The organism is Ornithinibacillus massiliensis, from assembly GCF_018310345.1.
Taxonomy (GTDB): domain Bacteria; phylum Bacillota; class Bacilli; order Bacillales; family Amphibacillaceae; genus Ornithinibacillus; species Ornithinibacillus massiliensis.
The window spans coordinates 403,701-461,371 of record NZ_JAGXBY010000003.1 but is presented as its reverse complement, the minus strand read 5'-3'; the positions used below and the strand labels follow the sequence as shown (position 1 = coordinate 461,371).

Below are 57,671 nucleotides of genomic sequence, written 5' to 3'. Positions count from 1 at the left end.
TCATCATTTTAAGGAGCAATTCGAACAAATCTGGGAACAGAGCACACCTTTGAATGATAGGTGGATAAATAAATATGAAAAGAATTTTACTCCGATAGATTTTAAGTCTGCAGAAAAATTGCTAGATTTCCCGGTGGATTATAATCATAATCCACTAGAAGAAGCGTTGAATATTACCCCAAATAAAATGCAACAAGCTGCATTAAAGCAAATTAATGCTCTAAGAAGTAAGGGGCACGATAAAGGATTGGTAATTTCTTCAACTGGTACAGGTAAAACGTATCTTTCAGCTTTTGATGTAAGACAATTTGCACCAAGACGTATGCTGTTTATCGTCCATCGGGAACAAATCCTTAATCAAGCTAAATCAGATTTTAAGAGAATTTTAGGAGGACTGGAGAAAGATTTCGGAATACTGTCTGGTTCAAGTAATGAGACTGATGCGAGATATTTATTTGCAACAATACAAATGATATCGAAACAAGAGAAATTAGAGAATTTTAGCCGTGATGAATTTGATTATATTTTAATTGATGAGGTACATAAAGCAGGTGCGAAATCCTATTTAAAGGTCATTGATTATTTTACCCCGAAATTCTTATTGGGTATGACTGCAACTCCAGAGAGAACTGACGATTTTAATATTTATGAGTTGTTTAATTATAACATAGCCTATGAAATTAGATTACAGGAAGCATTAGAAGAAGATATGCTCTGTCCGTTCCACTATTTTGGTGTGACTGACTTGGAATATGAAGGAAAATTAATCGACGATACTACAATTCTTTCAAAATTAGTTACAAAAGAACGTGTGAATCACATTCTAGATAAGATTAATTATTATGGATATTCTGGTGAAAAAGTTAGAGGTTTAATGTTTTGTAGTCGGAAGGAAGAGGCAGTCAAACTATCACATGCATTGAATGATCGAGGTCTAAAGACGATAGCTTTAACGGGGGAAAATTCCCAAGAAGAACGAATGCTACAAGTATCTAGATTAGAAAATGGTGACTTGGATTATATTTTGACGGTTGATATTTTTAATGAAGGTATTGATATCCCAAGTATAAACCAAGTTGTTATGTTAAGACAGACACAATCCAGTATTATTTTTATTCAACAACTTGGGCGTGGATTAAGGAAACATAATTCAAAGGATTTTGTTACAGTAATTGATTTTATTGGAAATTATAAGAACAATTACCTTATCCCAATAGCATTGTCTGGAGATAAGTCGCAAAATAAAGATAATATTAGAAGACAAACATCAGAAACTAGTTATATTAAAGGGGTTTCAACAGTAAACTTTGAAGAAATTGCTAGAAAGCAAATCTTTAAGTCTATTAACAATAGTAATCTAACAGCAGTTAAAGTTTTAAGAGAAGCTTATATGAATTTAAAAAATAGGTTAGGAAGAGTACCAGATTTAATTGACTTTGTTATTAACCATTCTATTGATCCAACAGTTATAGTGGATAAGTTTAAAAACTACTATCAGTTTCTTTTGAAGATGAATGAAGAAATTCCTGGATTAAGTTCTTATGAAGAAAAAGTACTTACAATGGTATCCATTGAACTTTTAAACGGAAAACGAAAGCATGAATTAGTGCTTTTAAAATTACTTATGGGGAATATGAGAGTGACCGAAGAAAAGTATATAAATACTTTACGTGAATCTGGATGTTCAACTGATGATGGGACTATAGACTCTGTGCGTCGCATATTTGATCTCTCTTTCTTTACTCAATCAGATAAGAAAAAGTATGGAGAAGAGCCAATAGTAATATTTAGTGATGAGGAATACGCATTTAATGAAACAATAAAAAATAGTCTTCAATCTAATGAATATTTTCGTCATTCTCTAAATGATATAGTAGAAAGTGGTTTTGAAAAAAGTCACAAGTATACTTGTAATCAATCACTTACCCTATATGAGAAATACTCAAGAAAGGATGTATGTAAGCTCCTAAACTGGAATAATGATGAGAGTTCTACTATGTACGGCTATAAGCCTAAATATGGTACTTGCCCAATCTTTGTAACTTACCACAAGGATGAAGAAGTAGAATCAAGTGTTAACTATGGTGACGAATTCATAACACCCGAAACATTTAAATGGTATACAAGAAGTAATAGAACACTACAATCAAAAGAAGTCCAAAAAATTATCCATGCTGAGGAAAAAAACATGGATATTCATCTCTTTGTTAAAAAGGATGATGATGAGGGCAGCAGTTTTTATTACCTTGGAAAGGCTAATCCTGATAAAAAAACGGTCAAACAAGATACTATGCTTGATAAAAATGGCAACCAAATACCGGTAGTTCATATGAATATGATCATGGAAAAACCTGTTGATAATAGGTTATATCGGTATATAGTAGAGGGGATAAACGATTAACATTGTAGTTTTTTGGATACTGTAGGCAGCCCAAGGATGAGTCGAATTTTTAACAGTCATCGACTCTACCTTTAAAGCATTTTGTCCTTATAATGATTGTTGGCTGGGATAGATAATCGAAAGAGATCCCAGCCAAACCCCACTCACTTCCTCAAAAAATTCTCCGTATAAAACGGCTGATTCTCCTCATTAAAAGCAACCCCAACCGCTAAGGAATCAAATCCAGCTTTTAAGATATTTTCCCTATGACCCAGCGAATTCATCAATCCTTCATGGGCAAAGATACTGCTTGGCTGACCGGTTGCGAGGTTTTCGCCAGCTCCACGGAAGGATATGGCGTCGTCGGCCATTCGGTCAAAGGGGGATTTTCCTTCTAGGTTTTCATGGCTAAAGTAGTTATTCTTCGCCATGTCTGCACTATGATCACGGGCTGTTTTTCGTAATGGTTCTTCCCAGGAAAGAACAGAGAGCCCTCGCTTTACTCGTTCGGCATTCGTAAGGTCGAATAATTGATATTCTAACCCTTGTTGTAATGCTGACGTTGCATCTCCAAAATAGGCTGCTTTCTGTTTTTCTAAATCAGCACTGATGATTTGAATAGCAGTCACTCTATTGTTTTCATGCAGATCATAAAAAATCGTGACATAATTGTTATCGATTAAAAAGGTATTGTACTCGTCGGTTTCTTGTACCTGGTAGAGAATCCTTCCCTTGCGAATTGCTTTGATCGGGTCATCTAGAGTGGACAACACGTCTTTTCTTGTGCTGTTGAATGTTATTCCAACTTTCGATGATAATAAGTCTTGATTTGTGTATAGTCCAGCAACCTTGTCTGAGGAATCATACGCTATCATGAGGAAGTTATGGTAATTCTCATGGTAGGTAGCCCATTCGACGCCGTATTCATTTAATGTGGAACGATTTGGTTTTCCAACTTGTTTTTCCACCTCGGAGCGCATATCACCAATTTCAATATTATGGATAGAAAAGGTTTGATCTGTCGGCTGCGTTAATTTTGGCGCATCTGGTGTTGGCTCTGTAGGAGAAATATTCTCCTTATTCGAGCTGAACTTATTCCAGAGGAGCTCAAATTCTTGTTTAAGGGTATCCAGTGTTAAGGCAATTCTGGGACTATCCATTATTTCTTCTACATCGTGTTTCATTTTGTCATAAGTACCTCGGTAGCCAGATTCCTGGAAGGCATCTCCATAAAAATGCCAAAGTACCCCTATCAATAAAACTAAAAATAGTATAGTTCTTAATTTAGGCATGATCGTCATCCTTATTTTTATAGCTTTCTAGATTATTCGTAATAACAGTATGAACAAAAGGGTGGGGAAATAGTAGTTTGAGAATTAAAATATTATACGACAATGTTTATTCAAATGAAACATTTTTTACTCATTTTGAAGAGTAGTTTTTACTGGAAATTAAATATTCCTATGATATGGGAATCGAACTTGTGCTTTTAAAATTCCCAAATAAGCATTTAAACATATTCTATTTATTTATTGGTGTTTAAATAAAGCGCTTTTATCTATTTCTTAACTCATTTAATTCTGGAATTCGTTTATAAATATCTGATAGCTTATCGACAACTTCTAATTTCATTTTATCCCCGCCATTCTCCGTCATAGCAGTATTAACAAATCCATAGGTTAATTTTAACAACGATTTAGCATCCTCTTCCGTAAGGCGATTAATAGCATTTATCGTAATCTCAAACTCATTAGTCTCCTTGTCTTTCAATATAATCCCTCCATCTAACATAGATTCGTTAAATATCTAGCTTGCTTACCTTGTTTAACTCTTGCGCCTGCTTAGGGATTTTATTATTTTCTTCCAGTTAAGATTTCAAATACCATCTCAGAAGCTGCTTCAGATAACGTAACATAATTCGATTGCCCGACGATGATAAGTTCTAATGTCCCATTTTCATTTAACCAAACATGGTGTTCATAAGAATTCCAAGTAAATTTATAATCTGGGGGACGTATATCTAGTTTGATATTCTCTTGCCAGTTGGCATTACCTAAAGCCTCTATAATTTCTTTAACTACTTCACTATCAGTTATTTCATTAATTAGTTCATAATTACCGTTACTATTCTTTTGTTTAACCATTACGGGATTACCGTCCCACGCTTTGCTATAAATCCTTTCTTTTGTGGAAAGGTTTATTTCGTTATTACTATTAGTTACATCTTGACTGCATCCAACCAAACTGAGCCCAATTACGAGGATTAAAACAATTAGTTTTTTCATTAACTTCACCTCAATTGTCAATAATATGGTTACATTTCCTTACTAACCTGGCCCATTAGCATATAACTACTATCTAAATACTAACATAATATTCCAATAATATGATTAATCGTATAGAAAAAGACGATCCAATTAAAGACCGTCTTATATAACCTTGCCCGCCATCAATGAAGATTCTATTGATACCACTTAGGTATTAATCTACTGAAGTAATCATGATCTTCTAAATACATATACACTTTATCTAACATCTCATTCATGTCGTTTGGAATAGTTTTTAAAGTCCATACTACAGTGGAGAAAACGCACATTGCTAAGTATAGTGAATACAATCTCCAAAATGCTTCATCTGGTTCTTTATTATTAAAATAACCTTTGATTTGTCCTATTGAAAAGGGAATGCTTACTCCACGACTAAAAATTCCTATCTTCAGAAATTCGTGAATAGGATCACCCCAATCATACCTACCAAAGTCAATAACTCCAGCGAATTTTTTATTATTCACAATGATGTTTCCAAGGTGAAAATCATCATGTTGAAATAAGTTCGTGCGTTGTTTCATGAGATGAATATTCTCATCAATAAATTTCATTATGATATGGTCATTCTTAACTTTAACCCCACAATCTAAGTAGGCATTTATATATTTGTTATGTTTTTCAATTTTCCTTGAATACCACGAAGTAATATGAGCTGGAGCAGATAATTGGTGCATCTTTCTTAATTCTATTCCAGCCTCAATACCAATATTAAATTGCTCTTGTTCTGAGTATTTTAGGATTTCATTCTCAGCATCCTTGCCCTCTATATAGGATGTGACCATATATCCTCGATTACCTACCTCACCAATTGAAATCGGTTTTGAACAGGTAACATTATAACCCTGCATCTTTTCTAAAATAGAGTATTCTGTCTTCTTTACTTCCAACTCTTCTAAATCGAACATCCGAAGTAGAAATTTATTAGTACCATCTTTCATATGTATAAGAAATTTTTCATCTGAGGAAAAGCCCTTTGTGATTTCTATAATTTCTTTGTAATCGCTTATTATTGGAATCTGATTTATTAATGTTTCACTCACAACATCACCCCAAGTATTAAAATGGAAATTAACTTTATAATCTAGTTATCTATGAAAAAATGGATTTCTTCCTTTCATTAAACCTGTCCTCCATACTTTTAGGCCTGCTAGTTGGTTTCGTATCAATATCTAACTATCACTCTGGATTTCATTATATTGCATTATCGTAGCTGTGACAAAATGCAATATTAATTATTCTTAGAAGTCCTTTGTCATCACTTTAGATTCTTAGAACTTAGGTGTATCAATATATCAAGTAAATACTATATTGTCCTATAAAACAATCAAACCATTCCCATCCTAAACAAAAATGCTTTCTATCATTCAACTCAATCCTAACAAATTTTTTCACCACCAATGCCTCTTTTTCCTCCCTCGCCTCGATTATAACTATGAAGAACCAAAACAATCCGAAATAAACCAGCAACTCGCTAAAGGAAAGGAGGTCTATCATGAAACGTCGAACTTTAACAGTTAAAGAAGTTGCCAATTATCTAGGTGTGCACACGGATACGATCTACACCATGGTCAAGCTGAAGCAGATTCCACATCTAAAGCTACGGAATCGGATTTTATTTACGAAGGATTCCATCGATTTATGGGTACAAGACCAGGCGAAAAAGAGTCTGGAAAATGAATAAAAAAGCTAGCAGAAAGTGAGGGAATGATAATGGATTTTAATTTGGAAACGATGGCTTTTCGAAAATGGAGAAAGAAGCATAAACTAACGAATAGTGCAATTTCCTTGTGGTATGCCTTAATGGAAGTGAATGCTACCGTGGGTTGGAAAAGGAAGTTCAATGCACCAAATTCTACCCTTCAGGAAATAACAGGTCTATCGAAGCAGGGGCTTATTAATGCGAGAAATATGCTAAAGGAGAACAAGTTAATTCATTATAAGAAAGGATCAAAGGGGTGTGCTGGGGAATATCAAATTATTTCCTTAGTCAAAACACTTGACTCATCTGTCCATTCTGTTGACCAGGCGGTCCAAATTGTAGACCCATATCGGTCAATTTATTTGCCCATACATAGACAAAGACATGGACAAGAAAGACAGGCGGACGAGCAAGCTATTATTTATTTTTATGAAACACATATTGGCATGATGAGTATATTTGGGCGGGAAGAATTGCTGAGCTATAGGGATAAGATGTCGGATGAATTGATTTTGGCAGCGATTGAGCATGGTGCAGATAACGGTGCGAGGACGGTAAAGTATGTGGTGAGAATTTTAGAAGAATGGCTTGAAAATGGACTGGAGACGGTAAAAGACGTGCTAGCTTATCGGAAGGATCGGTTAAAACAGGTGCAAAAGACTGTTCCATTTCCGAAAAATGAGCAGGATGATTATCAAGCATTATTTGATGAATTGAGGAGGGAGGGCTAGTGAACCGGCAGGAAGCAATTGATATTTTACAGTTGATAAAGGAGCTATATCCGAAGTTTAATGTGAAAAAGGAGCGGATGACATTTTTGATTCCGCTATTAGAGAAGATGGAATACCAACAGGTGATGGATAATCTTACCCACTATGTTTCGCAAAATCCCTTCCCACCAACGATTGCTGATATTGCTGCACCAATACAGGTGGAAAATGATTACCTGGAAGAGATGCAGGTGTGGGCGGAAGAGGCTCAGCAAGTAGCCCCTGAAGTGAAGGCGCGATTTCATAAGGAATTGCAGAATTTAGTGAGGAAGAAGTCAGGCTGTTAGAATTCCAAGGTGATCGTTTTCTGTCCACTATTACCTTTTTACTAAAGGAAAAAGCGCAACAGAACAGAACACTAGGAAAAAATATGAGGGATGATTACAATGGAGGGAGGTATAGCTATTTAGAAACCCTACAGCTTTTCAATCATCATGCATGAGGGAGTTTTGCCCCTGCTTTAAAAAAGTAATCGTGAAACCTTTAGCCTATATTTTCGTACTATAGTTATCAGTGAACCCTCTTTTATCTATTTTAGAATGAAATAAAGTCTAATAGATTGGATGTGTTGTATGAAAATCTTCGTTACGTTAGCAGTGGTCTATAGTATCTCATTGGTACTGATTTTAGCATTTGTGTACAAAAGTAATCAAAAAGAACCAGAAGAGGAAAAGATGAGTATATGGATGGTTTGGTTTGTATCGGTATTGCTAGCCTTAACGCCAACAGTTGCTATTGCCATCATTTTATTGACGATACTTGGTTCAGCAAATGTAGTCGATATGCTGTTTTCTCTACAGTTGAGTATGAATCAATTAATCATGCTGACCATTTTCATCCTCATTTATCTGTTTACAATAGATAGTATCATAGAGATAGTGGTTAAATATATAGTTGGAAAAAGGATAATCTATCATGTCATTATCCTGCTTTCTCGAACATTCGTATTCTATTGGATTGCGCTATTACTGGAGATCAACCAAATGAATAGCTTTATCATTGCAATAGGGGTGGCTTTGATTATCTTAATAATAGAGTTGTTATACCATGGTAGAAAGAAAAATAAGTAATCTACTGTGCAAATAATAAGGAGGTCTCTACATATGCGTGATAGAAAATTAGCACATACGTTATCACCATCCTTCCCTAAAATACGTATGATTTCGGACACGCTGACCAATATGGTTGGATTGGCGGTGGTCGGAATCCTATTTTGGTTATATCATCTATTCGCATGGCCGATGTGGGCTTTTTGGATATTGCTGGCGGCACTTGTGTTTACGATAGTAGGGTTTATTTGGTCGTTTATTGAGCCTATCTATTTGTACCGGAGCTGGAGCTATCAAGTGGATGAAGAATATCTACAATTAAGCTATGGTGTGCTGAAAAAGGAATGGGTAACGGTTCCGATGACAAAGGTTCAATCCGTATCAACTGTACAAGGTCCAATTATGAAACGTTATCAGACCCGTTCCATTAAGGTTGAAACGATGGGGTCTTCCCATGTGATTCCAGCTTTAGAAGAAACGAAAGCGCTCGAATTAAGGGAGCGGTTAATCGAATATGCGAAGTTGAAGGAAGTGGATGAATAATGCGGTACCATCCATTGACTATGGCTTTTCGAATCTATCAATTTGTAAAAAACAGCTTTTTTATTATTCTTCTCTTATTTGTGCTTAGAAAGGATTCTGAGTTTTGGCTATTTGAATATGGTCGGTATGCCTTTATCATTATTGCAGTATTACGGCTCATACATATTGTTCTTGCGTGGTTTGTGGAAAAATATGAATGGCATGAGCGCACCTTTCACCTCTATAAAGGGGTCTTTGTGAAGCAGACAAATACGATTCCATTCTCGAAAGTTCAAAATGTAACGAGAAAAACAATGGTTTTCCATAAAATACTTGGTGTTACCTCAATAACATTTGAAACAGCGATGGATGGGGATGATGATTCCATTCATTTTGATGTGGTGACTAAGGATTATGCGAACTATTTGATAGACTTGGTTCAAGCTGGTAAAGAGAATGAAACCGTATCTACGGATCATATTGAGCTAGAGGAACAAGTGCCGGTAGAAGAATCCTTATCCAAGCCAAACAGAACCATACATTTCACCCCAGAACGAAAGGATTTATGGAAGGCAAGCTTCACATCGCTAAGCTTCTTAGCCATTATTCCCATTGCTTTTGGGGCGTGGGATTATATTCAGCCCTTCTTACCTGACGAGGATGAAGTGGAAGGAATCCTCCAAGTGTTACTAGCTAGTAAGTGGTTAGTTGCCATCTTGATTATCTTGTTAGTCTTCGTTGCAGTTGGATTTGGTGTTGCTAGAACGTTTATACGCTATGGGAAATATGAGATTTCCTCTGATGCAAGCCATATCTACATTGAGCGCGGTGTACTGGATGAAAGTCAGTTCGTCATTGAGAAACGGAAAATTCAAGGCTTGGAGATTAACCAGACATGGATCAAGCGGCTATTTGGCTTAGCGGAAGTGAAATTAATTAGTTCCTCTAACCGAGTTCTAGATAGTGAGGTAAATGTGAATTCACTTTATCCTTTCTTACCTGTAGCGAAGGCTTATCAACTAATCGAAGAATTATTGCCGAGCTATCAATTAGATGTAACATTGCACAGGCTTCCTCGTAATGCATTATGGGTGAAGCTAGTAAGGCCAAGCTGGGTATGGATATTCGCAACGATTGCCTTAATTTATTTCAAACCAGACCTTTTCCAATTAAAACAAGCATGGTGGATTGCGATTATCGGTCTATTTGTTTTGATTGTCGTCCAGCGCATACTGGATTATGTGCACACGAAATATGCCTTTACAGAAGATCAGGTTCTGTGGTGGCATGGTGGCTTTACGAGTAACATGTTTATCACGAAAAGGAAAAATGTGATTGAAATGAACTATTCGCAATCGGTGTTACAGCGATTTTTTTCGGTTGCGTCTGTCACTACCATTAATCGTTCTATCCCACCTCGACACGAGACGATTCAGGATATTCCATTTGAATATGCGGCTGCGATGAATACGTGGTATGTACAACGAAGGCAGGATGTACAAGTGAAGTAGCGCTTTATGGAAGCCTCGAAGTCGTCATTCGACAATATTCCTATATTTCCGAGGAAATAATCGTATAGAAATGGAGAAAAGAGAGGAGCGTGGCCATGCTATTAGATAAAGATACACAATATTTAAAAAGCATCGATTTAAAACGAGAGAGTATAGCATCCTTTCAAACGTTCCCATTTAATCTACCGGTAGTCCAGGAATTTGAAAAGATCGACTTTCATCCGAATGTGACATATGTTATCGGGGAAAATGGGATGGGGAAGTCGACGTTATTAGAAGCGATTGCGATTGGACTAGGTTTTAATCCAGAAGGTGGTACATTAAATTTTAACTTCTCTAGTTATGACTCCCATTCCGATTTACATCACTATTTACGGATTGCAAAAGGTGGATATCGGCCGAAGAATAGTTTTTTCTTTCGGGCGGAATCCTTTTATAATGTAGCAACGAACATTGAGGAGTTAGATAAGGAAGCACTTGGAGGTAGAATTATTGATTCCTATGGTGGTAAATCACTTCATGAGCAGTCCCATGGTGAGTCATTTTTTGCAGCATTTATCCATCGCTTTGGTGAAAATGGCCTATATATTTTGGATGAACCGGAAGCGGCCTTATCTCCTTTAAGACAATTGTCGATGCTATCCCGGATTCATGAGCTAGTAAACGAGGAAAGTCAGTTTATTATTTCCACTCACTCGCCAATCATTATGGCTTACCCGAATGCCAAAATCATTCAGCTTACGGAAGAGGGAATGGAGGAGTTGGCATTAGAAGAAACAGGACATTATAAAACGATGAAAAGCTTTTTTGAGGATAGGGAACGATTATTGCATCATTTATTGAAGTGAGAAGCGAGGTAGTGATCATTTCTGTGAGATGCGAGATTAGCCGGAATGCTAGAAAGGAAACCATCATGATTTCATTTATTTTAACTGCAAAGCGATTACTTGATGCATTATGGAAATCATTTAAAAATCCTGTATTCCAGTCTCTGTTTGTGACATTAGTACTGATTGTCTTATCCGGTACTTTGTTTTACAGCAAAGTAGAGGGATGGGCTATGATCGATGCGATATATTTCGCTGTTGTTAGTCTGATTCCAACTGGTGTAGAAACAGGCTTACGTCCGGTGACAGAGTTAGGGAAAATCTTTACTATGATGTACCTCATTGTTAGGGTTGGGATCATGATTGGGCTAATTGGAGTGATTGCGAAAGCAGTGATTCGGTTTGAAGCGAAGGAGAAAATTGGTAGAGGGAATCGTTAGCTTAAGGGAATACAGGGTATGAAGCGTTCCTTTACTTAATACTGTCACCTTCCAAAGTAGAATTCCCACGATACGGGAAAATAGTATTTTAATTAAAAAAGGCAGGATGTATCCAAAAGTGGATGTTCTGCTTTTTAATTTTTCATATTGAGGATGAAGAAGGAAGAGCACGAAACCGCCGGGTAGTGATTGTCATTAATGCGAAGGAAGAATAGATGGATCCTAGAATAGGTAAGTAGGGCAGGTATTCTACATGTTAGTAGGATAACTGCCCTTATTTTAATGAATACAGCCTTGAATTGTTAACACATTGTTAAAAAAATACAGATAAAATTAAAATATTACCACTTGTTAACGCTTTCATATGGATGAATCGCTTATATAATGAAACATGTAGTAAAGAAGAACTATAAAAGGGGAGATTAAGTTGAAACATTCAATGAAAGTATTTGCCTTAGGATTAGTTGCTATCCTGGCAGTATTTGTACTTGCTGCTTGTAATAGCTCAAGCAGTGGTAGTGGTGGAGCTGTAAGTGTAGGTATTGTTCTTCCTACAAAGGATGAACCAAGATGGGTACAGGATGAGGAACGATTTAAGGCTGCTTTAGAGGGGTCTGATCATACAACCGAAATTCTGTTTAGCCAAGGTTCTTCGGCTAAGGAAAAAGAAAATGTGGAGACATTAATTAGTAAAGGGATTGAAGTACTGATTATTGCTCCTCATGATGGTGCTGCAGCCGGTGCTGCAGTTGAGGCTGCAAAGGCAGAAGGAATTACCGTAATTGCCTATGACCGATTAATTACCGACACCGATGCGGTGGATTACTATGTAACGTTTGATAGTGTAGCGGTTGGAGAGGCACAGGGACAATATTTAATTGATCATGCATCAGGCTCTAATGTTCCACTTTATTTATATGCTGGTGCTTCGTCTGACAATAACGCGTTCTTATTCTTTGAGGGTGCATGGAAAGTACTTCAGCCAAAGATTGCCGACGGTACATTTGTCATTGCTAACTCCAGTGAAGCAGAGAAATTAAAGGATAAGCCAGAGCTTACTCGTGATGAAATGAGTGCGATCTTAGGTCAGGTTACAACGAACTGGGATCCAAATGAATCGAAGAACAAGGCAGAAACACATTTAACAGCTGTAAGCAATGACTTAAAAGGAGATGTAGCAATCCTGGCACCAAATGATGGTACAGCACGTGCTATTGCCGATGTATTCTCATCTGACCCAGCAATTTCTAGCTTTGTTGTTACAGGTCAAGACGCAGAGAAAGCTTCTATCCAATACATTATCGATGGTAAACAAACGATGACCGTATTTAAAGATGTTCGTACCCTTGTAACGGATGCTATGGGAATGGCTGTTGATGTGTTAGAAGATAAAACACCAGAAACAACTGGTTCTTACAACAATGGCTCTGTAGATATTAAAGCAAAACAAACCGACGTTATTGTAGTGAATAAAGACAATGTAAAATCAGAACTCATTGATACTGGCTACTACGAAGCAGATGAATTTACAGGACTAGAATAATAGCTTGGCAGGTGAAATAGTAATAGGCAAACTATTACTATTTCACCATTCTAACTTGTCTTAAAAGGGTGGGAGCAATGAGTGAATACATTCTAGAGATGGATCAAATAATCAAGGAATTCTCAGGTGTTAAAGCATTGAGTAATGTGAATTTCAAAGTCGAAAAAGGCGAAATTCACTGTTTAGTTGGAGAAAATGGAGCAGGGAAATCAACCCTAATGAAGGTACTAAGTGGGGTTTATCCTTATGGGACCTATGAAGGCAATATTATCTTCGAAGATGAAATTCAACAGTTTACCACGATAAATGATAGTGAAAATGCAGGAATCGCCATTATCTATCAGGAACTCGCCTTATTTCCTGACCTTCCTGTATATGAAAATTTATTTATCGGTAATGAAATCCACCATAAAGGGGTCGTGGATTGGAACAATACAATTCATGCTGCCAAAAGAGTACTGGAAAAAGTAAATCTAAAGGTGGACCCAGAACGTCTAGTAAAAGATTTAGGAGTTGGACAACAACAGCTTATTGAAATTGCCAAAGCATTAAGCAAGGATGTAAAGCTACTTATATTAGATGAGCCAACCGCGGCATTAAATGAAGATGATAGTGAGAACCTATTACATTTACTTCGGGAGTTAAAGAAACAAGGGATTACTAGTATTATGATTTCCCATAAGCTGAAAGAGGTCATTTCGATAGCAGATAGTGCAACCGTGCTTCGAGATGGAAACACCATTTGCACACTACAAGCTTCAAAAGGCGAAATAACGGAAAACAATATTATAAAAAATATGGTTGGAAGAGAAATTAATGACATTTATCCAAAGCGTGAGAAGAAAAGCTTTGGCGATACGATTTTGGAAGTATCGAATTGGTCTGCCTATGATACGCAATTAGGTAAACAAATTCTTCATCATATAGATTTTCATGTGAAAAAAGGCGAGATTGTTGGAATCGCAGGATTAATGGGAGCAGGACGTACGGAATTCGCCCAAAGTATCTTTGGAAATCCAAAGTCGTATAAACTCCAAGGCGAATTAAAGGTCGATGGTGTCACAAGGAAATTTAAGCACACAAGTGATGCAATAAAGGCTGGAATTGCTTATGTGACAGAGGACCGTAAAGGTGATGGATTGTTTTTAACACAAGATATTAAGAATAATATTTCCATTGGCAATTTAAAAGCGATATCTGTCAGTCATGTTATTAATGAAAATGAAGAGGTAAAGATTGCCGATCAATATAAGAAGGACCTCACGATTAAAGCGTCTTCTATTGAACAATTGGTTGGTAATTTAAGTGGTGGAAACCAGCAGAAGGTTTCACTAGGAAAATGGTTATTTATTGAGCCGAATATTCTTATTCTCGATGAACCAACGAGAGGAATCGATGTTGGGGCAAAGTTTGAGATCTATACGATTATGAATCGTCTCATCGCTGAGGGAATGAGTATCATTATGATTTCATCTGAGCTTGGAGAAGTATTAGGAATGAGTGACCGTATTTACGTCATGGCAGAAGGCGAAATCAAAGGTGAGTTATTGGCTGGGGAAGCAACACAAGAAAATATTATGCAACTTGCAACACAATAGGGGGTGGAACCATTGAGTTTTTTTGCTGAATTAAAATCATTACTAAAAAATAATATCCGAGATTATGGTATGTATATTGCGCTACTCATTATTATGTTAACCTTCACAATCTTAACGGACGGATTATTTTTATCCTCTCGTAATATTAGTAATTTACTAGATTCCGCTGGATATATTGCCGTTCTAGCGGTTGGGGTGATGATTGTTATCGTCATTCGTCATATTGATTTATCCATTGGATTCCTTGCAGGGTTCCTTGGAGCTATTGCGGCTATTTTATTAATGAGTGCTGGTATGCCGGTATATTTTGTTATACCGTTAATCCTGTTAATTGGAACGATTATTGGACTTACGACTGGTTTTCTTGTTGCTAAGGTCGGAATTCCATCCTTTGTTGCCACACTGGCAGGATGGTTGATATTCCGTGGTGCTTTATTACAAGTAACCGAAGGATCGGGAACCATTATTATCCAAAATGATGCATTTAATGCGATTGGGAATGGGTATATTCCATCCATTGTTGAAATTGGTGGATTACACTTACTGTCCTTATTACTGGGGCTTTTTGGTATTCTATTCTTTATTTATAGTTCCATTTCAAAACGCAGGAAGATGCTGAAATATGAGTTTGAAGTAGTATCAAAACCAATCTTCATCTTACAGCTCGTGTTTGTTTCGGCAATTATTGGTTATATTACGTGGATTCTTGCAGGCTATAATGGATTATCATGGACACTGATTATTATTTTAGTAGTTGTAATGGTATATCACTTTATTACGACTAAGACGGTTATTGGCAGGCATATCTATGCAGTGGGAAGTAACCCAGAAGCGGCACATCTTAGTGGTATAAACGTAAAGAAGATCACGTTGTTGGTGTTCGGATCAATGGGATTCCTCGCTGCTTTATCGGGGATATTATTTACATCCCGTCTGCAATCGGCTACGACAACAGCAGGTACTTTATTTGAGCTAGATGCAATTGCTGCTGCCTATGTTGGTGGGGTATCATCAGCAGGGGGAGTTGGAAAAGTAACGGGAGCCATTATCGGTGCGATCGTTATGGCCTCTCTCACCAACGGAATGAACTTGCTTGGAGTCGGAATATCCTATCAATATATGATTCGCGGTGGTGTCCTAGCCTTAGCGGTAATATTTGATGTTATGACTAGAAAACGTGCTAGTTAATGGATAAAATAGGGGCAGTTTGTTGCCCCTATCCTAATTTTCCTTTTTTCCTTTCCGCAACGCATACATCCTCTTCCCATTACACTACCAATCTACTATCCTCAGTAAAATTAATTTGTTGTATCAATAAATGTGGTGGTATGATAATGCATATTCATTCACTGCATGAACTAACCAATTTTAACGTAAAGAAATAGAGAATGGAGGTATTTCTCTTGCGTAAGACATCTCTGTTTATACTTAGTATGATATTTATTGTGCTCTGCTTTTTTACGACTACATCAGCAATTCATGTCTTCGAATCCGATTGGGAAATGCCAACATCCATGAAGGAAAGCCAATCTGCATACCGGCTTGTACTGATTACCCAAGATATCGACACACCATTTTGGGATCAGGTAGGTAGAGCAGCAGAACGAGAGGCTAAGAAACTCGGAGTAAGTCTTGAGGTATGGGGGAATTATGGTGGCCATCAGGAGGACTTTTTAACGAATTTAGAGGTTGCCATCCAGTCCAAGGTAGATGGAATCATTGTCCAAGGGCTTGATTCGGAAGATTTTAAAGAATTAACAAAGGTGAAGGCTTCCTTTTACGGTATTCCGATTATGACAATAGCGAATGATGTACCAATCGAAGAGAGTCTAAGAAGAACCTATGTGGGCTCAGATCACTATAAGGCTGGCGAGCTTATTGCAAAACAATTGCTTGCTGATATGGGAGATACTGGGGATGTAGTGCTCATGTTTAATCGAAGTGTCGAGTATTACCAGGAGCAACGAATTGCCGGGATTGAAGCCGTATTACAAGATTATGAACAGATAACCATACATTACGCAGGGACCTCCAACACACGGGAGGATATGGTCGCCGTTACACAGGAAGTCTTAAATCAAGTACCTCAAGCCAATGCATTTATTGCGGTTAACGCCAATAGTGCCGGTGCTATTGTACAAGAAATAAGTAAGCGCTATCAAGTCGAGCCGTTTTATATCTATTCTTTTGATGAAGGACCGGAATCATTATCCCTACTTAGACAGGGTGCACTAAATGCGATTATCCAACAATCACCAGAGCAAATGGGCAAACAAAGTGTCGACTTATTAACGAAATGGTTAAACGGTGACGTAGTACCACTCGATACAGATGGTTATTTAACTGATATTCATGTGTTAAAGGCAGCTGCTTTTTATGAGTAAAATACAAAAGAAAATATGGACTGTTTCCGCTATTATGCTTGTGATTATGTCTTCTATTTGGATTGCGCTTACCTATTATAATAATAAAACATTAAATCAATACAATGAAATCTTGCAGCGCTATTTAAGCTTGAATGAAGTATCGACAGCTAGTCAAGAAGTAATCAATAACGTAAATGATTTTATGTTGAATCCAACCCCACATAATATGGAGCAAATCGAAAAAGGAAAAAAAGCAGTTTTACAAGCGAAGGAGCAAGTATTCCATCTAAGAAATGTTGATAATAACTTTACGATAACGAATTATAGCAACCTGATCGATAGTTTTATCGAATCGACGAATCGATTCCTCTTACATTACGCAGAAAATGAGGTAGAGGCTCAGGCGAAGGAATTTGCTGAAGCTAGTAGTATTTCTAATCATATAGCCGATATGACGTTATCACTCATGGAGAAGGAATTAAAGACCTATGACTTATTTTACGTAGGAATGATTAAACAATCGAATGAGTTAAAAGAACTGGGAATATGGATTATTTTATTAATTGCCTTTGTCCTGCTTATTCTTTCTTATTGGTTCTCACGAAGTATTACGAAGCCTGTACTAGAACTTACCGAAGCGGCAAACGAGCTTTCTAAAGGACGATTTGATTTGCAGGTTAAAGTAGAAACGAACGATGAAATTGCGTTTCTTGCTAAGACCTTTGACCATATGCGTAAAAATATCAATAAGCTATTTATCGAAACACAGCAAAAAGCGAGACTGGAACATGAACTGCAGCAGAATAAAATTTTACTGCAAGAAAGCCAGTTTCGTAGTTTACAAAGTCAAATCAACCCACATTTCCTATTTAATACGCTAAATGCTATATCGAAGAAGGCGTATTTAGAAGGAGCACAGGAAACGAGTGATTTATTAGTCAATGTGGCAGGACTATTACGGTATAACCTCAAGCAAATGGACCGGAAAGTACCACTCGGGGATGAGGTAGAGGTGTTAAAGCAATACTTAGAGATCCAACAGGCGCGAATGACCGATCGGCTTCACGTTCAGATGGAGATTGAAGCGTCCTGTCTGACGATACCAATACCAACCCTTACACTACAACCACTTATTGAAAATGCAGTAGTACATGGGATAGAGCCTAAGGAAGATGGCGGAAATATATGGGTGCGTATCCGAGATGATGTGGAGTGGGTAACCATCGAAATAGAAGATGATGGGGTCGGGATACCACAGGAAATAATCGAGAAAATTGCAACTGGTAATTATACATCGGAAGAAGAGCAGTCCACTGGAATTGGATGCCGTAATGTGATGACTCGTTTACGGCTTTATTATGGCAGGGATGATGTTTTTCAAATGGAAAGTGTCGTCGATTGTTATACAAAAGTTGTCTTAAAGCTATGGAAGGTAAAGGGGGAAGGCCATGATGCAACTCCTAATCGTGGATGATGAACAAATTGAACGAGAAGGCATGAAGGCTATTTTACAAAAATCCTTTCCAAGTCTTGTGATAAACGAAGCTAGAAATGGGAAAATGGCTATCGAAAAAGCGAAAGTCCTAAAACCTAATTTAATTTTAATGGATATTAAAATGCCTGGTATCAATGGATTAGAAGCCATGGAGACTATTATGATAGACAGTCCAGACACTAAATTCATCATGGTTACCGCATATGATACGTTTGATTATATGCGAAAGGCCATTACATTAGGTGCGTCTGATTATCTACTGAAGCCAAGTAAAGCGGTCGATATTATCGAGATAGTTGGCAAGGTGTTAAAGGACATTGTACAGGAGCAAAAGGCAAAAGCAGAAAGTGAGTTACAGAAAATCGTATTCCAAAAAACGAGGTCGATCATCGAGACGGATTTAGTGACACAATTGTTATTTGAGCATGTGCATGAAGTGAATCGCACGATATTAATGGATATACTCGATATTGACATGGAGCAAGAAGTGTTTGTCATGAATGTTCTCATGCCAGAAAGCTCGGAAAAGCTTTACGCGTTAGTAAAGGAAAAAACACAAGAATCAGGGTACTGCTTAGTCGGAGCATGGTCAGGGAATCAGCTACCAATTATCGTTTGCCGTAACCATCATGTATCGTTTCGTTCTCAAGCAATTGCACTTGCACGTAAAATTCTTTCCGTAACGAATCAGAAGGAGGAGATGGGCTGGTTCATCGGGATTGGTAATGTAATTACCTCACTAGACCAAGCCCGTCAATCGTATCAAGAATCCTTGGTTGCAGTCATGGACTATTTATCTCCGGGGAAATACCGCTTTTATGCGGAGATAGAGACGGGTGAGGAAGAGGTGTTTGATCAAAGACTAAACCAATTAAAGAAGCAGCTTCCAGATTACGTTAAGCTCGGACAGTGGGAGGAAATTCGAAACGAATTTATCAATTTAATCCACTTTTTTGAACAGAAGGGAGCAAGCTTAGTCTATAGTCAGCAACGAATGTTAGAAGTGCTATGGCTGGTCTCACGGGTATTACAGGATTTACGTATCGAAACCAAATCACCACTATATGCGTTTCAGACAATGGATTATCGCCAACTTCGTACAGAGACGAATCTATTATTGGAGCAGTTACAAGCAAGTCATGTCCAGCATTATCATCAGCTTGAAGCGGATAATGTGCAACAAATTAAGCAATACATTACGGAGCATTCCCATGAAGAAATTTCGCTTGAAGCGATAGGGAAAGAGATCGGCTTAAGTCCGATTTATATTAGTAAATTATTTAAGGAAAAGATGGGAATCAATTATATAGACTTTTTAACAGAGTGCCGTATCGAAAAAGCGAAAAAGCTAATGCAAGACCCGAAGCGAAGTATTAAAGAGATCGCGATTGAAGTCGGCTATCATGAACCAAATTATTTCAGCAAGGTATTTAAGAAAATTGTCCATGTATCACCGAAGGAATATCAGAATGCCATTCTTGGGAAGTAATTAGCATGATAAAGGGGGCTAAAGCTTTGAGAAATCATATCGTTCATCTAATTATTCGCAGTTTAGCAGCTGTACTCCTTATTTTTCTCTTCGCTTGTGAGAAGGAGCCAGTAGCGCTAAAGGAAAAGGAAAGTCCCTTAATAGAACAGAATGAAGATTCAACAGCGAAGGAGCGCATAAAAATTGGTTTTTCAATGGATACCTTGGAAGAGGAGCGGTGGCTGAAAGATAGGGAATTGTTTAAAGAAGAGCTAGAGGCATTGGGTGTAGAAGTAGAGATTATGATAGCTAATGAAAATGCAGCGGTTCAACTTTCGCAAATTGAAACAATGATTAGTAATGGTACGGATTTACTGGTGGTTGTTCCTTATTATACTGAAACAGCGGCCGCCATTGTGGAGAAGGCCCATTCTGCTGGTATTAAGGTTATCTCCTATGACCGCATTATCAAGAACGCCAATGTTGATTTATATGTTTCCTTTGATAATGAAATGGTAGGTGAGCTTCAAGCAGAGGCAATTACGAATCTCGTACCTAAAGGAAAGTATGTTTATATTGGTGGATCTGTTACGGATAATAATGCGATTCTATTAAAAAAAGGCGTGTTTAACGTATTGAAGCCTTCTATCGATCGTGGCGATATTCAAGTGGTGTATGACCAATGGACGGAAAATTGGACACCAGAGAATGCCTATCAAAATATGCTCGCTGCGTTAGAGGCAAATGATAATCAAATTGATGCTGTAATTGCTGCTAATGATGGAACAGCAGGTGGTGCTATTAGAGCATTAGAGGAAAGAGGACTAGCTGGCACTATTCCAGTTGCAGGTCAAGATGCCGATTTAGCTGCGATTCAACGAATTGTAGAGGGTACACAAACGATGACAGTTTATAAGCCTATCCAGAAGCTTGCCAAGAAGGCAGCAGAGCTTGCTGTTGCGCTTGCCAACGGGGAAACCATTGAAACAGATAGTAAAATTAATAATGGGAAAATCGAAGTGCCCTCGGTCTTACTTTCACCAATCGAGGTCAATCGCGATAATATTGATGACACCGTTATTCAAGATGGCTTCCATGCAAAAGAAGAGGTTTATCAAGAGTAGCTATTTCAATAGAGCTTTTTACAAATAACCACATCTATCCAATTTTGCTATAATGAACCTGATAAGGAAAGTAAGGGGGATGTGAGATGAAAGCAGTCGTAATCGAACAATTTGGTGGACCAGAGGTACTACAATACAAAGAAGTTCCAACACCGAAACCAGGCCATCAGGAAGTGTTAATCAAAGTGGAAAAGACTAGTGTCAACTATGCGGATATAAAAAAGCGCACCGGTAAAAAGGCGAAAGGGAATTTTCCAATTATTTTAGGTCTTGATTTAGTTGGGACAATTGACCAGCTAGGCGAAGGGGTTACAGATTTAACGGTAGGACAACGGGTGATTGCGTTTCCGAAGACGGGCTCTTATGCGGAATATGCTGTTGCTAGTGAGCAATTAACCTTTCCTATCCCTGATGAAATTAGTTTGGATGTAGCGGCAGCAAGTCCGATTGTAGCGTTCTTAAGCTATAAGCTGATAAAAGATGTTGGAAGAATTGAGGCGGGGGAGACGGTTCTTGTTCATTCGGCTGCAGGTGGAGTCGGTACGACAGCCGTACAAATGGCCAAGCTGTTAGGAGCTAGTCACGTATTCGGAACAGTTGGTAGCAGGGAAAAGTTTCGTGTTGCATATGAGGCAGGGGCAGATCATGTTTTCACATATGATGATTTTTCGGATAACATACTGGAATTGACCGATGGAATTGGGGTGGACATCATTCTTGATTCCATGTCTGGAAAAGTGTCTGAAGCAAGTATGAGCTGCCTTAAAGAATACGGACGGCTCGTGCACTTCGGTAACTCAAGCGGTGAAGTCGGTAATTTTAAGACGAATGAGCTTCATAATAGTTGCCGGTCTGTATTAGGCTTTAGTCTAGGTAATACTCGGAAGAAGAGACCTCAGCTATTAAAGGAAGCGGCAGAACACGTCATTCCGTTCCTGTCCAGAGGGGATTTAGATATTGTCATCGGAGCGGAATTTCCGTTACATGAAGTCGCAGAAGCACATCGTCTAATTGAGCAAAGACAGCATACAGGAAAAATACTATTAACCATTTAAAGAAAACAAAATACCTTCACTTCGGAAATTTAGGGGTGAAGGTATTTGTGTGAAGATTTTTAGTAAAAGAAATAAAGCAATGCTAATTTTCCCATGGCTCATACGATATATGATAATGTTAATTAATACGGTAAAAGAGATAAAAGTAAAGTATTTCGAGGTGTTTTATGGAACATGGGGGAGAGGCTCTTATTAATGGAGTTTGTTTTCATTCTGATACGGTTGTAGTAAAGGCTACAAAGGAAAATAATAAAATTGTAGTAGTAGACGATGTAGACCATGAAGAATATGACTATGTAGATATTGATGGGTTTGATTTGGATACTGTGCTTTTACGGATCCCATTTGTGCGTGGATGGTGGAATTATTTAGAAGGTATTTTTAAATGGAAGGTAATCGTTATCGTTGTTACCATCATGATTATAGCTTTAGAATGGATTGATAACGTATGGTTAAATGAGTGGGTACAATGAATTGAAGTGTGGGCGTATGTATTTATTTCTATCCTCATTGTTGGGGCTGTCTTGTTATTTCGCTTTACGGTAATAGCAAAATATCATGCTGCGGAGCACATGGTATCAAACTGTGCTATGCAAGGCTTGAACCTAACCTTTGAGAATGTGAGGAAGCAATCTAGGATTCATACCGATTGTGGTACAAACCTCTTTACCTTTGCACTAGTCTGCTTTTTCGTGTTAAGCCTGATTCCGGGAGTTCAGGAGTTTCATTTTTTTCTGAAGCTATGTCTTTCATGGTCGATAGGGTATGAGCTCTTTATTATGGAGAATACGTATATCAAGCAATTAGTGAAACCAATTTATTTAGTTGGTTTTGGTTTGCAATATGCTATATTTACTTCTAAACCTAATAAAGAACATCTTAAAGTAGCCATCCTTGCTTTCAAAAGAATGAAAAAAAGGCAAAGCGAAATAGACAATGGATAGTGGATGATAAGATAATGCAACAATTAAACTTATGCATTGGGAAGTAGGGGGAGAACATATGGGGGCAAAAGCAACATTTATCGTCGTAATGCTTATCTTCGGGAGTTTAGGGTTATTTGTGAAAAATATTGAGCTTTCATCAAGTGAAATAGCGTTATTTCGTGGTGTGATTGGTAGTCTGTTTCTCATTGCTGCGAGCTTCTTTATTAAGCAAAAGGTTCATTTTCGAATTTCTAAGAGAAATTTAATTTTACTTTTATTATCTGGTGCTGTAATGGGCTTTAACTGGATTTTTTTATTTGAAGCATATCAGTATACTACTATATCGAATGCTACTTTGAGCTATTATTTCGCACCGATTTTTGTCATGGTTTTAGCTCCAATATTATTCAAAGAAAAATGGACTGTGGTGAAAGCTATCAGTATGGGGATAGCCTTTATTGGCTTATTCCTGGTCGTACAGCCTGGAGGGTTAACGGGGGACGACTACAATCATCTAGTTGGGATTGGCTACGGGCTAGTCGCAGCGGGATTATATGCGAGTGTGATTGTCATTAATAAGTTTATTCGGAATTTATCGGATCTGGAGACGACCATTTTGCAGCTTGGCATGGCAAGCCTTGTCATGTTTCCTTATGTTTGGATGACGGAGGAAATGAGCTATGGTGGACTTAATTGGCGATCCATTCTATTAATTGCAGTATTTGGGATTGTCCATACAGGAATAGCGTATTTGTTATATTTTTCTGCCATCAAAAGGTTAAAAGCACAAACGATAGCGGTGATGAGTTATATTGATCCAATATCTGCTGTGTTAATGGCGGCAATCTTTTTAAGTGAAAGTATGACATTAGTACAGATAATAGGAGGAATACTCATCTTAGGCTCCACTTTCTTAAGCGAAATTCGATTTAAACGAAGAAAAAGCAGTCCAAACAAGTAACAATTCGCCCCGATGACCAGTAGAATACCCGAGTTTACATATTCTTCAGGATTTAACAGGGGTCTTTCAGGATTTGAGGCAGTTGTTTCAGGATTTGGAGGTGCACTTCAGGATTTGGGCACCTTCTTTCAGGATTTCATCTATGTACACCGCTGAAGCGCTTCAGCGGTTTGTTTATTATTTAAATGCTTCTACCGTATAAACATTACCGGCATTCCAAATTAAATATTGTGTGATGCCTTGATCTTCTAATGCCTTGATTTGTTTTTGGACATCGGCAGCGGTGTAGGTGCTGAGATAGTCAAAGTCCTGTATCCAAGGACGAATAGTGGCGATTGTTTTACCTTGTTCCTTTAATTTTGCATTCCGGCTTTTGGCATCCTTCATTGCTTGAGCCATGATGTCATATGGAGCTCGGTCTGGATTGGCTACTCCGTATGAACCGGGGGCATAATGGGAAGGATATGTCATTGGTGAGATATAATCGACATGTGGTGAAATATTTTCCCAAACCTGTCCTATGCCCATGTCATCGGAAGCCGTCGTTACTAAGCCAAATACATCAGCTGAGACGTAGGATGGGTGTTGTTTTAATTGTTGTTTAGAATGCTTTAGGAAGGCGAGAATATTTTCCGCTTTCGATAAGCCTGTTGGATTATCATAGGTTACTTCCTGGTCAACCTGTTTTGCCCGTTCTGGGAAGCGGATATAATCATATTGGATCTCATCAAATCCACTTTCACTTACTTCTTTTGCAATAGAGGTCATATAGTTCCATACTTCTTCCTTATAGGGGTCAATCCACTTTATACCAGATGGATCCTGCCATACAGTGCCATCCTTTCGTTTAATAGCATAATCTTGTTTTTGGGCGGCTAAATAGGGGTCTTTGAATACTACGATTCGGGCGATGGTATAGATGCCAGCATCCTTAAACCGTTGTACAAGTTTTTCGAGGTCATTAGTTGCCGGGTTGCTATCAGCACCAATTTGATTGACAAGATCAACATTGGAATCGTAGGTGATTTTGCCATAATCATCTTTTACATCAATTACTGCCGCATTAAGATTGGTACTTTTAATTAAGTCGATATACTTTTGCACGTTTTCTTCTTTGATGGAAGTACGATTCAAATAAATTCCCCTGACATCAACCTTCTCGGGCTTTTGTTTCACGAAATGGTTTGTTGCATGTTCTGATGATGGAACTTCCTTTGTGCTATCCTCCATAGAATCGCTCTCAGTAGACCCGATGGTGGCATGCTTCAGAATATGGCTGTTACCTAGACTTAACATGGTCCCAGGTGAAGCACTTTGCTCCGTTGTGAATGCCATTAGCATCATGAAAAATACGATAGATATTAATTTCTTAGTCAGCTTCATCCCCTCCTTATACGATTACGTTGTGTACTTTTCTGTCGTTTGATTCGAGTTATTAATTAGCAATTACGTGTGTTTTTTCATGTACATGATAATGCCTTAGGTGGGGAAAAATATATCGTGTTTGAAAAAACAAAAAAAACCCGGATTAATGCAAATTGGATTACATTAATTCGAGTTATTCAAGGGATTAAAAATGAGTCTCCCTACTTGTATACCAAACCTCAAATTCATCAACTGGCAATGGTCGACTATAAAAATATCCTTGGCCGAATACACCATGTACGGTCAAAATATCAATTTGTTCCTTTGTTTCAATACCTTCCACTATTACTTTTGTATCAATTTTCTTGCCGATTTGGATAATCGCTTCTAATAAGGAGCGGACCCGATTATTTTTGATTGAATCATTTAAGAAGGATCGGTCAATCTTTAATTCATCAATTTCTATTTTACGAATCATACTTAAGGAAGAGTAACCGATTCCAAAGTCATCTAAGGATACACCGACACCTAGATTACGTAATGCCAAAATATTATCCTTCGCATCTTCATAATACAGGAACGCGCTTTCCGTTATTTCTAATGTTAATAGCTTCGGCTCCACGCCTTCTTCCGCAATAATCGTCTGAACGCGTTCAATAAAGTTTGGTGCCATAAGCTGTCTAGTTGAAATATTGACGGATATTGGAAAACTCTCCAGCCCATTGGTCTTAAATCGCTTAATGTCACGACAAGCCTGTCTTAGCACCCATTCACCAATTGGCATAATAAGACCCGTTTCTTCTGCGATAGGGATAAATTCATCGGGTGGTATTTTACCCATTGGACATTCCCAGCGAAGGAGCGCTTCTGCACCAACTATTTTAAACGATGTAAGGTTAAATTGTGGCTGGTAGTGGACGGTTAATTCATTTTTTTCAATTGCTTTATGTAGATAGGTTTCTAGAATCATCTTGCGCTTCATTTTTTTATTTAGTTCATCATTGTAGAACTGATAATTGTTCTTGCCGTTTTCTTTTGCAAGGTACATGGCAAAGTCAGCTTTTTTAATTAATGCTTCTGCATCGTCCTCAAAATCAAGATTAATGCTTATACCAATACTCGGTGTTGAAATTATCTCTGTCCCATGAATGGAATAGGGTTCATTCATTTTTATGAGGATATCTTTAGCTAACGATTCGATTTCTACGATATCCCGATTCTCTGCTAGTACTAGGAATTCATCTCCACTTTGCCTCGACACAATATCACTGTCACGAAGAATTCCTGTTAACCGATCGGCAATTTGGATTAATAATTGATCCCCAGCACTATGTCCAAGTGTATCATTCACACGCTTGAAGTTATCAAAATCAATGAACATCACGGCAACCTGGCGACCATATTTATTGGATGTAAGTAATGCTGTATCGAGATAGCTTTTAAACCAAATCCGATTCGTTAAGCCTGTTAAGGAATCATAGTGAATGAGATGATCCATCTTTTGTTCCGCTTGTTTTTGGTTGGTAATATCAAATACAACACCATCAATACGGGTCACCAAACCATTCTTTTCTATGTGTGGTGTTGCCGAATCCCGTAACCATCTAATTTCCCCACTACTATGGAAAAAGCGATAGGTAATCGTTGTTTTTTTTCCGGCTTTTTGTTGTTTATGTGCCTCAATCAGTATATGTTTATCGTCTGGATGGACAACATCTAACCAATAATATGGATTCTCCTTAATTGACTCACTTGTTACCCCATATATTTTGGCATAGCCTTCAGAAAAGGTATACTCCTCCGTTTCTAAATCCCAAGTCCAAAATGTCATGTCATTATTCTCGAAGAGCTTTTTAAGCTGCGCCTCATTCGTTCTGATTTTCCATCCAAGTGTTCCAATTGATAAGGAAATAATGAAGCCAATGACAATAGGTAGTTGATTGTGAACAGATAGGTCCTTCGGAGTGGATAATAAACCCGTAACAAGCGTTGTCCCACTAAAAAGCATGAAGTAAACAATACCACCATATAACCCACCATAATAGGAAAATACAGCTATCATGATGATAATGATAGTCAGAAAAATGCCTTCTGATTCAATTGTGGCACTTATTTCTGCATAGATAGATGCTGCTAAAGCAATAGCTCCAAATACCCATAAAATGATTGGAATCCTTTTTAAACTTAGTTTTGTCATCTATTTTCACCTGTCAAGTTTTGTCGAAATCGCTACTTAATAATTTGAGTTTATCACACTTATTAAAAATTGGAAAATTATTATTTTTATAGAATATAGTGGACTTCACTTACTTGGATAGGTCGAAAATAAGTATATTGATTTAAGGATGATTACGTTGATATATCTTGAATTATCAGCTTTTTTGGGTGTGGAAACGGCATGGGAGAGGATGTAAGATGAAGTGGGTGAAAATGACATAATATTACAACAATTGGTAGTTTATACGATTGGAAATAACCATCTATTGGAAATGATATTGTAGCATGAATAGTTAACAAATACACATTATTGGGTAAAAAGTCCTATTGTTTTCCTAGGATATATCTAGTATTTTTTAACTATATTTGTTGATTAAATAGCCGAAATGTTTGCAAAATATCAGAATATAAGTGTGGGGTCCAATGTTAATTCAAAAAGAACAATTGCTAAATAATGTTTTATTAAAAGGCATACAGGATATGGTTTATATTATGGAAGTAACGGATGACAGAAGGTTTATCTATCACTTTATTAATCAAGCAGTAGAAAAGTTTGCTGGCTTGAAGGAGGATATTATTGGGAAAACCTTTCATCAAGTATTAAACCAACAAAAAGCAGATTTTCTCTATCAGAAATATCAGGAAGTACTCGATACGAAAAGCGTTGTTGTGTATGAAGACCTTTTTCCATCGCCTATCGGTGAAGTTCGATATGGTGAAAATGTGTTGACTCCACTATTTGACGAGAATAATACATGTACACATATTGTCGCAGTTGTGAAAGATATTACCGAGCGAAGACTTGCAGAAAAGACAGCCAAGAAGGCTACAGAATTGCTTGTAGAGGGCAAACAACGCTATCAATCGTTGTTTGATTATAATTTAGATGGTGTGATTGCGACAGATGAAAATGGAATCATTGTGAATGTTAATCGCTCACTGGAGTTCATCACTGGATACGCGCAGGAAAATTTGAAAGGGATGCATTACACGGATCTCATCCTTTCAGAAGATGTGCGCACTGCCCAAACGTATTTTGAAATCGCAATCAATGGTATTTTAGAAGAATTTAATATCCGGATGTGTAGTAAATCCGGGAAACAAATTGACATGATATTAAAGCTAACACCTATTATCATCAATGATAAAACAGTTGGCATCTATGCCATCTGTAAGGATATGTCCGAACAGATTAGTATGCAAAATAAGTATACTGAAAGCGAAAATAAGTTTGAAATCATTGCAGAATACTCTGGTGATCTCATTACGATGCTCGATCGGGAAGGGAATATTACCTATGTATCTCCATCCTATCAGGATGTACTGCAATTCGATCAAGAGGATTACATTGGGAAAGAATTCTATTATAATGTTCACCCAGATGATATTGCCCATTTACTGGCATCGTTTGAACAATCAAAGGCAAGCGGCAAACCGTGGGAAGCTCAATTTAGACAAAAGCACAAAAAGCTAGGCTGGATATGGTCTGAGCTAAAGGGCTCTCCGGTCTATGATGAGCATAACCAATTTAAACAAATGGTCGTCTTGTCCAGAGATATTTCATTACGAAAAAGCTACGAAGAAAAACTAAAGTATTTCGCCTACCATGACCCATTAACCGGACTCCCTAATCGTCGCTATTTCACCATGCAATTAAAGCAGGCACTGGATTCGTACGAGAATACAGGAGAGATGTTTGCTGTTATCATTATGGACTTAGATCGGTTCAAGGAAATTAATGATACCTTTGGCCATGATATTGGCGATAAAGCCATTGCAGAATTTGCTTACCGAGTAGGGAAGAAGATTCGCCGTCATGATACACTAGCAAGGCTTGGTGGAGATGAATTTGTCCTACTCGTACAATCACTAGAAAAGAAGGCTGATGCGATTCATATTGCGGAGGATATTATCGATGTAGTAAAAGCTCCCTGGAAAATTGACGATGCGCAGTTTGTGACGACAGCTAGTATTGGAATCTCCTTGTTAGCCGTAGATAAGGAAAATACTTATGAAACCCTATTTAAAAATGCTGACCAAGCATTATATGAGGCAAAGAATGCCGGTGGCAATCAATATGCGATTAAAATGTAAAAGACCGTATCATGGGGACACCCACGACACGGTTTTTAGCTTATACGTATTTCAACAGCATGACTGTTTTCATCTGGTGTATAAATATCTAGTAACAAGTAACCGACACCAGCAGCTAGTAGCGTAAAAATAATAATGAAGAAAACGGCTAACTTCCCTTTATGATTTTTCAACTGAATCACCCTTTATATGGTCGGACCTATCTCGATTAAATCCTAGCAAATCTATTACGAAAAGTAAATAAAATTAGTCAATTGCTACTGCTACATCATAATCCGATAAAGAAATGTCTAAAGCCTCACCCATTGCCAGTTTAGCAAGTTGAATACCCAAATAAGGACCAGTAGTTAATCCAGATGAGCCTAATCCATTGGCGATGAGAATGCCTTCTGTATTGGGTATTGGACCGATGACAGGAAGAAAATCCGGTGTGAACGGACGGAATCCGACACGTGCTTCTAGAAGTGTACTATTATGAAGCGCTGGAAGGACCTCTAACGCTTTCGATAATATATCATGTACACCACCACTGGTGACACGCTGATCAAAGCCTTGGTCATTCTCATGCGTAGCCCCAACAACTATATGATGTTGAAATGGTACAATCGATTGATTGGTAGGTGGCATAATCACGGGCCAGTCCATGCTTTCTACTCCTGGAACTGCCAGATGGAGAATCTGTCCTTTTTGTCCGCTAAATTGAAAGTTAATACCTAACGGAGCGAGAAAGTCATTCATCCAGGCACCACAAGTGGCTATCACTTGGTCTGCTTCATAGTATTCATTCCCTACATAAACACCATAGACATGGCGATCCTTTTGATACAATGTTGCCTTGCCTGCGATTAGCGTTCCCCCATGTTTTTGTGCCGCATCGAGTAATGCTTGTCGAAAAGCTTTCCCATCCACTTTAGCTGCACCGCTAACATGTACAGCAGCATAATCCTCATCAACTAGTGGGATGATCTCCTTTACTTCAGCCGGCGATAATAAGGTCACGTCACCAATCTCTGGTGCGTCTTCGCGACGTTTGATAGCCCTTTCCTGCATGGCAAGTAGCTTTTTTTCTTCCTTATGTAAGCTAAGTGCCCCAACCTTGGCATATCCTGTTTCCTTTATGCCATCCTGTTGTAATTCTGCTACTAATTCCGGGTAAATCCTCGCCCCATTTTTAGCAAGGTGATACCAGGCTTCATTTCTTCTCTGTGATAACCATGGGCAAATAATACCAGCAGCTGCTTCTGTTGCCTGGCCAATTCCGTGTCGATCAACAATAACAACCTCATGGCCACGTTTGGCAAGCTGATAAGCAGTAGTAGCGCCCAATATTCCTGCTCCTACAATAATATAACGTTTCACTTTTAAAACCTTCTTTATAAGTAATCTATTATTACTATAAGAATTCTGAGAGGAAATGTAAAACTTCGTATGTAAAAAAATTCAATCCAACCAAAATTTATGATAATCTTGTACATAGGAAAATTTGCTATAAAAGTGATACATATAAAGGAGAATGAAGATGGAAAAGACGCTAGTTTTTGGTCATAAGAACCCAGACACAGATACAATCTGCTCAGCTGTTGCATATGCGAATTTAAAGAATAAATTAGGTGTGAATGCGGAAGCTGCGCGACTTGGTGAAGTGAACAAGGAGACACAATATGCACTAGATTTCTTTAACGTAGAGGCACCTCAGTTAATTGAAGCTGTACCTGCTGATGTGAAGGATGTCATTTTAGTCGATCATAATGAATTCCAACAAAGTGTTAGCAATATTAACGATGTACGTATTGTCGAAGTGATTGATCATCACCGTGTATCCAATTTCGAAACGAAAGAACCATTATACTTCCGTGCGGAGCCAGTTGGTTGTACGGCAACAATTCTAAATAAAATGTACAAAGAAAATGGCGTAGAGGTAACGAAGGAAATTGCTGGTTTATTACTATCTGCCATTGTCTCTGATTCCCTTTTATTAAAATCCCCAACCTGCACCCAGGAGGATGTGGATGCAGCGCATGAGCTAGCGAAGATTGCTGGTGTTGAGCTTGAACAGTATGGATTAGACATGCTACAAGCAGGTGCTGACCTAAGTGATAAGTCACCAGAGGAGCTTATTACGATGGATGCAAAAGAATTTGCTATGGGCGATGCAAAAGTAGAAATCGCGCAAGTTAACACGGTAGATGCAAGCAAAGTCTATGAGCTGCAAGCGGAATTAGAAGCTGTAATGGATAAAGCAGTGAACGAAAAAGGATTAGATCTTTTCCTATTGGTGGTTACCGATATCCTAAACAATGATTCAGAAGTTCTAGCACGTGGTGGGAATATTGAAAAAGTAGCAGAAGCTTTCCAAGTAGAACTTGACTCAAATAACCGTGCACTATTAAAAGGTGTTGTATCGCGTAAGAAACAGATCGTAACAGCGCTAACGGATGTTTTTACGAAGTAATTGGAAGATGAAGGTAGAATAAACACACTGTACTCTTTACAGTGTGTTTTTCATTGTTCTCCTAACGTTATGTAAAGTAAATTTAGTGGAATTCCCTCTGATTGTAAGAGGATTCTTATTCTAATGGGAACTTTAATATAATCCCCAACAAGTCACGATAGAAAACTATCTACCTGAAAGAAATAAAAAGCTTTGAGCATGCGCCCAAAGCCTGTATGGTAAAAAGGAGAGATATGGCAAACGGTTAGTGGTTAATAGCAAGTCGTTAGCGTTTATTTAACGAAGAAGAGATTTTGCAGCGAAGTGCGTCGATACGGCTTTGAGCGCCTTTCACTAGTTGTTTTAATTGACATTTTACATCTTGTAACATCATTCTACCTCCTTTCTCTAGTTGCAGTTTATGAAAGGAGGTAGAAGTTGTTCGTATGTTTTCACTATTTCTACTAAAATTGGTAGATAAAATAGGCGACAAGCATTTATTCTTTATTGGATTTTAAGACTTTGCTCATTAAATCCGTCATTTCCTCCATTTTCTTTTCGTCACTAAGCATTTCCTGCATCATATCCATCGCAGCTTTTCTCATTTCTGGATCATTCATCATATTGGATAATAAGTCAGAAGCATTTCCATTTCCTCCTAAATTCTTTAGCAACTCACTTAGATTTTGATCCTTTGCCATCATGTTCACCACCTTTTCATAAGGGATTTTTTTCGCTACTTTACCTACACCATCTACTAGTACTTTCCTATATTTCTTTCCTTCCTCAGACTGCAGAGCGTGGAATAATGCTTGTAATCCTTCCAACCATTGCGTATTGAGATTATTGCTTTGCCATTCATGCTTTAATCGCTCAAGAAGAGCAAGTGACGGTGGATTGGCTTCTTGATTATTGAGATTTGGAGGGGTGTTGGAATAGTTTGGAGTTTCATTAGAAACAGTAGTGGAGGATTGGTAATACCGATTTCGTTTGAATTCACGGTATTTTCCAGCCGCAGTACGCTTAAAGGATATAGTTTTCAAATTAATCACCACCTTTATTTCTTTTCCTACATTACAAAGGTACGCAGTTCTTTAACACTCGGTAAGTGCGTGAGTCTATTTTGTATGAAAAAATATATGCTTGCCTACTAGAAATAGCGTTAGTAGGTTATAAATCCTACTGAAAATAACCATTTTTTAATAGAGAGGTTATTTCGTCCAATCTAAAGCTATCACCGGACATAACTTATTAATGTGAGGCCTCACTAAAAGGCTTTAGGAGGTGTTAGTTAATGATTGCAGCATTATTATTACTATTCTTTTGGTTCCTAATCTTTACGCCAATCATCTTGTTAATTGCGATTGTATCTGTATTAGCTCCGTAAGCTAATGTAAGTAGTCTATTTAAAAAGCCTTTTTCTACTTGAAGGGTAGTAGTTCATCCTCGTGATGACTACTACCTTTTCTATATGCATAAAATCTTCCCCGCTCCCAAAACTAACGCTATAGTTGGAAAGGAGGAAGAGCATGAGTTCAAGACCTAAAGGGCCGAAACAACAAGAACAACCCAACCTACCAAAAGCACCAGAAATGCCATATGGCGAAGGATTAGACGGATCGAAAAAGGTGAAAAATCGAAACCATTCGCGTCAAAATAATAATCCACACCATGGTTTATAAAGACCAAAAAGGCAGTCAGGAGGCTGTCTTTTTTAGTGCGAAAAAGTAGCACAGTAAGAGTAAGCTAGCGAATTACTCGGAACACGTAATAGATGAGGAGACCACTTAGATAATAGAGAAGGGTCCTCATGGATAGATAGAGCTAATAGGTAAGGGAAGAAAATGGCGAACGAATGTCCTGAAGAATCATTGATAATGTCTATTAGATGGCCTATTATTAATGATATAGTTTGTTTCGAGGGGGATTACAATGTCGAGAATAAAGGATAGATGGTTTACGGTTGAGGAAATAGACCCGAAGACATTTGCGATAAGTGAATATGGTCACTGGGAGAAGGTACACTCCTTCCTGTTAATTGGAACGGAAAAGGCTGCCTTAATTGATACTGGGCTCGGGATTGATAATATAAAGCGAATTACCGATCAGTTGACCGATCTACCTATTGTGGTCATTACAACCCATGTACATGCAGACCATATTGGTGGCCATGGACGATATGATACGTTATTAGTTCATCATGCAGAAGAGGACTGGTTGATAAATGGAATTAAAGGATTATCTATTGAGCAGATTCGTAAAGATATCGGGCGTGATATTACGGTAGATACACCGCCAGAATTTAATCCAAATACATATACACCATTTACAGGGAAACCAACCGCTCTGCTTTCCGATGGTGATTTGATTGATTTAGGTGATCGCTTATTGTCTATTTTCCATACACCAGGCCATTCACCTGGACATATTTGTGTACTCGATAATGACCGGGAATATTTATTTACAGGTGACCTACTCTATACCGATACACCGATATATGCGTTTTATCCAACAACAGATCCAGTAGCATTACTTGATTCGCTAGAGCGTATTTCATACTTACAAGTCCAACGCGTATTTGGCTCACATAATACATTAGGACTAGACCCGAGTATTTTGTTTGAGGCACAGGATGCAGTGTATGAGCTTCGGCGCAAAGATGTAGTAAGACATGGCACCGGAACACATACATTTAAATCGATTAGCATTCAGTTTTAGGAGGGAGCAATGTTTGATTCGTTAAAAGTATTAAAAGCTGGTTCAAAGAGACAACAAAAGGCATATGATGCCATTCGGAAATTGAATGTACTACAGGATTTGGCTCCGTATCATCCTGTCCTTTGTGGAACACTGCCGTTAGGAATTGATGTTGAACAGTCCGATTTAGATATCATTATGGAAGTCCATGATTATCAAGGCTTTACTAAAAAAATAATATCTCTTTATCAAGATAAGAAAGACTTTAGGTGGAAAGAAACGGAGATAAGAGGCGAGCGCGTAATTAAGGCTAATTTTCACTACTTCGGATTTGATTTTGAATTATTTGGCCAAGCTGTTCCTACAGATAAACAAAATGCCTATAGACATATGGTAATCGAACACAAGCTACTCGAAGAATACCCACAAATAAAAGAACAGGTAATCCAGTTAAAGCAACAGGGTGTAAAAACAGAGCCCGCATTTTGTCAGGTACTAGGAATTCAAGGAAATGATCCATATAAGGATTTACTCGTCTATGGTAAAGCGATATTCGGAGGATAGAAATGGAAAGAATTCAGTTATTGCATCCAGAAGGTAAGAAAGGTAGTCATATTGTAAAAGCGAAATATGATGTGATGAAGGAAGTCATGCTTGAAACCATTACAGATTATGAAGAGATAGCTTTTAAAGAGCTTGCCAATGTCATCAATGAAAAACTTCGTGATAAATGGGAGGGCTCGGTTACTTGGTATGTAACAGCAGTCAAGCTTGATTTAGAGGCACGGGGATTGATTGAAAGGTTTGCAAAGGATAGACAGCAGTATATTCGGATAGCTAGATGAAACAAGACTACTAGAGAGAGCACCTCCCTAGTAGTCTTCATATTAACACCACAAATTCTCTCCATTGGTACGGAAGTATTTTTATGCCAGAAATCCCTCGAATCCCTACGCAACTTGCATTACCCCTAGAATTTATCTCTTCATTCAAGAAATTGCCCATGACAGAACAGCCTTTCCATTATATAAGCATCTTTTCCCATGGAATATTATTCCTTCTCCGTCTTAAGTCTGAATTGGTTTCGAACCATGGGCCGTGGTGAGGGGTGAATGGGGTCCGTTAAAATAAAAGTAGAAATTAACTTGAGCTTATGTAGAAAGGATGGAAGAAATGACGAAAGCTATTGTAGAAGTGAAAAATCTGAGAAAGTCCTACAAGAAGCGGAAGACAAAAGAGATGATCACAGCAGTAGATGATATTTCGTTTACTGTAAATCGAGGAGAAATTGTTGGATTACTTGGACCAAATGGTGCAGGGAAAACGACGACCATTAAAATGATCTGTGGATTAGTTATCCCAGATGGTGGCATGATTACCATTAATGGTATTGATAATCAGAAGAAGCGGCTTCGTGCACGGGAGCATATTAGTGCTGTTCTAGAAGGGAATCGTAACTTGTATTGGCGGCTAACAGTAAGAGAAAATCTAGAATATTTTGCAGGTAATCGCGGGAAGTCACGCAAATCGGTGGCCGGTAGGATTAATGAGCTGTTGGAGCAATTCCGTTTAAAAGATAAAGAAAATGAAATGGTAAACCGCCTGTCGCGAGGCATGCAACAAAAGCTAGCGATTGCAGTAGCAATGCTTGCTGGTAGTGAGGTAATTTTATTAGATGAACCAACACTTGGTCTTGATATTGAGACTGGATATGAGGTTCGTGAAATACTACGGGAGATTGTCAGAACACAGCATAAAACCATCATTATTACCTCACATGATATGGATGTCATTCAAGATTTATGTGAACGCACGATTATTATTAATAGTGGAAAAGTAGTCACAAATGACCGCGTGGATAATTTAATGAAGCTATTTGAGGTACGCGCCTATTCCATTAAGCTTGATGGCCATTTAAGTGAACAGCAACATCGATTATTACGAGAAAAATTCCCACAGCTAGTCTACACACCTGATACGTATCAATCGAATTTGGAAGTCGATTTAACGAATAGCCAGGAAATGTATGAATTATTTGATATCCTCAAGCTTGAACAAATACCAGTAGACACGATTGATCGCAAGACGATTAATTTTGAACAAGTGTTTTTGAAGATTGTAAAGGGGGAGGAAGAACATGCGATTCCTGAACGTGCTTAAAGCGAATATCAAAAGAGAGTATATTCTATTAAAACGATACCTACCGAACACGATAGCGATTCTAGTCACATTTTACGTCATATTTCTAGGCATGTTCTTTGGCATTACCTTAATTGGTGACCCAAGTACACAAGATGCCAATATACAATACGTGATTGTCAACTATATTTTCTGGTTTTTAGCGATGCTCGTCGTAAATGATATTGGCTGGCAAATTACGAATGAGGCAACACAAGGAACACTGGAGCAATTAGGGATGTCTCCAATGGGGATATGGAAAATCATGGTGTCGCGTTTAATTTCCATTACTATTGTCAATTTCATCATGATAATCGGTTTGTTGTATGTAAGTATGCTGACCTCTGGGCAGTGGCTAAATATTGATGTACTTTCCATTTTACCAGTATTCTTTTTAACCTTGATTAGTATGTTTGGACTTGGATTCATGATTGCAGGATTAACGATGATTCTCAAGCAGATTCAAGCATTTTTACAAATTCTCCAGTTCATATTAGCTGCACTTACCTTTGTATCAATTTCGGTTGCGCCGTTCTTAGCCTTTTTCCCATTTGTTAAAGGGATTGATATGGTAAGAGCTATTATGATTAATGACATGAGCATTACACAGTTTCAAATGGCAGATATTCTAATTCTTGTCTTTAACGCAGTATTTTATTTTGGTTTAGGCCTGTTTATGTTCCTACGTTGTGAAAAGTTTGCGATGAAAAAAGGATTGCTTGCCCATTATTAAAATGAAAATGGTATTGGCGTAGAGGGCTAATACCATTTTTTATTTTTGTAAAGGTAAGAGATTGTCTAAGTTCCATATGCACACTCTACAATTTATGTAGATAAAAATAACTATGAGATATCATCAAAATAGTAATATTGACCTAGTTAATGTTGTTCAGATAATGTTTAGTTCCCCATGCTATCATAAGGGCTGTGTGAAATCTTCCAGGATTGTCATCACATTATGTAGAAAGGGGAATGCAAATGGGAAAGAGGATGGGCATTAGTTTTTTTATACTAATGCTGCTGTGCAATACGATACTTTCAAGTATGGTATTGCCAATAAAGGCTGGTGCAACAGAACAGCAACCAAGCCTTTTTACTAATGTTTCATTATTGGATGAACAAGGAAAGGAGGTATCAGCTGATAGGGATCCGGAACAAGTTGTACAGCCAGGGTCACATCTGATGGTTCGTATTGATTGGAAGTGGGATGAAGCGTTAATTTCCGATCAAGAAACCTTCACCTTACAGTTACCATCTGAATTGAAAGTAACGACAGAGCCCGATGGTAATTTAACTAATCAAGCTGGAAGTGTAATTGGTTCCGTGACAATTGTAGAAAGCGCCCTCACCGTAGATGTAATGAAGGAAGAAATAGAGAACGGTGATCAAGGTCAAATCTACATCGAAACGAGCCTAGGTGAGATAGATTTGGAAAATCAACAAGTAGCCCATCTGTTATTTAACCTTGATAAAGCTACTTATGTTATACCTATACAGGTTGTACATGATCAGGAGGATCTAAATCCTGAATCCAAGGATCCATTGGAAGAGGAAGCTAGTGGTGAGCAAGTTGTAGAGGAACAGAATGAACAGGAAATAACAACAGAGAAACCGAATGAACCGGAAGAGGAAGTCCAAACCCAGGCTGTTCAAAATGCTTCTGTCATCAAAGAAAACATTCTTACGGGTGTAGAGCTAACTTTAGGAGATGGAAGTCCATTACCAGATCGAATGCCACATCCTAGTGAAGAAATCTTGGACTTAAAGATTCAGTACCAATTTGAACTGCCGAACGGTCATGAATATACATCAGGTTCTACTTTTACTTTTACACTACCAGAAATATTTACTGTATTTAACCGTGTAGAAGGGGAATTGACTAGTGCAGATGGAATCGTTTTTGGGGCATTTGTGTTAGAACAAGATGGAACCGTTACGATGACATTTAACGACCAGATTGAATCACGATCAGATATTGCTGGTTTTATCGGTTTTCATACGGAGATAAAAGAGGATATCGATGGTAGTGTAGATCGAACAATCGTTATTCCGATTAGTGGGGATAAAACTATAGAAATCCCCATTCGTTTCGAACCGAATGTAGGTTCTTCTATAGATAAGCGGGGAATACCGGATCGGAAATATAATACACAAACCATTACATGGGAAATTGATTTTAACAAAGACTTACGAAGTATTACCAATGCCGTACTAAGCGATAATTTAGACGAGGACTTACAGCTAGTTCCAAATTCGATTAAATTGTATAAGCTAGATGTTCAATTGGATGGTTCTGTTGTGCAAGGGGCAGAGATTACAGACCATGTTTTTACAGAATTTCCACTTAATTTAGGAGATATTGACTCAGCTTATCGGGTAGTATTTGAAACAACCATCACAGATGAAGACGGCACATCTTATCCCAATACCGCAACACTAACTGGTGATGATATCGATGCATTACATGCCAACGCAACCGTTAATGTTGCAAGAGGGACAGCATTAGACAAAGAAGCTGGTGATTATGATCCAATAAATCAAACCATTAATTGGATAGTTCGTTACAATTACAATGAGAAACATATTGAAAAGGAAAAAGCCGTGCTTCACGATGAACTTGGTGAAGGACATGAACTAGTAGAAGGTAGCGTCCGTATCGTTCCTGTTGAGATTGATCCGAATACCGGAGCAGCGACAATTGGTGATACAGAGTTAGACCCTTCTCATTATACGGTACGTCGGGATGGCAATGGGTTTAACATTCAATTCAACGAGGCTATTGACAGTGCCTATATCATTTATTACCAAACAAAGCTAACAGATCGTGTCCTAGATCGGGAAACCTTAACGAATATGGTAACCGATGGGAATGGGAATGAAAAAGGTTCCGACAAAACTGTGGACCAAATTGTCTTTTATAAGCAGCATATCAATGGCCAAACTGATTATCATGCCAAAACAACCAAATGGCGTATTACCATTAATGCAGATGAAAAAGAAATGTATCAAGTCAAGCTGACAGATACGCTACCAAAAGGGTTAACACTAATTGACTATGAAATTAAGTATGATGGTAGTGACATAAAAGACAACGGTAACTACATTTTTGGCTATGATGAGGATTCCGGGGAAATTACCTTCGATTTTGAAGGGATGGATCCAATAAATAAGAGGATTGAAATAGTATACACCACATCGTTTGATTTTAATGAAATAGAAGATGGAAAAACAACTTTTACTAACGGTGCTGAATTGTCTTGGATTCCAGAAAATGGTAATAACCCTCTAACAAAAGAAGCAGATGCGAGCTTTACACCAAATAAACATACCCAAAGCAATGGATTTAAAGGTGGATCCTATAATGCCAAAACAAAAGAAATCACATGGGAAATTGGTGTAAATTACAATTACCGTCCAATTCAACAAGCAATTGTAGAAGATGTTATTCTAGGGGATCAAAACTTTGATCCTAGTACAATTGAAATTCACGAAATGCGAATTAATCCAAACGGATCATGGTCGAGAATCGGCGAACCGTTAAAAATAAATCGCGATTATGATGTAGAAGAAATGAACGGTCCTAATAATGAACCTGGCTTCAGAATCACTTTCTTAACCACCATTGACTCTCCATATATCATTACGTATAAAACCAACCTACATGATCAACTAATCGTCAAACAATATGAAAACACAGCATTGTTAAAAGATGGTTCTGAACAAATAGCAACATTATCAGCAACCGTATCAGTCGGTCCAAATGGTGATAACTACATGGATAAAAGCGCTCAACAAGATGGCGAAAACCCAAGGGTACTACATTGGAAACTGAATATAAACTTTACTCAGTCTACTATTTCAGATGCAAAAGTGACGGATAAGCCAAGCCCGAATCAACTTCTGTTGGAAGATTCACTCCAATTATATGGAACGAATGTTGCAGTGGATGGCACCGTTACCAAAAATGAAGATGATGTATTAGAAGCAGGCGTTGATTATACCGTCGAATTTAAAGAAGATGAGGAAGGGAATTCTTATTTCACTTTGTCATTTGCAAACGAGATTAATCGTCCATACATCTTAGAATATGATACGTTCATCATGGCTGGACATGGGGAGGAAGTCGAAAATGATGCTTCCCTTGATGGGGCAAAATTAGAAGGAAAAGAAACCGATTCTTCCTATAAACACACCGTTAGATATACTGGTGGAGATGGTGGCATCGATGGAAGAACAGGAAGTTTAGAAGTAATCAAGCTTGATGAGCTTACGGAAGAACCGTTAGCAGGTGCTGAATTTACGCTTTATGACCAAACGGGTACGATTGCGATAAAATCGGCAACAACAAATAACGAAGGAAAAATCATCTTCCATAATCTATTGTTTGGTGAGTACCAATTAGTGGAGACAAAAGCACCAGAGGGCTATGTGATAGGGGAAACACAACCAATTACGGTCACCATAGACCGAGTGGATACAGAAAAGATTGGAAACCACCTAGAAGTAACCAATAAAAAAATCATTTATGCTGTTGAATTAACGAAAGTGGATGAAGAGACTCGTGATACGATTGCCGGTGCCTCGTTTATCCTACAGCAAAAGCAAGATGATGTATTTGAGACAATTGGTTACTATAAGACAGACGAAAATGGGATTATTTTCAGAGATAATTTAGCGCCAGGTGATTACCAGTTTGTCGAAGTACAGCCTGCACCAGGCTACCAATTGAATCCTATACCAATACCATTTACAATCATGGAGAATCAAACAGCCGTAACGAAAGTAACAGCAGGAAACTATAAATTGGGTGCTGTTGAGCTAATTAAATTCAACCAAGCTGATGAAACAGAAACACTAGCTGGTGCTGAATTTACACTTTATGATGAGAACGATAACGTGTTACAGCAAATTTTACGAACAGATAATGCTGGTCGTATTTCTGTATCTAACCTAGTTCCAGGTACGTATTATTTCCAAGAGATAAAAGCACCAGATTATTTCGAATTAGATCCTTCACCAATTGAGTTTGTTATCGAACCAGGTGTAACGAAGCGTGTTACAGTAAATGCACCGAATACACTTATAACAGGGGAAGTATTATTAACGAAAGTAGATGATACCAATCCAGACATTATGTTAGCCGGTGCTGAATTTAGTCTATTGGATGCTCATGACAATGTTTTACAAGAAGGGCTAAAGACCAATGAAGATGGTGAACTATTTGTTGATGGGCTAGCGCCTGGTGACTACAAATTTGTGGAAACGAAAGCCCCAACATACTATCAATTAAATGAACAAGAAATACCATTCACCATTGATAGAGCAAAAACAAAAACAGAAGTAATGACTGTGGAGCTTACAGTAGAAAATAAATTAATTCCAGGTTCTGTGGAATTAATCAAGGTAGACTCAGATAATCATGACATCACATTATCTGGCGCAGAGTTCGAACTACAAGATAGCGAAGGCAATGTACTGAAAGAAGGCTTAGTCACAGATGAAGAAGGCAGATTGGTTATAGAAAATCTAAAACCAGGAACCTATCAATTTATCGAAACGAAAGCCCCAACATACTATCAATTGCTAGACGAACCAATCGTCTTTGAGATAGTGAAAGGTCAAAAAGAAACTCTCACGGTAACGGCTGAAAATGAACTAATCACGGGGGCAGTCGAGTTAATCAAAGTCGATGCAGATGATCATGACATCACGCTATCTGGCGCAGAGTTCGAACTACAAGATAGCGAAGGCAATGTACTGAAAGAAGGCTTAGTTACAGATAAGGAAGGTAGATTGGTTGTAGAAAACCTAAAACCAGGAACCTACCAATTTGTTGAAACGAAGGCACCGACATATTATCAATTGCTAGACGAACCAATCGTCTTTGAGATAGTGAAAGGTCAAGAGGAAACCCTAGTGATAACAGCAGAGAACGAATTAATTCCAGGTTCAGTAGAATTAATCAAGGTTGATGCAGATGACCAAGACATCACGTTATCCGGTGCAGAGTTTGAGCTACAAGATAGCGAAGGTAATGTACTGAAAGAAGGCTTAGTTACAGATGAAGAGGATAGATTGGTTGTAGAAAATCTAAAACCAGGAATCTATCAATTCGTTGAAACGAAAGCCCCAACATACTATCAATTGCTAGACGAACCAATCGTTTTTGAAATAGTGAAAGGTCAAGAAGAAACTCTAGTGGTAACGGCTGAAAATGACTTAATCACGGGGGTAGTCGAGTTAATCAAGGTCGATACAGAAGATCATAATATTACGTTATCTGGCGCAGAGTTCGAACTACAAGATAGTGAAGGCAATGTACTGCAAGAGGGCTTGGTAACAGATGAAGAAGGTAAGTTAGTTGTTAACAACCTTAAGCCTGGTGACTATCAATTTGTCGAAACAAAAGCGCCATTTGGCTATGATTTAATCGCAACACCAATTGAATTTACCATTGACCTAATCGCAACGGAAGAAGAACAAGAACTAGTTGTAGTATATGCGGGAAATGATCTTTCTTTAGGTGCTGTGGAATTAATCAAAGTCGATGCAGATGATCATGACATCACATTATCCGGCGCAGAGTTCGAACTACAAGATAGTGAAGGCAATGTACTACAAGAAGGCTTAGTTACAAATGAGGAAGGTAAACTAGTAGTAGAGAATCTAAAACCAGGTACCTACCAATTCGTCGAAACGAAAGCCCCAACATACTATCAATTCCTAGACGAACCAATCGTCTTTGAGATAGTGAAAGGTCAAGAAGAAACCCTAACGGTAACAGCAGAGAACAAGTTAATCCCAGGCTCTGTGGAATTAATCAAAGTTGATGCAGATGACCAAGACATCACGTTATCCGGTGCAGAGTTTGAGCTACAAGATAGCGAAGGCAATGTACTGAAAGAAGGCTTAGTTACAGATGAAGAGGGTAGAGTGGTTGTAGAAAATCTTAAACCAGGAATCTACCAATTCGTTGAAACAAAAGCACCAGAAGGGTATGAGCTTAACTCTACACCGATTCCATTTACCATTGAGAAGGGGCAGCAGGAACAATTAGTTGTCTATGTAAGGAACCAATTAATTCCTGCCAAACCAGAGGAACCTACACCACCAGAAAAACCTGTCCAACCGGAAGATCCTAAATCACCAGAAAAACCGACATTACCGGAGGAACCAGGTAATAATAACAATGATCACAATAAAAAGGATTCTAACCGAGAAGTTGACGCTAAGAAACAAGTAAATACATTACCTCAAACTGGAGAAGAATCTTTCTTGATGTTTATTCTATTTGGAATTACGTTCTTCACCATTGGTAGTGTGATTCTGTTTATGAACAGAAGACGCGTGGAATAAGAGGGAGTGAATTCCTATGACGAAAAATGTAAAAAAAGTAATAGGTATTGCGTTTTTACTAATAGGAATGGTTTTCTTATCGATCCCTATTTACCACGAATGGAGTCAGGGAAAGGAAGTGAGGGCATTGGAAAATGCCCTCTCCCTTATTTCTGAATCAGATGGTAAAAACATTGATTTATCCAAGATAGAAAATCTATCCTTCACCGAAGATGAAGTAGTAGAGGTGTTAGAATTAGAAATCCCCTCTATTGATCTAAAACAATATGTTCTAAATAAGACAACAGAGGAAAATTTAACTATTGCACTAACCCAGATAAAGGACAAACAAACTCCAGGAGTGGGTAATTTTACTATTGCTGGACATAGAGGCTACCGTCCAAATAGACATTTTAATCGTTTATCTGAGGTAGAAATTGGAGACGAAGTACTATTACATACCCCTAACAGAATATACATCTACAAAGTGTTTAGCACGAAAGTAATTGAGCCAACAGATGTAGCTATTTTAGATGATCAGGAAGGAAAAACAGAAATTACACTGATTACTTGTACAATAACAGGTGAAAGAAGAGTTGCTGTTAAAGGGGAACTAATTGAAATTTTAGATCAGTAACTGTAGCAATTAAACCGCTTTCAAACGAAGCTTAACTACAAGGATTCGAAGTGATACAATCTATATAGTTATTGTATAATGAACTCAGATTATAAGGAGTAAATTATGAAAGCTATTCTAATTGATGACGAAAAACTAGCTTTAACCTATTTAGAGAAACAACTGCAAGATTTAGGTGTAGAAGTTATCGGTAGCTATCAAAATCCGTACGATGCAAAAGACGCCATATTGAATGAAGATGTGAAGGTAGCATTTTTTGATATTCAAATAGCAAATATTAATGGAATAGAATTTGCTGAGAAGGTACTGGAGCTTAAACCTAAATTAGAAGTAGTATTTGTAACAGCTTATGCCAACTATGCTATTAAAGCTTTTGAAATGAATGCGCTAGATTATGTTTTAAAACCAATCACGAAGACCCGCTTATCTAAAACGATAGAACGAATTAAATCCCGATTAGATAACCATAACCACCGTAATCATTCCACCCCACCAAGCTCAATCATACAGGTAAATCTACTTGGATCTGTTTACATCGGAACGGAAACTAATCCTTATACCCCATTGCAATGGAGAACAGTAAAAGCGCAGGAGTTATTTTTATACTTGATTCAGCAAAAAGACCAACTAGTTCGTAAAGATGAACTTATTGATTTACTATGGCCTGATGCTAATCTTGAAAGGGCGAATGCACTATTATATACCACCATATATAATATTCGGAAAGCAATCGATTCACTTAGAGAATTTTTTACCTTGAAAAAAGTAACAGGAGGCTATATTTTAACTACGAATCAGATAGTGGTAGATATAGATGAATGGAAACAAAACATGAAAAATCTACCTACTTTATCTACCACCACTGTAAAAGTCTGGGAAGAATGCTTGGATCGATATAAAGGGGATTATCTTATGGAGTTCGATTATTGGTGGGCTGAGGGAGAGCGTTATCGTTTAAAGCAACTTTGGATACGTAAATCGATGTATCTAGCTAATTGGTATCAAAAGGTAGACCGTGAAGATAAAGCAATTCAAGTTTATAACATGATTATTCAATTAGATAAGCATAATGAAGAGGCTTATTTTGAATTAATGAAAATGTATGCCAAACAACAAGATAGATTAGCAGTAGCCGAATGTTATTCATCGCTTCATGAGTCATTACAGCTCGAAATTGGCTCCGAACCAAATGAACAAATAAAAACATGGTATTCAGAATGGAAGAAAAAATAACTTGATTTGGAACCAGTCGTTATCCCTATTAGAATGAGTTTTACTAAACTTTTTTCTCATAAATAGGTAAGTGTCTGATACATGTACTCCTCACTTGTCATAGGTTATTAGTGAACTTATCACAAGAAAGGGGTAAAGTCATGAGACACAGACACAATTGTGGATGTCCAAAATGTGTTGTTCATCCTACTAAGCACAATGTAGTGCATCATTGTACGGAAGAAACGGTTCAACATGTTCATCCCTCTCATACGACAGTGATGAATCATCACCTGATAAAGAATCAACATGTATTCCCACACTCAACTTCTGTTCAAAATACAGTAAATAGTGTAGATCTATATGGAGGTTCGTTTAATGTCCCAGCAGGACCAGGTATGGGTCTTGGTCCAGGACCAGGTCAGGTTGCAGGAGCTTTTGACCCTGGCATGGGAGCGGGCCCGGGAATGGGAGTTGGACCAGGTATGGCGCCAGGAATGGGAGCAGGACCTTGGGGAGCTCCTGGAGCAGCACCAGGTCAAGTAGCAGGAGCATACACCCCAGGCGCTGGACCAGGCTATGGAGCAGGCCCAGGTTGGGGTAAGAAACCTAAGTGCTAATGTAGAAAAAAATGAATGATGAGCTAGCAGAGTTGCTGGCTCATTATTTTATGTTTGGTAATGGAAAAATGAGCGAGTCCACACGATGTAATGGATAAGTCGTTTATTGGACAAGTTAGGATGAGTTCATGCAGAATGGTATTAAAGACCAGTGTTCATTAAAGGATGTGCATATATGAAAACACTAATGGTGACAGGATACAAACCAAGAGAAATCAATATCTTCAAGGAAAACGATCCGAAAATTCATATTATCAAGGCAGCAATGGAGAAGCGTTTAATTGGCTTTATTGAGGAAGGATTGGAGTGGATTCTTATTTCCGGTCAAATGGGTGTCGAGCTATGGACTGCGGAGATTGTCTTAGATTTAAAAGACCACTACGACATTCAACTCGCGATTATCCCGCCCTTTGAAAATCAAGATGAACGTTGGCCTGAGGATATAAAGCTTAAGTATGAGGAATTGACGATGCTAGCTGATTTTTATCAACCATTGTACAAGGGAGATTATAAGGGACCATACCAATTCCGTGCCAAGAATAAATGGCTTGTTGAAAAAAGTGATGGCTGTCTCCTGTTGCTCGATGAAGAGTATCCAGGAAGCATAAAATTCTTTTATGAGGAAGCGAAACGAGCCCAGAAAGACTACTCAATCTACTTTATAACACCATCTGACTTAGATGATATGGTAGAGGAGATTCGCATGAGTGACCCAAATTACTGGAATTAATCGAGGTGTTTTGCAGGATTTTCCTTTTCGAAAATCGAATAGTAATGCTATAAGAAATCGAGGATTAACCAGGTGGGAGAGTGAACAGATGGAAAAGTTTCCTATACGATATACGAAAAGACTGCAATTAGTAGAGATTGATCACCAGTATGATCAAGCAATTTTTGATGTGCTATCTAGAGATGATGTAACGAGATATTATGGTAGAGAGAGTATGGTGTCTATTGAAGAAGCACAAGAAATGATCGATCATTTCCACATGATATTTCACAGTGGACGTGGGATACGGTGGGGAATTATTTGGAGGGAAACCAGTTCGTTTATCGGTACCATCGGTATACATAATTATTCCTCTGTGATGAAAAGAGCTGAAGTCGGTTTCGAGTTACATCCAGATTATTGGCGTAAGGGGATTCTATCAGAAGCATTGAATAATGTATTAGAGTATTGCTTCGTGGAAATGGGACTCCATCGTGTTGGAGCGATTACCTTCCCAGCAAATGATGCTTCTAATAAATTGTTAGAAAAAGCAGGCTTTACCCATGAGGGCGTCCTTCGCGGCTACCTTTTCCAAAATAATCAATCCCATGATGCAAATGTATTGTCCTTGCTAAAGCCGGAATGGCGCCGTAGAAAGTATGAAAAAGACGCTCCAGTTCAATACACCGACCATATGACAGAGATTGTAAAACGTGCAGAGGCAGAAGGAGACTTCGACAACCTGCCAGGCAAAGGGAAACGATTAGACCTTGGTCCAAATTACCTCAACCCTTCCGAAGCCCAAATGTACAAAACATTAAAAGACAATCATATCCTTCCACACTGGGTCGAATTAGCAAACGAAATTGATCGATTGAAAGAAAGCTTACCAGGAGTAGAAGGAAAAGAACGTCGCAAACTAGTTAAAGAAATTAATAAAAAGATTAAAGCATATAACTACGCCTGCCCACCATCTCTCCAGAAAAATAAAGTAGACCAGTCCTAAGTTGGGATTGGTTTTTTACTTGGCAAGGAGCTGCTCATACCCTGAAGGGAGCGTGCAAACTTACAAGGAAGCACGGTAGCTCTGAAGAAGGAGTGCGAAAATCTAAAGGAGGAGCTCCAATCCTGAAGAGAGAGTGTGAAAATCTAAAGCAGGAGCTTAAATCCTGAAGAAAGTGCCCGAAATCCTGAAGAATATGTCAACTCCAAGATTTCGTTATTTTTTTAGCTGAAATTAGCAGGATTATCACAAGAAATCTAGAAGAATTTTATATTGAAAAGAAAGGTGGTAGATATATTGATTGTAAAACAACTAACCGAGCCCATTTTACTTGCCAAAACCGATGCTTTGAATGCTAGATTACCTTCCAATCACCCGATGAAAGAGAACGTAAACCAGGATGCTCGAATTCTTCGAGCAGGATACAATGGCCTAAAAGTCGCTCTCTTTTACACTCTCCCTCGTTAGCAATTCTTCAAATCACATTTTTCATTACCTACGAATCCCTGATGAATATGGATATTTCCAACTGGATGTTTTCCTATTAACTCGATTATATGGCGTTATTATAGAGGTTAAAAATATTTATGGAACCATATCTTTTGATGATATGGGGCAGATGATCCGTACTGCTAATGAAATAGAGGAAGGATTTCATAATCCACTAGAGCAAATTGCTGTGCAAGAGTATCGTCTTCGTAAATGGCTAAAGCAGAAGAGGTATTCCACCAATGACAGAACCTTACGCGAAAAAGTCATCCACGAGGCACAACTCCTCTCTAAACTGGAAAAAATAGCGAATAAATATGAAAAAACAAGTTTAAACACGAGACAATGGAATAAGTTAACAGAAAAGTTAATAGAAGCCCATACCGAGCAAAAAATTGATATCTTGAACAAATACGGTATTCACAGGGAACAATTACTAAAGGGGATGTTTTGCTATGCTTGTAAACTACCCCCCATGGTTCGAATACATGGAGGTTGGAAGTGTACACAGTGTGGCGAAATGTCTCCCGATGCCCATATGGCAGCCTTTAAAGATTATTACTTGTTGCACGGAAATATGGTGCGTAACAGGGAGGCGCGTGAATTTTTAAATGTCACGTACCTGATATCGTGAAGCAATTGCTACAGAAAGGCCCATTCGAAAAATTAGGAAATGGAAGTGCGACAAAATATGTGATGAATGCTGATGATTGGGTGAAATCCTGAAAAGAGTGCCCCAAATCCTGAAAGAAGCGGCTCAAATACCGAAGAAGATGCTCCAAATCCTGAAAGGTGGAGCTCAAATCCTGAAGAATATGTCAACCCGCCCGGGAGGAGGCACTCACCCCAGGCAAAGCGCCCCCCACCCCAAGCAAAGCACGTCCACCCAAAAAAGCGGGCACCTAGCCCGCTTCCACCTACCAAAGATAATCTAGCATATTATCTTCGAATAGGTTTGTATCAATATTACATGTTTCTGAGTCGATAGCATATTGCCAGCCGTAGACTTTGGCATTTTCTGGCCCTTGAGGATTATATTCTGGGGCATCTTCTTTTGTGGTGATTTCTTCTTGCGGATAAGCTGTCCAAACAATCGTGTTTTCTTGGACTTCTTGTTCCATGGAATTGTATGCATTTAGGAGCTCACTCTCTTCATCAAACACACCATATACCCCGGGTTCATAGTTGGAGTCAGCCATTGTCTCGTACCATCCCTCCATGAACGCTTCGTCAACAGGGTATTCCGGCTCGATATCGACGAATATAGCAACGCCCTCAGGAATCTCCATTTCCTGTGCCATCGTGATGGCTTCCTCTGCATGGGAGACACCGTTATCATACCCGCGAGCATCTTCTACATGATTATAGATAACGAGAATCTGAATGTCGTTATCATGTAGTAGCTGAACTTCATCCGCATCTAAGCCTTCTGAAACGCCTTCCTTCTCGCCAAGATAACGCCCCCACACTACTGGTTCACCAAAATTATCTACTACACAGGCATAGAAATCGTCATCCGTATAGCTTGCAGAGTCAACTCCCCAATGAATTTCATTACTGTTATCGTCCCCAGCTCCATTATCATTATCGTCACCATCCCTGTCCCCGTCCCCATCATTACGGTCCTCATCTTCACGCTCTTCTGTATCTGGATCTTCTGTCTCATCAGTGGTATTGGAGAAATAGGTGAAATAAATGAATAGGGGAATGGCAATGAGGAATATCAAGCATGTTAGGGTGAAAAGCTCTTGTTTCTTCATATGGGCTTATAACCTCCTTTCAACCCCCATAGCATTATATGGTGGTGGGCGAAAGAGGTGCGGGCTAGTGCATAATTTTTATTGCAGGAATATTAAGAAGTTTGTCGAAATAATACTATAGAACTATTTTAAGAAGAGAAGCTAAAAATGTGCTATTAGAGGTGATTTCAGTGGAAAAATGGAGGAAAGTTGCATCGGATTATGTGTTTAAATCACCATTTGGGAATTTACGTAAGGATAAATTAGTACTACCAGATGGACAATTGATTGATTCCTATTATGTCAATGAATATGATGATTGGGTTAATGCGGTTGTCTTAACAAAGGACCAGCATATGGTACTAGTAAGGCAATATCGTCATGCCGCACAAGACTTCTTCTTAGAGGTTCCCGCGGGAAAGGCAGAAGCAAATGAGTCTCATCGAGAGGCAATTATTCGAGAGGTACGTGAAGAAACGGGATATATCTCCGATTCCAGTCCTATTAAATTAGGAGAATTCTATGTCAATCCTGCAACACAGACGAATAAGGTAATCACCTTCCTATTTCTTGATGCGTATCAAGCATTCGAACAGGACTTGGACCCGACAGAATTCATTGATATTCACTTGATTGATATTGAAGAAATGGAAAAGATGATTGCAAGTGGGGAAATTAACCAGCTATTTACCGCAAGTGCCTATTACATGGCGAAATCTTACTTCATGACCCGGTTGAAGGAGAACTAGAATGACTGCCTACTATGTTACTTGGGGAGAAGCAACAGTTAAATTAACATGGAAAAAGGATTTCAATCCTCCAATAGAACTGGTGACAAGTATCCATGGATTTTGCTTTAAGGATGGAAAGATAATGTTGGTTGAGTTGGATCAACGCGGCTGGGATATACCAGGTGGCCACCTAGAACAAGGGGAAACACCAGAGCAATGCTTTCAACGAGAAGTGTTGGAAGAGGGATGTGTGGAAGGAGACTTACTGTTTTTAGGAGCGGTAGAAATAGATCATCATGAGAATCCAACATGGTCTGAAACGAGTAAGTATCCCGTTGTTGGCTATCAATTATTCTATCGAATGGATATAACGAAGACCCATCCGTTTGAGGCAAAATATGAGTCTAGTAGAAGGGTTTTTGTCTCTACAATGGAGATAGCGAACTATTACAATATGCCTGATATTCATCAGGAAATAGTAACGTATGCCTTAGAACTGAGGGAGAAGTAATCGAATAATACCATAAGGAATGGGGGATTTATCGTGAAACTATATGGTGATTTTCAACGAGAGGATTGGATGAAGGCTTTAACGTTAAGCGAAAAAGATATTCCAGAAACTTTTATCCTCCATGGTGAATGGGAACATGAAGAGAATCTGAAACGCTGGAAACAAATTCTAGCTGATGAGCAATTCCTTCCCGAATGGAATACGGTAATTGGTAATCATCAAGGGGTACGAGTAGGATTTTCTAATGTTTTTGGAGGACCAGCTGCCGCCATGACAGCCCATATATTCGGAAGTGTTGGGACGGAAAAATTTATCCAAACAGGGTACTTTGGAGGACTATCACATGATGTTCAATATGGCGATATCCTCATTGTGACGGGAGCTTACATGGAGGATGGTGTATCACAGTGGTATTTACCTGGAGATACGCAAGTGTATGCTGACCCGAAATTAGTGGAGGCAGCAATCCAATATTGTGAAGAAAAAGGCTACCGCTATGTTACAGGGACGGTGATGTCTACTAGTGCCATGTATATGGAAACGACAAAAGTTGTCAAAAGCTGGTCAGAGGATGGCCATCTCGGTGTAGACATGGAGACAGCGACCACCTTTGCCATTTCCAAATATTTCAAACGAAGCGCTATAGGTTTATTAAACTTGTCCGATCATATTATTCAAGGAGATACCTTCTATACGACCACTAATAAAACGAGGGAAATTATGGAGGAAACGGATTGGAAGATTAGAGATCTAGCACTATATCTAGCTTCAGTAAACGTAACCACAAAAGGGGAAGAGACAGTGTGAACGATGTGAAGCCTTTTTGGGGGGATCGATAGTCCTTGCAGGCAGATGTTCAGTTCGAACGAATACATTCGGACATCTACCCCAATTCTGGAAATATATCTACTACACCATCCACGTACTAACAAAAAGGACAATGACTGCTAAACAATGCAGGGATGACACGTGCCAAGAGAAAGGCATCTCCATGTCTCCCTGCATGTTTGAACAGTATAAAGCAATATATCCTCGAAAAAAGCAAGCAGTCCTACCTTGTAATTGGTTGCTCATTCTACAGCATAAGAAATACTTCTGCAGTAAAACAATAGCACGACAAACAGAAATAAGGCCTTCGATCTTATGCCTATCTCTGGAGCTAGTTCGATATCGCTAGTGAACCCGCAAAATTAGACCTTCCTACAAACATAAACCATTTCATAACTATCATTCGTTATCGGACTTTCCTTCCAATCCTGATATACATGAACTATCTCAAATCCGTGCCATGCTAATAGTCGTTCCATTTCTTTAGGAAAAACATATCGCAAACGTATATTAGTTCGCTTCTCATCGACAATCTCTAAGCTAGCGCTTTTATACCGTCTAATCGTCGTATAGTGTTGGATTTGATCCAGTGCATGATAGTGACTAATCGTATACATATCGACAATAGTTCCAGTTTCTTCATCCGTATACGTTCTCCAATACTCTTCTGTACTTGGTTGCAATAATTCCTCAGTACTTGGAAAACGGGTACCAAAGATAAACACACCATCTCGTTCTAAATGCTTGTTAACGGAGGATAGGAATTGATCTTGTGCTTCATTAGTTAGGAAATGCTGAAATGAATTGCCAACAGAATAGATGAGCGAGCTTGCTACGTTTAAATTCAGTTTCGTACAATCTTGTTCAATCCACTCAATAGACAAACCAAGCTTCGTTGATTTCTTGACCGCTTCCTGTAGCATGCCTTTATGTATATCTACTCCAATCAATCTATGGCCATTTTTTGCTAATGGAATAGTAATTCTTCCCGTTCCACACGCTAAATCAATAATGGGACTGTTTGTTTTTTCTGCCCATTTTAATAAATAGGGAAGTTCCTGTACATATGATTCATTTTCTTTATCATATAAAATCGGATCATCATATTCTTGTCCATTTTCGAATGTCATGTTCTACTCCTTTGCCTTCTCTTTACTACAATATTACCACAAAATTCGGAAAAGAGTTTAGAAAACAATACGATAAATCACCCAATAAAAAAATCGTACAGCGCGGTCAGCTGTACGATTCGAATCTTTCTTTACCTTTCTTTACCTAGTCGCTTAACAAACAATGTCAGCCAATAAGATAGAAATGCAATCACTAAATCGATAAGAAATAGGTAAAACATATTCATCCCTTTGTTAAACTCAGACAGTCCCATATAATCCTCGATTGGTAAAAATACAAAGGCGAATACAGCACTAACCAAAATAGCATACAGATAATAATTTTTACCGTGATTCGTAGCATATTGATAGACGAATATATAGCCAACAGGTAATACGGATGACGTCATACTTAAAGCGTATGGCAAAAGGGGAACGATAAAATATTGATGGACGAATAAAGAAGTAAAGCCTAATAACGTATCCGTATAGGTCCACAGCAAATGTATACAAAAACCAAAAAATAATATTTCAAATATCCGAATTCGATCTACGTAAACATATAACAACACTAATGGTATTACTAATAAAGCAAGAACAAGCCAAAATTGCCAATCATCTAGAAAAGAGAATTCTTTCCAATAGGAAATTAAATCTGCGTTTAGCTTATCACGAACTTTATATATTTCATCCCAATATTGGTCTTTACCCATCTTAATCCTCCAAAATAAAAAGATCCACGCTTTCTGTTTATTTTGTGACAAGTTGGATGCTTTATACTAATATGTTCCACTAATTGTGGTCCGGTACATCAAGTTAAAAAAGGGAAACGATGATTATATCGATCCCTTTTGATAGTCCTAAAAATGTTGCTGAAATTTTACTTCCCTCAATGCACTAACTAGCAATTCAGCAGCGGATGGGTGTGGCCCAATTAAACGCTCAGCATCCTCTATGGTGTAATGATGCTGAATCATCCATCCAATCATCGAAATGATATCCTTTGCCTGATGACCAATACAGGATGCCCCTTTAATCACATGCTGTCTATCCCAAACAATCTTGAGAAATCCTTCCCGCTGATTAGCCATGAAAGCTTTAAAGTTCTTCGTGTCATAAGGTGTTTTAAGGAAATATAGATCCTCCCCATTTGCTCGATATTCCCCGATTGTCGCAATTTGAGGATTTTCATTAAATGAAAATGGAAGAATATCAGAGATTACAGCATCCTGTCCTACAGCATGCAATGCCGCCGCTCGTGCCATTGCTTTCGCTTGTACTCCAGTTAAGGAATTTGCTCCTTGCGCATCACCAACAATGTAAATGGATTCCCTAGCTGTCTGACCTAGCATATTGCAATCCACACTTCCATTTTGATTAAGCTGTAGATTAGTATTCTCTATTGCCAATGTGTCCAGATTTGAACGAAAGCCTAAGGTAAGAAATGCTGCTTCAGCTTCAAAGATTTCACCGTCTTGACGAATTGCTGTGACACTGCTATTTCCATTACGTATATCGGTTATCCAAGGCCCTCGTTCAATCATTACCCCAGAATCTTGATAAAGGGCGTGCATGAAGCTAATAATATCGTCATCCAATAATGGGTTTTCCTTTTCAGGAAGTAACCAGGTAACCTTAACCGCTAATTGTCTAAATAAATTCACAGCCTCATATCCGATTGGACTGTCTCCAATAATGATGATAGAAGCAGGGATACTGTTCATCTCGATTAGATTCTGATAGGAAAATATATTTCGTCCATTAGGCTTCATGTTTTCTGGGAATATAGGACGAGACCCGTTAGCAATGATTATTTTTTCACTGGTAAGCAAGAATTCATGATTCGAAGGGGTAATGACATTGATGGTGCTTTCATTTAGGAAGGATGCATGACCATGTACCAGTTGAACATTTGCTTTCTGTAACAAGTCTTGCTGATGTGCAAGCCAATCTTGATAAATACGATGAAATTTAGGATTGGAAAAGGAACGTGCTCTTTTAATTTCTTCTATTTGTTCTAAAAAGATATTCGTATAGCCTGCCTTCCAATCGCCAACTGCAGTATTAGAAACGAGAGTTACCTGATTGGAATAATGACTTGCCACAAGTGCCGCTTCCACTCCTGCTGGTCCCCCACCAATAATTAATACTTCTGTTTTCATTAAACCTCACTCCACTATTATTTTAGACTCCATGATACCGACTAACTTAGTTGATTTTGTACATACTTGACGATTGATAAATGGCCTAGATTCCCGGATTTTTTTACAATCCCTATGGAAAAACATTCCTTTTAGTCTCTATCCTACCACAGTAAATGTTATAATGTTTATAAAATTTATATTTTTCATATCCTGGGGGGAATTCATATGCATGATTTTTATTGTGAAGAGGTACTAAGTGGGAAGACAAAGGTGGAAAAGGTTTGCGAGACAGATCATGTTTTAGCTTATTATCATACGCGTCCGTTCTATCCGTCCATATTGTTGCTATTCCAAAGAAGCATATCCCATCATTGACTAGGATAGACGAAGAGGATAAAGAGATACTGCATGATTTATTAGAGGTTATTCAACAGGTTGCACGTGAAGTAGAGAATGAATATGGTGCTTGTAGAGTCATGACGAACCTAGGGGAGTATCAAGAATCGAAACATCTTCACTGGCATATCGTTTCAGGAGATAGTTTTGCTTAGGAGGGAAGAAATGAAATTCACTCATTTTACGGCAGTACAAGTTCGAATTGCAAGGCCAACCGATAAATTTGACGAGGTCATTCGTTTCTACGAGCAAGGATTAGGGCTTCAGCGGATAACGGAATTTGAAGGGCATAGAGGCTACACAGGGGGTATCATAGGCATTCCAGATGCTTCCTATCATCTCGAGTTTACCAAGCATGTCGATGGCTCTCCATGCCCAGCACCAACAAAAGACAACTTACTAGTATTTTATATTCCCAATCAGGCTGAGATTCTCGTATTGAAAAATAGACTAGAACAGATGGGCTACCCGGAAGTCGAACCAGAGAACCTATATTGGAAGGAACGTGGAGTCACTATCGAAGACCCAGATGGCTTCCGAATTGTATTAATGAATACAAAAGGGATATAACAGATGACATATACAATGAAAAGCTATCAGCCGTCCGATGAATTACAGTTGATAAATTTTATCACCGCATTGGATGAGGATAGCGAGATATTACACCGAATAAGACACTCTACCTATAAGCATGTCTTTTTGGTTTACAGTCAGGGAGAAATAAACGGCATGATAATGGCTTGGAAAAGTAGCTTCCATCCGAATTGTACCTATTTTACTTGTATGGCTCATCATACGGAGGCTGCTAAAGCTTTACTTGCAGAGTTAGAAAGGCATCTTGAACAACAAGATTATCCCTTACAAACCATAGTGGATGAGAACGATCGGTTACATGCCTTTTATCTGGACAATCTGTTCACGATTATCCGAAAAACCTATTTACCGAGAATTAACGTATTAAAGGATCATGCTAGTTTCGCTATTCCGACCAATCAAGTGGTCAAACCTCTAGATGAAGTAACTCCTCATGCTAAGCTAGCCAATCAGCTTGTAGCGCTCGTAAAAAGAAACTATGAGGAAACTCATCTTGTAAATCCAGTCGCAACAATGGAACTTACTAAATGGAGAAATCTTACATATCCTGAGGATTTACTAGCTTCAGGTA

Annotated in this window: 53 protein-coding genes and 2 pseudogenes (2 of these 55 cut by a window edge); 42 read left to right on the top strand and 13 right to left on the bottom strand. The window is 38.3% G+C overall.

The genetic code is table 11. The features are described 5' to 3' along the window. Window positions 1-2,401, top strand: the 3' portion of a protein-coding gene (locus tag KGF86_RS10920; RefSeq protein ID WP_211741877.1) for a DEAD/DEAH box helicase. 497 nt of this gene lie to the left of the window's left edge; 2,401 of the gene's 2,898 nt are visible here — the last part of the coding sequence; its start codon lies off the left edge, out of view; it ends in the stop codon at window positions 2,399-2,401. A gap of 143 nt (window positions 2,402-2,544) precedes the next feature. Here KGF86_RS10920 and KGF86_RS10915 read toward each other — a convergent pair whose 3' ends face one another. The 4 genes from KGF86_RS10915 to KGF86_RS10900 all read right to left on the bottom strand — a co-directional run bounded on the left by KGF86_RS10915 (window position 2,545) and on the right by KGF86_RS10900 (window position 5,747). Further along, a complete protein-coding gene (locus KGF86_RS10915) occupies window positions 2,545-3,672 on the bottom strand; it encodes a CAP domain-containing protein (RefSeq protein WP_211741875.1) in 1,128 nt (375 codons plus the stop codon). Window positions 3,673-3,934: 262 nt separating this feature from the next. Further along, the gene (locus KGF86_RS10910) at window positions 3,935-4,150 is read right to left on the bottom strand and encodes a hypothetical protein (protein WP_211741873.1); all 216 of its coding nucleotides are present in this window, start codon (window positions 4,148-4,150) and stop codon (window positions 3,935-3,937) included. Window positions 4,151-4,233: 83 nt separating this feature from the next. Then, window positions 4,234-4,524, bottom strand: coding sequence for a YhfM domain-containing protein (locus KGF86_RS10905; RefSeq protein ID WP_211741871.1), 291 nt, complete (start codon window positions 4,522-4,524; stop codon window positions 4,234-4,236). Between the two features lie 317 nt (window positions 4,525-4,841). Beyond that, window positions 4,842-5,747, bottom strand: a complete 906-nt coding sequence (locus KGF86_RS10900) for an aminoglycoside phosphotransferase family protein (RefSeq protein WP_211741869.1) — start codon at window positions 5,745-5,747, stop codon at window positions 4,842-4,844. Between the two features lie 452 nt (window positions 5,748-6,199). On the opposite strand from KGF86_RS10900, the gene KGF86_RS10895 reads away from it, so the two are divergent. From KGF86_RS10895 to KGF86_RS10805, 19 genes are all read left to right on the top strand, one after another. Continuing rightward, on the top strand, window positions 6,200-6,388 hold the full coding sequence (locus KGF86_RS10895) for a helix-turn-helix domain-containing protein (protein WP_211741867.1): 189 nt from the start codon (window positions 6,200-6,202) through the stop codon (window positions 6,386-6,388). A 29-nt stretch (window positions 6,389-6,417) separates the two neighbouring features. After that, window positions 6,418-7,137 carry a DnaD domain-containing protein gene (locus KGF86_RS10890; RefSeq protein WP_211741865.1) on the top strand — a complete coding sequence of 240 codons (720 nt, stop codon included), beginning with the start codon at window positions 6,418-6,420 and terminating at the stop codon, window positions 7,135-7,137. Further along, the gene (locus KGF86_RS10885) at window positions 7,137-7,463 is read left to right on the top strand and encodes a replicative helicase loader/inhibitor (protein WP_211741863.1); all 327 of its coding nucleotides are present in this window, start codon (window positions 7,137-7,139) and stop codon (window positions 7,461-7,463) included. The genes KGF86_RS10890 and KGF86_RS10885 overlap by 1 nt, the downstream gene beginning before the upstream one ends. Before the next feature lie 285 nt (window positions 7,464-7,748). Then, window positions 7,749-8,246, top strand: coding sequence for a hypothetical protein (locus tag KGF86_RS10880; RefSeq protein ID WP_211741861.1), 498 nt, complete (start codon window positions 7,749-7,751; stop codon window positions 8,244-8,246). A 33-nt stretch (window positions 8,247-8,279) separates the two neighbouring features. After that, window positions 8,280-8,768, top strand: a complete 489-nt coding sequence (locus KGF86_RS10875) for a PH domain-containing protein (RefSeq protein ID WP_211741859.1) — start codon at window positions 8,280-8,282, stop codon at window positions 8,766-8,768. Window positions 8,769-8,848: 80 nt separating this feature from the next. Then, window positions 8,849-10,258 (top strand): PH domain-containing protein, encoded by a 1,410-nt coding sequence (locus tag KGF86_RS10870; protein WP_343221450.1) that lies wholly within the window; start codon window positions 8,849-8,851, stop codon window positions 10,256-10,258. A 95-nt stretch (window positions 10,259-10,353) separates the two neighbouring features. Beyond that, window positions 10,354-11,106 carry an AAA family ATPase gene (locus KGF86_RS10865; RefSeq protein ID WP_211741856.1) on the top strand — a complete coding sequence of 251 codons (753 nt, stop codon included), beginning with the start codon at window positions 10,354-10,356 and terminating at the stop codon, window positions 11,104-11,106. Beyond that, the gene (locus KGF86_RS10860) at window positions 11,103-11,525 is read left to right on the top strand and encodes a potassium channel family protein (protein WP_343221449.1); all 423 of its coding nucleotides are present in this window, start codon (window positions 11,103-11,105) and stop codon (window positions 11,523-11,525) included. Before KGF86_RS10865 ends, KGF86_RS10860 begins: the two co-directional genes overlap by 4 nt. Before the next feature lie 439 nt (window positions 11,526-11,964). Beyond that, window positions 11,965-13,068: a sugar ABC transporter substrate-binding protein gene (locus KGF86_RS10855; protein WP_211742028.1), complete on the top strand. Its 1,104-nt coding sequence runs from the start codon at window positions 11,965-11,967 to the stop codon at window positions 13,066-13,068. 77 nt (window positions 13,069-13,145) lie between these two features. Then, window positions 13,146-14,666, top strand: a complete 1,521-nt coding sequence (locus tag KGF86_RS10850; protein ID WP_211741854.1) for a sugar ABC transporter ATP-binding protein — start codon at window positions 13,146-13,148, stop codon at window positions 14,664-14,666. A gap of 69 nt (window positions 14,667-14,735) precedes the next feature. After that, window positions 14,736-15,854 (top strand): sugar ABC transporter permease, encoded by a 1,119-nt coding sequence (locus KGF86_RS10845; RefSeq protein WP_211742027.1) that lies wholly within the window; start codon window positions 14,736-14,738, stop codon window positions 15,852-15,854. A gap of 215 nt (window positions 15,855-16,069) precedes the next feature. Then, window positions 16,070-17,050 carry a sugar ABC transporter substrate-binding protein gene (locus KGF86_RS10840; protein WP_211741853.1) on the top strand — a complete coding sequence of 327 codons (981 nt, stop codon included), beginning with the start codon at window positions 16,070-16,072 and terminating at the stop codon, window positions 17,048-17,050. Then, complete coding sequence (locus KGF86_RS10835) at window positions 17,043-18,506, top strand: sensor histidine kinase (protein ID WP_211741851.1); 1,464 nt, start codon at window positions 17,043-17,045, stop codon at window positions 18,504-18,506. The genes KGF86_RS10840 and KGF86_RS10835 overlap by 8 nt, the downstream gene beginning before the upstream one ends. Beyond that, window positions 18,481-20,016, top strand: coding sequence for a response regulator (locus tag KGF86_RS10830; RefSeq protein ID WP_211741850.1), 1,536 nt, complete (start codon window positions 18,481-18,483; stop codon window positions 20,014-20,016). The genes KGF86_RS10835 and KGF86_RS10830 overlap by 26 nt, the downstream gene beginning before the upstream one ends. Window positions 20,017-20,042: 26 nt before the next feature. Next, window positions 20,043-21,119, top strand: a complete 1,077-nt coding sequence (gene xylF, locus KGF86_RS10825; protein ID WP_246521465.1) for a D-xylose ABC transporter substrate-binding protein — start codon at window positions 20,043-20,045, stop codon at window positions 21,117-21,119. An 86-nt stretch (window positions 21,120-21,205) separates the two neighbouring features. Beyond that, window positions 21,206-22,174 carry a quinone oxidoreductase family protein gene (locus tag KGF86_RS10820; RefSeq protein ID WP_211741848.1) on the top strand — a complete coding sequence of 323 codons (969 nt, stop codon included), beginning with the start codon at window positions 21,206-21,208 and terminating at the stop codon, window positions 22,172-22,174. A 167-nt stretch (window positions 22,175-22,341) separates the two neighbouring features. Further along, the gene (locus KGF86_RS10815) at window positions 22,342-22,647 is read left to right on the top strand and encodes a hypothetical protein (protein ID WP_211741845.1); all 306 of its coding nucleotides are present in this window, start codon (window positions 22,342-22,344) and stop codon (window positions 22,645-22,647) included. Between the two features lie 6 nt (window positions 22,648-22,653). Continuing rightward, complete coding sequence (locus tag KGF86_RS10810; RefSeq protein WP_211741843.1) at window positions 22,654-23,118, top strand: DUF1385 domain-containing protein; 465 nt, start codon at window positions 22,654-22,656, stop codon at window positions 23,116-23,118. Window positions 23,119-23,176: 58 nt separating this feature from the next. Continuing rightward, complete coding sequence (locus KGF86_RS10805; RefSeq protein WP_211741842.1) at window positions 23,177-24,061, top strand: DMT family transporter; 885 nt, start codon at window positions 23,177-23,179, stop codon at window positions 24,059-24,061. Between the two features lie 177 nt (window positions 24,062-24,238). On the opposite strand, the gene KGF86_RS10800 is transcribed toward KGF86_RS10805, so the two are convergent. Both KGF86_RS10800 and KGF86_RS10795 read right to left on the bottom strand, forming a co-directional pair. Continuing rightward, window positions 24,239-25,444, bottom strand: coding sequence for a putative glycoside hydrolase (locus KGF86_RS10800; RefSeq protein WP_186869172.1), 1,206 nt, complete (start codon window positions 25,442-25,444; stop codon window positions 24,239-24,241). Between the two features lie 187 nt (window positions 25,445-25,631). Beyond that, window positions 25,632-27,623, bottom strand: coding sequence for a bifunctional diguanylate cyclase/phosphodiesterase (locus KGF86_RS10795; RefSeq protein ID WP_211741841.1), 1,992 nt, complete (start codon window positions 27,621-27,623; stop codon window positions 25,632-25,634). 443 nt (window positions 27,624-28,066) lie between these two features. Between KGF86_RS10795 and KGF86_RS10790 the strand changes: the two genes are divergently transcribed. Then, window positions 28,067-29,737: a PAS domain S-box protein gene (locus tag KGF86_RS10790; protein WP_186869174.1), complete on the top strand. Its 1,671-nt coding sequence runs from the start codon at window positions 28,067-28,069 to the stop codon at window positions 29,735-29,737. Window positions 29,738-29,772: 35 nt separating this feature from the next. Here the strand turns inward: KGF86_RS10790 and KGF86_RS10785 are convergent, their stop codons facing one another. After that, window positions 29,773-29,910 (bottom strand): hypothetical protein, encoded by a 138-nt coding sequence (locus KGF86_RS10785; RefSeq protein ID WP_186869175.1) that lies wholly within the window; start codon window positions 29,908-29,910, stop codon window positions 29,773-29,775. A gap of 73 nt (window positions 29,911-29,983) precedes the next feature. Further along, entirely contained in the window at window positions 29,984-31,096 is a 1,113-nt protein-coding gene (locus KGF86_RS10780) for an NAD(P)/FAD-dependent oxidoreductase (protein ID WP_211741840.1), read from the bottom strand. A 160-nt stretch (window positions 31,097-31,256) separates the two neighbouring features. On the opposite strand from KGF86_RS10780, the gene KGF86_RS10775 reads away from it, so the two are divergent. After that, window positions 31,257-32,189 (top strand): manganese-dependent inorganic pyrophosphatase, encoded by a 933-nt coding sequence (locus KGF86_RS10775; RefSeq protein ID WP_211741838.1) that lies wholly within the window; start codon window positions 31,257-31,259, stop codon window positions 32,187-32,189. Window positions 32,190-32,665: 476 nt separating this feature from the next. On the opposite strand, the gene KGF86_RS10770 is transcribed toward KGF86_RS10775, so the two are convergent. Next, the gene (locus KGF86_RS10770; protein ID WP_211741836.1) at window positions 32,666-33,211 is read right to left on the bottom strand and encodes a hypothetical protein; all 546 of its coding nucleotides are present in this window, start codon (window positions 33,209-33,211) and stop codon (window positions 32,666-32,668) included. Window positions 33,212-33,697: 486 nt separating this feature from the next. Here KGF86_RS10770 and KGF86_RS10765 point away from each other — a divergent pair, with 486 nt between their 5' ends. The 14 genes and pseudogenes from KGF86_RS10765 to KGF86_RS10700 form a co-directional block, all read left to right on the top strand. Beyond that, window positions 33,698-33,850 (top strand): small acid-soluble spore protein P, encoded by a 153-nt coding sequence (locus KGF86_RS10765; protein ID WP_186869179.1) that lies wholly within the window; start codon window positions 33,698-33,700, stop codon window positions 33,848-33,850. Between the two features lie 250 nt (window positions 33,851-34,100). Further along, window positions 34,101-34,886, top strand: a complete 786-nt coding sequence (locus KGF86_RS10760) for an MBL fold metallo-hydrolase (protein ID WP_211741834.1) — start codon at window positions 34,101-34,103, stop codon at window positions 34,884-34,886. A gap of 9 nt (window positions 34,887-34,895) precedes the next feature. Next, window positions 34,896-35,429 carry a DUF4269 domain-containing protein gene (locus tag KGF86_RS10755; RefSeq protein WP_211741832.1) on the top strand — a complete coding sequence of 178 codons (534 nt, stop codon included), beginning with the start codon at window positions 34,896-34,898 and terminating at the stop codon, window positions 35,427-35,429. 2 nt (window positions 35,430-35,431) lie between these two features. Next, complete coding sequence (locus tag KGF86_RS10750; protein ID WP_186869182.1) at window positions 35,432-35,710, top strand: DUF6958 family protein; 279 nt, start codon at window positions 35,432-35,434, stop codon at window positions 35,708-35,710. 328 nt (window positions 35,711-36,038) lie between these two features. Further along, complete coding sequence (locus KGF86_RS10745) at window positions 36,039-37,025, top strand: ABC transporter ATP-binding protein (protein ID WP_186869183.1); 987 nt, start codon at window positions 36,039-36,041, stop codon at window positions 37,023-37,025. After that, on the top strand, window positions 37,003-37,776 hold the full coding sequence (locus KGF86_RS10740; RefSeq protein ID WP_186869184.1) for an ABC transporter permease: 774 nt from the start codon (window positions 37,003-37,005) through the stop codon (window positions 37,774-37,776). Before KGF86_RS10745 ends, KGF86_RS10740 begins: the two co-directional genes overlap by 23 nt. Before the next feature lie 245 nt (window positions 37,777-38,021). Next, the gene (locus KGF86_RS10735; RefSeq protein WP_211741830.1) at window positions 38,022-44,399 is read left to right on the top strand and encodes a SpaA isopeptide-forming pilin-related protein; all 6,378 of its coding nucleotides are present in this window, start codon (window positions 38,022-38,024) and stop codon (window positions 44,397-44,399) included. Between the two features lie 16 nt (window positions 44,400-44,415). Then, a complete protein-coding gene (locus KGF86_RS10730) occupies window positions 44,416-45,015 on the top strand; it encodes a class D sortase (RefSeq protein ID WP_211741829.1) in 600 nt (199 codons plus the stop codon). A gap of 105 nt (window positions 45,016-45,120) precedes the next feature. Further along, window positions 45,121-46,248 carry a response regulator gene (locus KGF86_RS10725; RefSeq protein WP_186869187.1) on the top strand — a complete coding sequence of 376 codons (1,128 nt, stop codon included), beginning with the start codon at window positions 45,121-45,123 and terminating at the stop codon, window positions 46,246-46,248. Between the two features lie 140 nt (window positions 46,249-46,388). Then, a complete protein-coding gene (locus tag KGF86_RS10720) occupies window positions 46,389-46,847 on the top strand; it encodes a spore coat protein (RefSeq protein WP_186869188.1) in 459 nt (152 codons plus the stop codon). Between the two features lie 175 nt (window positions 46,848-47,022). Continuing rightward, window positions 47,023-47,577, top strand: coding sequence for an SLOG family protein (locus KGF86_RS10715; protein WP_211741827.1), 555 nt, complete (start codon window positions 47,023-47,025; stop codon window positions 47,575-47,577). Then, entirely contained in the window at window positions 47,555-48,562 is a 1,008-nt protein-coding gene (locus KGF86_RS19585) for a GNAT family N-acetyltransferase (RefSeq protein ID WP_186869190.1), read from the top strand. The genes KGF86_RS10715 and KGF86_RS19585 overlap by 23 nt, the downstream gene beginning before the upstream one ends. Before the next feature lie 294 nt (window positions 48,563-48,856). Then, window positions 48,857-49,027, top strand: a complete 171-nt coding sequence (locus tag KGF86_RS10705) for a hypothetical protein (protein ID WP_186869191.1) — start codon at window positions 48,857-48,859, stop codon at window positions 49,025-49,027. Between the two features lie 10 nt (window positions 49,028-49,037). Beyond that, window positions 49,038-49,682, top strand: a pseudogene (locus KGF86_RS10700) (nuclease-related domain-containing protein); the annotation flags it as partial. Window positions 49,683-49,965: 283 nt separating this feature from the next. Here the strand turns inward: KGF86_RS10700 and KGF86_RS10695 are convergent. After that, window positions 49,966-50,808: a glycoside hydrolase domain-containing protein gene (locus KGF86_RS10695; protein WP_211741825.1), complete on the bottom strand. Its 843-nt coding sequence runs from the start codon at window positions 50,806-50,808 to the stop codon at window positions 49,966-49,968. A 170-nt stretch (window positions 50,809-50,978) separates the two neighbouring features. Here KGF86_RS10695 and KGF86_RS10690 point away from each other — a divergent pair, with 170 nt between their 5' ends. From KGF86_RS10690 to KGF86_RS10680, 3 genes are read left to right on the top strand one after another with little or no spacing between them, the layout of a single operon-like run. Further along, window positions 50,979-51,536, top strand: a complete 558-nt coding sequence (locus KGF86_RS10690) for an NUDIX domain-containing protein (RefSeq protein WP_186869193.1) — start codon at window positions 50,979-50,981, stop codon at window positions 51,534-51,536. Window position 51,537: 1 nt separating this feature from the next. Next, window positions 51,538-52,029: an NUDIX hydrolase gene (locus KGF86_RS10685; RefSeq protein WP_211741824.1), complete on the top strand. Its 492-nt coding sequence runs from the start codon at window positions 51,538-51,540 to the stop codon at window positions 52,027-52,029. Between the two features lie 33 nt (window positions 52,030-52,062). Next, window positions 52,063-52,836, top strand: a complete 774-nt coding sequence (locus KGF86_RS10680) for a nucleoside phosphorylase (RefSeq protein WP_211741823.1) — start codon at window positions 52,063-52,065, stop codon at window positions 52,834-52,836. 383 nt (window positions 52,837-53,219) lie between these two features. Here the strand turns inward: KGF86_RS10680 and KGF86_RS10675 are convergent, their stop codons facing one another. From KGF86_RS10675 to KGF86_RS10665, 3 genes are all read right to left on the bottom strand, one after another. Next, window positions 53,220-53,987, bottom strand: coding sequence for a class I SAM-dependent methyltransferase (locus KGF86_RS10675; protein ID WP_211741822.1), 768 nt, complete (start codon window positions 53,985-53,987; stop codon window positions 53,220-53,222). Window positions 53,988-54,118: 131 nt separating this feature from the next. Further along, a complete protein-coding gene (locus tag KGF86_RS10670; RefSeq protein ID WP_186869196.1) occupies window positions 54,119-54,679 on the bottom strand; it encodes a hypothetical protein in 561 nt (186 codons plus the stop codon). A 147-nt stretch (window positions 54,680-54,826) separates the two neighbouring features. After that, window positions 54,827-56,128, bottom strand: a complete 1,302-nt coding sequence (locus KGF86_RS10665) for an FAD-dependent oxidoreductase (protein ID WP_186869197.1) — start codon at window positions 56,126-56,128, stop codon at window positions 54,827-54,829. 207 nt (window positions 56,129-56,335) lie between these two features. Between KGF86_RS10665 and KGF86_RS10660 the strand changes: the two are divergent. The 3 genes and pseudogenes from KGF86_RS10660 to KGF86_RS10650 all read left to right on the top strand — a co-directional run. Then, a pseudogene (locus KGF86_RS10660) lies at window positions 56,336-56,661 on the top strand (HIT domain-containing protein). 10 nt (window positions 56,662-56,671) lie between these two features. Continuing rightward, the gene (locus KGF86_RS10655; RefSeq protein WP_211741820.1) at window positions 56,672-57,076 is read left to right on the top strand and encodes a VOC family protein; all 405 of its coding nucleotides are present in this window, start codon (window positions 56,672-56,674) and stop codon (window positions 57,074-57,076) included. 3 nt (window positions 57,077-57,079) lie between these two features. Continuing rightward, a protein-coding gene (locus KGF86_RS10650) for a GNAT family protein (RefSeq protein ID WP_211741818.1) crosses the window boundary here: on the top strand, window positions 57,080-57,671 show its 5' portion. 290 nt of this gene lie beyond the right edge of the window; 592 of the gene's 882 nt are visible here — the first part of the coding sequence; its start codon is at window positions 57,080-57,082; its stop codon lies off the right edge, out of view.

Bases quoted from the DNA above. Each gene is read 5' to 3' on its own strand.
- KGF86_RS10915 (WP_211741875.1), bottom strand. From the start codon at position 3,672: ATGCCTAAATTAAGAACTATACTATTTTTAGTTTTATTGATAGGGGTA.
- KGF86_RS10905 (WP_211741871.1), bottom strand. From the start codon at position 4,524: ATGGTTAAACAAAAGAATAGTAACGGTAATTATGAACTAATTAATGAA.
- KGF86_RS10895 (WP_211741867.1), top strand. From the start codon at position 6,200: ATGAAACGTCGAACTTTAACAGTTAAAGAAGTTGCCAATTATCTAGGT.
- KGF86_RS10890 (WP_211741865.1), top strand. From the start codon at position 6,418: ATGGATTTTAATTTGGAAACGATGGCTTTTCGAAAATGGAGAAAGAAG.
- KGF86_RS10880 (WP_211741861.1), top strand. From the start codon at position 7,749: ATGAAAATCTTCGTTACGTTAGCAGTGGTCTATAGTATCTCATTGGTA.
- KGF86_RS10875 (WP_211741859.1), top strand. From the start codon at position 8,280: ATGCGTGATAGAAAATTAGCACATACGTTATCACCATCCTTCCCTAAA.
- KGF86_RS10865 (WP_211741856.1), top strand. From the start codon at position 10,354: ATGCTATTAGATAAAGATACACAATATTTAAAAAGCATCGATTTAAAA.
- KGF86_RS10855 (WP_211742028.1), top strand. From the start codon at position 11,965: ATGAAAGTATTTGCCTTAGGATTAGTTGCTATCCTGGCAGTATTTGTA.
- KGF86_RS10850 (WP_211741854.1), top strand. From the start codon at position 13,146: ATGAGTGAATACATTCTAGAGATGGATCAAATAATCAAGGAATTCTCA.
- KGF86_RS10845 (WP_211742027.1), top strand. From the start codon at position 14,736: ATGTATATTGCGCTACTCATTATTATGTTAACCTTCACAATCTTAACG.
- KGF86_RS10835 (WP_211741851.1), top strand. From the start codon at position 17,043: ATGAGTAAAATACAAAAGAAAATATGGACTGTTTCCGCTATTATGCTT.
- KGF86_RS10830 (WP_211741850.1), top strand. From the start codon at position 18,481: ATGATGCAACTCCTAATCGTGGATGATGAACAAATTGAACGAGAAGGC.
- KGF86_RS10820 (WP_211741848.1), top strand. From the start codon at position 21,206: ATGAAAGCAGTCGTAATCGAACAATTTGGTGGACCAGAGGTACTACAA.
- KGF86_RS10815 (WP_211741845.1), top strand. From the start codon at position 22,342: ATGGAACATGGGGGAGAGGCTCTTATTAATGGAGTTTGTTTTCATTCT.
- KGF86_RS10805 (WP_211741842.1), top strand. From the start codon at position 23,177: ATGGGGGCAAAAGCAACATTTATCGTCGTAATGCTTATCTTCGGGAGT.
- KGF86_RS10800 (WP_186869172.1), bottom strand. From the start codon at position 25,444: ATGAAGCTGACTAAGAAATTAATATCTATCGTATTTTTCATGATGCTA.
- KGF86_RS10795 (WP_211741841.1), bottom strand. From the start codon at position 27,623: ATGACAAAACTAAGTTTAAAAAGGATTCCAATCATTTTATGGGTATTT.
- KGF86_RS10790 (WP_186869174.1), top strand. From the start codon at position 28,067: ATGTTAATTCAAAAAGAACAATTGCTAAATAATGTTTTATTAAAAGGC.
- KGF86_RS10775 (WP_211741838.1), top strand. From the start codon at position 31,257: ATGGAAAAGACGCTAGTTTTTGGTCATAAGAACCCAGACACAGATACA.
- KGF86_RS10765 (WP_186869179.1), top strand. From the start codon at position 33,698: ATGAGTTCAAGACCTAAAGGGCCGAAACAACAAGAACAACCCAACCTA.
- KGF86_RS10760 (WP_211741834.1), top strand. From the start codon at position 34,101: ATGTCGAGAATAAAGGATAGATGGTTTACGGTTGAGGAAATAGACCCG.
- KGF86_RS10755 (WP_211741832.1), top strand. From the start codon at position 34,896: ATGTTTGATTCGTTAAAAGTATTAAAAGCTGGTTCAAAGAGACAACAA.
- KGF86_RS10750 (WP_186869182.1), top strand. From the start codon at position 35,432: ATGGAAAGAATTCAGTTATTGCATCCAGAAGGTAAGAAAGGTAGTCAT.
- KGF86_RS10745 (WP_186869183.1), top strand. From the start codon at position 36,039: ATGACGAAAGCTATTGTAGAAGTGAAAAATCTGAGAAAGTCCTACAAG.
- KGF86_RS10740 (WP_186869184.1), top strand. From the start codon at position 37,003: ATGCGATTCCTGAACGTGCTTAAAGCGAATATCAAAAGAGAGTATATT.
- KGF86_RS10735 (WP_211741830.1), top strand. From the start codon at position 38,022: ATGGGAAAGAGGATGGGCATTAGTTTTTTTATACTAATGCTGCTGTGC.
- KGF86_RS10730 (WP_211741829.1), top strand. From the start codon at position 44,416: ATGACGAAAAATGTAAAAAAAGTAATAGGTATTGCGTTTTTACTAATA.
- KGF86_RS10725 (WP_186869187.1), top strand. From the start codon at position 45,121: ATGAAAGCTATTCTAATTGATGACGAAAAACTAGCTTTAACCTATTTA.
- KGF86_RS10720 (WP_186869188.1), top strand. From the start codon at position 46,389: ATGAGACACAGACACAATTGTGGATGTCCAAAATGTGTTGTTCATCCT.
- KGF86_RS10715 (WP_211741827.1), top strand. From the start codon at position 47,023: ATGAAAACACTAATGGTGACAGGATACAAACCAAGAGAAATCAATATC.
- KGF86_RS10695 (WP_211741825.1), bottom strand. From the start codon at position 50,808: ATGAAGAAACAAGAGCTTTTCACCCTAACATGCTTGATATTCCTCATT.
- KGF86_RS10685 (WP_211741824.1), top strand. From the start codon at position 51,538: ATGACTGCCTACTATGTTACTTGGGGAGAAGCAACAGTTAAATTAACA.
- KGF86_RS10675 (WP_211741822.1), bottom strand. From the start codon at position 53,987: ATGACATTCGAAAATGGACAAGAATATGATGATCCGATTTTATATGAT.
- KGF86_RS10670 (WP_186869196.1), bottom strand. From the start codon at position 54,679: ATGGGTAAAGACCAATATTGGGATGAAATATATAAAGTTCGTGATAAG.
- KGF86_RS10665 (WP_186869197.1), bottom strand. From the start codon at position 56,128: ATGAAAACAGAAGTATTAATTATTGGTGGGGGACCAGCAGGAGTGGAA.
- KGF86_RS10655 (WP_211741820.1), top strand. From the start codon at position 56,672: ATGAAATTCACTCATTTTACGGCAGTACAAGTTCGAATTGCAAGGCCA.